This is a genomic window from Sphingomonas albertensis, assembly GCF_014358075.1.
Taxonomy (GTDB): domain Bacteria; phylum Pseudomonadota; class Alphaproteobacteria; order Sphingomonadales; family Sphingomonadaceae; genus Sphingomonas; species Sphingomonas albertensis.
The window spans coordinates 1-55488 of the sequence record NZ_JACONT010000026.1; the positions used below are offsets into that span (position 1 = coordinate 1).

The window sequence follows — 55488 nt, forward strand, 5'->3', positions numbered from 1 at the left end:
GTGTTGCGGGTTAACGCGGCCCCAAAGCCTGTTCCCCCGCGAAGGCGGGGGCCCAGACTGGACTCCCGCCTTCGCGGGAGAACAAGGCAGCGGGAGGTGTCGTAGATTTCCGACTTCTCGGCGCCGACTACACTACCCCCACCCCGGCGAAAGCCGGGGCCCAGGTGGGGATGGCAGCTAACGGAGCGGGGCGCTCCATTACATCCACCTTTCCAACTGGGCCCCGGCCTTTGCCGGGGTGGTGCCGTGTTGGTGTCAGGTGGGTTTATTCTATCACCCTCAGGCAGCCGCGAACGCAGCCCTCACAAACCGCGCACACGCCTCAGGCGCAGTGATCGGGATCATGTGCCCGCCCTCGATCGTGTCGATCTTCGCGCCCGGAACCACCGCCGCGGTCCGGTGACCGTTCCACGCCGGATCGAGGATCGCATCCTGCCGCCCGAACAAGATCCGCGTCGGCACGCCGATCTCCGCATACCGCCCGACCATCGCCTTCACGTCGTCGTTCGCGCCAGCCAGATCCGCCGCCGCCGCCGCAATCGCGATCGGCCGCGCCGACAGAGCACCCCCGCCCCGCGTCACGAAATCCTCCGGGACCGCTTCCGGCGCAAACACACCCTCGAGCGTCTTCTTCGCGGTCAGGCGACTCAGCGGCGTGCCCAGCACCTGCGCGAACGCCAGGCGCGCACCCGACGGAATCCGCGCCAGACCACGGAAACTCTCAGGCACCTGCTCCAGCGGCTGCGTCAGCGGCGCGATCAGCGCGAGAGCGCGGACCAGATGCGGATGGTCGAGGCCCACTGCCAGCCCGATCGCGCCACCCAGCGAATGGCCGACGAACAACGGCCGATCGAGCCCGAGCTTCTGGATGAAATCGGCGATGATCGCCCCCTGCGCGATGATCCCCGGCGTCGTGGCGCCGGTCGCGACCGAATAGCCCGACCCCGGCCGATCGACGACGATCACGCGATATTCGTCCTTCAGCTGGTCGACGAGCGCATAGCTGAAATTGCGCAACTGCCCGCCAAGCCCATGCACCATGACGATCGTCGGACCGGAGCCGACGTCGAGATAGTGCAGCCGTGCGCCCGCGACATCGAGGAAGCGGCCCTCCGCGGGCACCAGTTCCTCGGCCTTGCGCGCGACCCGGCTCGAATAGAGCGACAGCCCGATCCCCGACATTGCCGCCAGCACCGCACCACCAATCAAGCCCTTGCCCGTCCGCTTCATCACGATCTCCTTCATGTCTGTTGTGGGCCGAACGCGCCGCCATGTCCAAAGTCGCAGTGCGCGCGTGCGGGAACCCGTCGCAACCGTCGAACGTCCCACGCCCAAAGGAGATGCAGGTGGATCCTCAGGCCCGGACGATACTCGAGACGATCGCAACACTGGCGCCGGACGCCGACCCCATGGCGAACGACGCGCAGTGGCTGGCGGATTTCCGCTATCAGACGGCCCTGCTCAAGACGTTTTCGGGCGAACCCGAACCGGTGCACGCGATCACGCACCTCCTGCTGCCGTCCGAAACGGGGCCGCTGGTCGTCCGCCTGTATCGGCCGAAGCCGGGGCCCTTGCCGCTGCTGCTCCACATCCACGGCGGCGGGGCGATTGCGGGGTCGATCGACAGTCACGACCCGGCGTTGCGAGCACTGGCAAACCGCACCGGCCGGCTGGTCGCCGCACCCGCCTATCGCCTCGCACCCGAACACCACTTTCCCGCGCAGCTCGACGATAGCTGGACGGCCTTGACGGGGCTCGTCGCGCAAGCCGCAGCGCTCGATATCGACGCATCGCGGTTCGTCGTGTCGGGCGACAGCATCGGCGGCACGCTCGCAACCACCCTCGCCGCACGCGCCATTGCGGAAAACGCCCCGGCGCTGAGCGGCCAGATCCTGCTCTACCCGAACACCGACCTGCGCAGCGAAACCGACTATGAGTCGCGCAAAAGCGAGGATGGCAACGTCATCGACGCCGCCTCGCTGGAGCGGCAGATCGACCTGTACCTCGCATCGCCGGACGCACGGACCGATCCGCGTGCATCACCGATCCTCGCGGAGGACCTGAGCGCCCTGCCCCCGACCCTGCTCGTCACATGCGAGAACGACCCGCTGCGTGACGAAGGCGAAGCGTACGGCCGACGCCTGCGCGAAGCCGGCGTTACGGTCGATCACCACCGGTTCGACGGCATGATCCACGCCTTCCTGCAATGCGGCGGACGCGTCGATGCGACGTCACGATTGCTCGATCGCATCGCCGCGTGGGTGAAGGCCCGATGATGAAGAATGGTGCACCCAGAGCGATTCGAACGCCCGACCCTCAGATTCGTAGTCTGATGCTCTATCCAGCTGAGCTATGGGTGCATCGCCGTCCCGTGTCCGGTTCGACAAGCCCGCTATGAAGCGGAAAATCCTGGTGCACCCAGAGCGATTCGAACGCCCGACCCTCAGATTCGTAGTCTGATGCTCTATCCAGCTGAGCTATGGGTGCACTGGAGGGGCGCTGATAGCAGGCATTTTCGGGGGCGCAAGGGTTTGCCGCGAGAAAGTTGTGCACGAGCGCCGGCCGGCATAGAGCGGCGGACATGAAACACGCCTTTTCGCTCCGCTTCGCATCGTTCGCACTGGTCTCCGCAACCGGGGTTCTCGCAACCGGCGCGTGCAGCAAGGATCCGAACACTTACCCGTCGCTCGGTCTGCGCCCGGTCGAGAAGCTCGGGTTCGCCGAGCCCGAGGTGAAGACGACGGTCGCGGCACCCGATCCGGCGCTCGACAAGAAGATCGCGGCGATCTCGGGCAAGCTCGATGCGATCACGACGGGCTTCACGCGCGATGCGGCGAAGGCGGAGGCGCTGGCACGGTCGGCGCGCGGTGCGGCGGTCGGCAGCGATGCGTGGATCACCGCGCAGACCGCGCTCGCCGGGCTCGACGACTGGCGCGCGCAGAGCTCGTCGCTGGTGACCGATATCGAGGCGCTCGCGACCGACCGCGCGGCGAAGCTGCAACCGGATTATCCCGCGCTCGCGACGATCCGGACAAAGGCGCAGGCGGAGACCGATCGCCAGAGCGAAACGATCGGCCGCATCCAGGCTAGTATGCCCGCGGCGTAAGCACATCTTCTCGATCCTCCCCCGCCAGGGGGAGGTGGCGCGAAGCGACGGAGGGGGAGGACACGGAACGGCGGTTGCCCCGACCTCCCCCTCCGTCTGGCAAGCGCCAGCTACCTCCCCCTTGCGGGGGAGGATCACGAACCTAAAACCCCTTCAGCAACGGCAGGATCGTCGAGTAATCGTCGGTCCACGCCGCAAAGCCCTCGCGCGGCGTCAGCACGGTCCAATCCAGATCCTTCGCACGCAACGCCGCGATCCCCCGCGGATCGCGCGACAGCGCCACCCAGTCCGACGCCGAGGCGCGGTCGACCAGCAGGCTCGACGGGCGGTATTTCAGCCCGACCGCGATCCAGCCGCCCTCCCGCGCCGCCGCCGCGATCACAGGTTCGAGATCGATGAACCGGTTGGAGATATGCACCAGCAGCAATCCGTCGCGCGCAAGCACCCGGCCATAGGTCGCGAACGCCTCGCGCGTCATCAGGTGCATCGGCACCGAATCCGACGAGAACGCATCCAGGGCGAGCAGATCGAGGCTGTTCGACGCATCGTGCGCAAGCGCTACGCGGGCGTCGCCCATCCGGATCTCCGGGTTCGGCAGGCACCGCGACAGATAGGTAAACTGGCCGGTGTCGCGCGCGATCCGCACCACCGCCGGGTCGATCTCGTAGAAGCGCCAGCGCTGGCCCGGCCGTGCGTAACACGACAGCGTGCCCGTCCCGAGCCCGACGACGCCGATCCGCGCGCGCGGGCCGTACAGCGCGGGCGCGGCCTGCATCGCCTGCCCGACGCCCGAGCCGGCCGCGTAATAGGTGGTCGGCGTCCGCTCGCGCCCGGGAGAACCCCGCAACTGGATGCCGTGCACGGTCGTGCCGTGATCGAGCTCGCGCAGGCCGCCATTGGGTCCGGGCTCGTCGCGGACCGTATAGACGCCGAAATAGCTTCGTACCCGCGCGCCCGGATCGATCGAGAGTTCGAGCGCGCGATAGCCGCCGAACAGGACCAGCGAGCCGGCCAGCACGATCATGTACGGCAGGCGCGCGCCGATCACGGCAAAGCCCAGCGCGGCGATGACGAGGAAATCGAGGCCCTGCCGGCTCTCGTCGAACACCGCGCTGGGATCGGTGATCCGCAATCCCGCGACGACCGCCACCACGACGGTGATCGCCGCGAGCGCGATCCACCGGGTCCGCCCCTTCGCCATCCAGATGTTCCGGAACTGGCCGAGCAGATACATCTGCGGCACCAGAGCCCCCGCAGCCAGGATCAACAGCGGATATTCATAGGTCCAGTCGAACACCACCGGCGCGACCAGCGCGGCGAACACCCCGCCGAGCGCACCGCCCGCCGACATCGCGAGGTAGAAGCCGGTCAGCCGATCGGGCGCGGGGCGCTTGCGGTACAGCGCGGTGTGCAGCGCGACCGAGATCATGAACAGCAGCACCAGCGCGATGGCTGCACTGAAGAACGGGCGCTCGTTCATGCCGCCCATGATGATGCCGCCGAACAGCAGGATCGTGATCGGCGCGATCCGCGTCAGCAGGTCGGCGAGCCAGCGATCGTTCGCGAACGCCACGCTGAAGCTCAGCAGATACAGCCCGAGCGGGATCACCCACAGCAACGGCATCGCGACGATATCGGTCGAGATATAGGTCGATGTCGCCAGCATCATCCCCGAGGGCACGAGCGCAAGCGCGATCCAGTGCGCGATCCGCTTGGCACCCGGCGGCGGGCTGGTCGCCGCGACGTGGTCGACCGCCGCGGTCCTGGGCAGGCGGGTGGCACAGGCGAGCACCAGCATGATCAGCAGCAGATAGCCGCCGCTCCACAGCAAGCTCTGACCGTGGACCGCCATCAGCGGCTCGACCAGTAACGGGTACGCGATCAGCCCTGCGAAACTGCCCAGATTGGACGCGGCATACAGCGCATAGGGATCGCCGCCGCCGCTCGCCGCACTGAACCAGCGCTGGATCAGCGGCGCCTGCGCGGAGACCGCGAAGAACAACGGTCCGATCGACAGCCCGAGCAGCCAGGGCACCCAGAGCGCCGGCTGCGCCTCCGCCGACGGCGCCATCGCGACCAGCCCGATCGGCAGCCACAAAGCCGCGACGATCAGCACGCCGAGGTGGATCGCCGCCTGCGCGCGCGGTCGCACCCGCCCGAGCCAATGCGCGTACGCATAGCCCGCGAGCAGCAACGCCTGGTACACCAGCATCGCCGAGTTCCACACTGCCGGCGCGCCGCCCAGCCGCGGCAACGCCATCCGTGCGACCATCGGCTGGACGAGAAACAGCAGGAACGATCCCGTCAGGATCGTCGCCACGAACATCGTCCGGCACCAGCGCGCCATCAGTGGGGTTTCAGACATGGATTACTGGACCCCCGACGGAGCGGCATCGGCGGGGCGATCTATCGCATGGACCCAGTGCCGGCGTAGCGGGTGCCCGTCGGCGAAACGCGGATGATCGAAATCCAGGTCTGGACGCCGTCGCATCCCGATACGGATCATCAGGCCCCAGGATGCGGTATTAGCAGGCACGGTCCACGCCGTGATGCGCGGATAGTCGGTGGTTGCAAAACCGTCGGCCAGGCACGCCGCCGCGGCCTCGCGCGCATAGCCCTGCCCCCACGCGTGCCGCGCCAGCCGCCAGCCAATCTCCAATTCGCTCGCGACCGGTGTTCCCGGATGTCCGCCGTGCCGCAGCCCGCAAAACCCGATGAACCGCTGATCCGCCCGGCGCTCCAAGGCCCAGAAGCATCGCCCCTGCTCGCGCTCGACGGCCTGCTGGCGCGCGATGTCCGCCGCCGCGTGATCGCGATCGACGACTCCGCCGAGATGCGCCATCACCTCGGCGTCCTGTCCCATCGCCGCGAACGCATCGATATCCTCGTCGCGCCACGATCGCAGGATCAGCCGCTCGGTTTCAAGCCGAAACTCAGCCATTCAGCAATTTGGCCGCGTGCGCCGCGTGGTACGTCAGCACGCCCGAGCAACCCGCGCGCTTGAACGACATCAGCGTCTCCAGCACCATCACGTCGCGCTCGGCCGCGCCCGCGGCGACGGCGTGCTCGATCATCGCGTACTCGCCCGACACCTGGTACGCGAACACCGGCACCTCGAACGCTTGGCGAACGCGGACGATGATGTCGAGATACGGCAGGCCGGGCTTGACCATCACCGTGTCGGCGCCCTCCGCCAGGTCCATCGCGACCTCGCGCAGCGCTTCCTCGGCGTTGGCATTGTCCATCTGGTACGTCTTCTTGTCGCCCTTCAGCAGCCCGCGCGAGCCGACCGCATCGCGGAACGGCCCGTAGAACGCGCTCGCATATTTGGCGGCGTAGGACATGATCTGGACGTTGTGGTGCGACTCCCCTTCGAGCGCGCTGCGGATCATGCCGATCCGGCCGTCCATCATGTCCGACGGCGCGATGATGTCCGCGCCCGCCCTCGCCTGGTTCAAAGCCTGCGCGACCAGCATCTCGGCGGTCGTGTCGTTGACGACATAGCCCGCCGCATCGACCAGCCCGTCATGGCCGTGGCTGGTGTACGGATCGAGCGCGACATCGGTCAGCACGCCGACCTCGGGCACCGCGTCCTTCAGCGCGCGGATCGCCTGGCACATCAGATTGTCGGGGTTCAGCGCTTCGCGCCCGTCGTCGGTGCGGCGCTCGGGCTGCGTGTAGGGGAACAGCGCGATGCACGGGATGCCGAGGTCGCGCGCCTCGCGGCCCCGCGCGACGATCCCGTCGACCGACCAGCGCGACACGCTTGGCAGGCTGGCGATCGGTTGCTCGACCCCCTCCCCGTCGGCGACGAACAGCGGCCAGATCAGGTCGGCGGGGGTCAGCACGGTCTCGGCATGGAGGCGGCGGCTCCAGGCGGAGGCGCGGGTGCGACGGAGGCGAAGCGCGGGATAGCTTGCGGTCATGCGGCGGGCTTTGCGGGATGACCGCGGGCGGATCAAGCTTTACGCGAGAGCTTTACGGGTGCGAAACCGCATACCGTGCGTTGGGGGCCTTATGTCGAACGATACGATCACGTCTGCCGCGCTCGTCGTCAACGCGAAGTCGCGCAAGGGGCAGAAGCTGTTCAAGCGTGCCTGCTCGGCAATGTCGGGGCTGCCCTACGAGGTCGACGCGCACGCAGTCGATGATCCGAAGGAACTGGAGGCGACGGTCTTGCGGGCGCTGGCGAAGAAGCCGGACCTGCTGATTCTGGGCGGCGGCGACGGCACGGTCAGCGGGCTGGTCGACCTGATGGTCGGCCACGACGTGATCCTCGGCGTGCTCCCGCTCGGCACCGCCAACAGCTTCGCACGCACGCTCGGCATCCCCCTGAACGTCGAAGGCGCCGTCGAGGTCATCCGCACAGGCAAGCCGCGCCGGATCGATCTCGGCATGATCGACGGCGATTATTTCGCGAACTGCGCGGCGATGGGCATCAGCCCGAAGATCGCCGAGACGGTCCCGCACGGGTTGAAGAAGGTCTTCGGCAAGGTCGGTTATCTGGCTTGGGCGACGTATCAATATCTACGCTTCCGGCCGTTCACGCTGATCGTCGGCGAAGGCCCGACCGCGGTGAAGATCCGCGTCGTCGAGGTACGGATCTCGAACGGGCCCTATCATGGCGGCACCGAACTGGTGGATGCCGCGGCGGTCGATTCGGGCGAGATCGTGGTGCAGGCGGTGATGGGCCACGTGAAGCGGCGGCTGGTGCAGAACTGGGTCTCCAGCGTGTTCCGGCTCGAGTCCCGCCACGAAAAGGTGCGCGACTTTCGGGGCAAGAGCCTGAAGATCAACACCATTCCGCCACTGCCGATCTCGATCGACGGGGAAGTGCTGGCGAAGACCCCGGTGACGGCGAAGGTCGCGGCCGGGATCATCCGGGTGATGGCGCCGGCCTGAGAAGCACTCGCCTGGCGGCACCACCCGCTTCCTTGTTCTCCCGCGAAGGCGGGAGCCCAGTCTGGGTCCCCGCCTCCGCGGGGAAACAAGTTTGGTTCACGATAGACTACGCTACCAGCCACCACCCCGGCGAAGGCCGGGGCCCAGTTGGAAGGGTCGCAGTAACGAAATGCAGCGCTTAGTTGGCGACGTCCCCCAACTGGGCCCCGGCCTTCGCCGGGGTGGTTAGATTTAAGGGCGATGTAAGGTCTTTCCCTACTTAACCCGCCGCACCGTCAGTACCTTAACCGGCGCAGCAATCATCTGCCCCTTCATCACCCCAACCCCGGCAGTCGGCGAAGTCGGCGCAGCAAGAATGCGCTTCACCACATCCATCCCCTCGACGACATGCCCGAACGCCGCGAACCCCGCCGTGTCCCCAGTCCCCGCCGGGTTCGCATCGAGCGACAGCACCGGCCCGACCGTAATGAAAAAGTCCGCCGTCGCACTCCCCGGCGCGAACCGCGCGAGCGAGATCGTGCCATCGACGTGCGACAGCCCCGTGGTGGTGGTCGGCTCGTGCGGAACAGGCTTCAGGATACGCTTCGGATCGCCCTGGGGCCCACCCTGGATCAGCCCCGCCTCCGCGCCCAGCTTCATCGCCCGGTAGAACGTCACCCCGTCGAGCCGCTTCTCATCGACATAGCGCAGGAAATTCGCGGTCGTCAGCGGCGCGCGCTCCTTTTCCAGCGCCAGCGTGATCGGCCCCTCGCTCGTCGTCATCACGATCGAGACGGTCGCCGGCACGGCGGGCGGCGGCGCAGGCGGAGCCTCCTGCGCCGAGACGGAAACCGCGCCGAGAACGGCAAGAGCGAGCGTGACGAATCTGGAGATCATCCGCCACGCTACCGCGTCCTCCACTCGCTGTCAGCGGCCCCGCGACACGATATTGCGCGCGGCAAAGTTTTGCTTGGGTTTGCACGCCCGTGCGCAATGCGTATCCGGGGCACGATGACCGATCTTGCCATTCTCTACGAGCACCCGCTCTGGTTCGAACCGCTGTTCGCCGCGCTCGACCGCCGCGGCGTCGCGTTCACCCGCGCGACGCCCGACGGCTTCTGGAACCCCGCCGACCAGAGCGCCCCCGCCCCCGTCGTCTTCAACCGCATCGCGATGTCGAGCTTTCTGCGCAACGATGAGCATCCGATCTTCGACACGATGGCGATGCTCGATCACTGGCGCCGCACTGGCGCGCGCGTGATCAACGGCACCGACGTGCTCGCGATCGACGCCTCGAAGGCGCGGCAGTTGTCGCTGATCGCCTCGCTCGGCCTCGCGATCCCGGAAACGCGTGTCGTCCACCGCGCCGCCGACGTCGTCCCCGCCGCGCAGACGCTCCGCTTCCCTCTGGTCTTGAAGGCGAACATCGGCGGATCCGGCGCAGGCATCATCCGCTTCGACAGCCTCGACGAACTGCGCACCGCCGTCGCCGACGCAGACCTCCCAAGCAGCGTCGACGGCGTGCTGCTGGTCCAGGAATACGTCCCCGTCCGCGACGGCACGATCACCCGGATCGAGACGCTCGACCGCAAATACCTCTACGCGATCGAAGTCGCCGGCGGCGGCGCGTTCGATCTCTGCCCCGCGGATGCGTGCGTCGTCCCCGGCTCGGGCATCAAGATGGCAGCGGTCGAGCCCTCGCATACGCTGAAGGACGCCGCCGAAGCGATCGCCCGCGCGGTCGATCTCGACGTAGGTGGCGTGGAAGTCATGATCGACGATCGCGACGGCGTGGCGCGCTTCTACGACATCAACGCGCTGTCAAACTTCGTCGCCAAGCCCCTCGAAACGCTCGGCTGGGATCCCCACGACCGGCTCGTCGATTACCTGATCGAACAGATCGAAAAGGCCCGCTGATGCGCTACGGTTACTGGACTCCCGTCTTCGGCGGCTGGCTTCGCAATGTCCCCGACGAGGGGATGGAGGCGAGCTGGGCGTACACCAAGGCGCTGACGCAGAATGCCGAGCGCTGGGGATATGACCTGACGCTGATCGCCGAGCTGAACCTCAACGATATCAAAGGCATCGAACAGCCCGCGCTCGACGCATGGTCTACCGCGGCGGCGCTCGCGGCGGTGACCGACAGCATTGAGCTGATGGTCGCGGTCCGCCCGAACTTCCACCACCCCGCGCTGTTCGCCAAGGCCGCGGCGAACATCGACCGGATCTCGGGCGGGCGGCTCGCGCTCAACGTCGTGTCGTCCTGGTGGGCGGACGAGGCCAAGCAATACGGCCTCCAGTTCGACCAGCACGACGATCGCTACGCGCGCACCGCCGAATGGCTGACCGTCGTCGATGGGTTGTGGACGCAGGAGCGCTTAGACTTCGCGGGCCAGTTCTACACCACCGAACAGGCGATCTGCTCACCCAAGCCCGCCAAGCGCCCAACCGTCTATGCCGGCGGCGAGAGCGAGAAGGCCAAGGCGATGATCGCAGCGCAGTGCGACGCGTACGTCATGCACGGCGACCCGGCGGAGGCGATTGCACCGAAAATCGCCGATATGGCGGCGCGACGCGAAGCGGCTGGCGGCGCGCCGATGCAATACGGCATGGCCGCCTATGCGATCGTCCGCGACAGCGAGGCGGAGGCCAAGCGCGAGCTCGACCGCATCACCAGCGTCACCGAGCTCCCCGCAGGCTACGCGAACTTCGACCAGTGGCTGTCGGGCACGCAGCTCGAACGCGAGTTGAAGATCCAGGAATACTCCGTCTCCAACCGCGGCCTGCGCCCCAACCTGGTCGGCACGCCCGAGCAGCTGAAGGAGCGTATCGCCGAGTACGAAGCCGCCGGTCTCGACCTGCTGCTGCTCCAGATGAGCCCGCAGGCCGAGGAAATGGAGCGGTTTGCGACGCAGGTCATGGGCACCACATGATCCGCCTGATCGACGTCGTCAAAACCTACCCGGCAAGCGAGGCAGCAGCTCTGGACGGCGTGTCGCTCGAAATTCCCGCACGCGGCGTGTTCGGCGTCATCGGCCAGTCCGGCGCGGGCAAGTCGACGCTGATCCGGCTGATCAACGCACTCGAACGCCCGACTTCAGGCCGGGTTGACGTCGATGGCGTCGACGTAGCCGCGTTGTCGGCGGCGGACCTGCGCGCACTACGCCGCCGGATCGGCATGATCTTCCAGAACTTCGGACTGCTGTCGTCGCGCACGGTCGCGGCCAACGTCGCGTTCCCGCTGGTGCTCGCCGGCGTCCCCAAGCCTGAGCGCGAGACGAAGTTAGCGGCACTGCTGAACCGCGTAGGCCTGTCCGATCACGCCGCCAAATACCCCGCCCAACTCTCCGGCGGCCAGAAGCAACGCGTCGGCATCGCCCGCGCGCTCGCCACCGATCCCGACATACTGCTCTGCGACGAAGCCACCAGCGCGCTCGACCCCGAAACCACCCGCTCGGTCCTGACCCTCCTCCGCGAACTGAACAGGGACCTCGGCCTGACGATCGTCCTCATCACGCACGAAATGGACGTCGTCCGCTACGTCTGCGACCGCGTCGCCGTCCTCGAACGCGGCCGCATCGTCGAGACCGGCGAGGTTACCGACATCTTCGCCAACGCCACGCACCCCGCGACACGGCGCATGCTGGCGGCGCTGGCGGCATGAACTTCTTCGCCAACATCGACTGGTCGGACATCGGCCAGGCCTGCCTCGACACGCTGATCATGCTCGGCGGATCGCTGATCCTCACGATCGCGTTCGGCCTGCCGCTCGGCGTCCTGCTCTACCTCACCGGCCAGGGCCGCCTGTCGCAGAACCGCGTCGCCAACGCCGTGCTCGGCGTCATCGTCAACATCCTCCGCTCGGTCCCCTTCATCATCCTGCTGATCGTGATGATCCCGCTCACCGTGATGCTCGTCGGCACCTCGCTAGGCGTCGCCGGCGCCATCCCCCCGCTCGTCGTCGGCGCCGCGCCCTTCTACGCACGGCTCGTCGAAGGATCGCTCAAGGAAGTCGACCGCACCACGATCGAGGCGGTGCAGGCGATGGGCGCCACCACGCGCCAGATCGTCACCGGCGCGCTGATCCCCGAGGCGCTGCCCGGACTGATCGCCGGCGCCACCGTCACCGCGGTCGCGCTTGTCTCGTTCACCGCGATGGCGGGCGTGGTCGGCGCGGGCGGGCTCGGCGATCTCGCGATCCGCTTCGGCTATCAGCGCTTTCAGACCGACGTCATGGTCGTCACCGTCGTGCTGCTGGTCGTTCTCGTCCAGATCATCCAATATGCCGGCGACGCGCTCGCACGCCACTTCACCCGCCGCTGATTTAACGCCGCTAGGAATCGCCATGAACCGCCGCATTTTGCTCGCCTCGTTCTCGCTGCTCGCGCTCGCCGCTTGCGGTGGCACGAAAACGAACGACGGTAAGACGCTCACCGTCGCCGCGACCGCGGTGCCACACGCCGAGATCCTCGAGTCGATCAAGCCGACCCTCGCCAAGGAAGGCGTCGACCTCCAGATCCGCGTCTTCAACGACTACGTCCAGCCCAACCTCCAGGTCGAGCAGAAGCAGATCGACGTCAGCTATTTCGAAACCAAGCCGTATCTCGACCAGTTCAACGCCTCGCGCGGCACGCATCTGGTGACTTATGCCGGCGTCCATGTCGAACCGCTCGGCGCCTATTCGCGCAAATGGAAGTCGATCGCGCAGATCCCGAACGGCGCGACCGTCGCGATCCCGAACGAGCCCAGCAACGGCGGCCGGGCGCTATTGCTGCTCCAGAAGGCCGGGCTGATCAGGCTCCGGAACCCGAACAATCCGCTGTCGAGCCTCAACGACATCGCCACCAACCCGAAGAACCTGCAGTTCAAGGAACTGGAGGGCGCAACCCTGCCCCGCACGCTCGGCGAGGTCGATCTCGCGCTGATCAACACCAACTACGCGCTCGACGCCAAGCTCAATCCGGTCCGCGACGCGCTCGCGATCGAGGACAAGAACAGCCCCTACGTCAATTTCGTCGTCGGCCTGCCCGGCGGCGAGAAGGATCCGCGCGTCGTGAAGCTGATCGCCGCGCTGCGCAGCCCGGCCACCAAGACCTTCATCGAGCAGCATTATCGGGGTGCGGTCCTCCCGGCGTTCTGATACCGGCGCGGCCCCGTTAGCGTAATCCCTGAGGCTCCATGACGGTCGTCGCCGCGTATCTCTATCGCCATGGCAAGCGCGTCCGCGCGGTCTCGATCGACGAAAAGGTCGACTGCCCGGCGGATCGCTCCGAGTTCGTCTGGATCGGTATATGCGACCCGTCGGCCGAGGAAATGCGGACGCTGAAGGAGCAGTACAACCTCCACCCGCTGGCGGTGGAGGACGCGATCAAGGCGGACCAGTTGCCCAAGGTCGACGTGTACGGCGACCAGCTGTTCGTGGTCGCGCGGACCGCACAGCTCGAAGCGGACAAGATAGAGTACGGCGAAACCGCGATCTTCGTCGGCCACAGTCACATCATCAGCGTCCGCCACGGCTCGGCACGGTCGCACAAGGCACTGCGCGAACAGCTCGAAGCCGCGCCGACCTTGCTGATCAACGGCGTCGACTATGTCCTCCACGCGATCCTGGATTACGTCGTCGACGGCTACCTGCCGATCATGGAGAGCATCGAGGACGAGGTGCTGGCCATGGAACAACGCACCATCGACGCGTTCCTGGGCCGCGACGAGATCGTCCGGATCTTCGGCTTGCGTCGAGAAATGATCCGCTTCCAGCGCATCCTCGGACCAATGGGCGAAGTCGCGGGCAAGATCGTCCGCCTCGACCTCCCCTGCATCGATACCGAGGCGAAACCGTATTTCAGCGACGTGCTCGACCACGTCCGCCGGGTGCAGACGATGGTCGAGGGCCTACGCGAGGTGCTGACCTCGGTGTTCGAATTCAGCAATTTGCTGGAACAACAACGCACCGGCGCGATCACCCGCCAGCTCGCCGCCTGGGCTGCCATTCTCGCCGTGCCGACCGCGATCGCCGGGATCTACGGCATGAACTTCGAGAATATGCCCGAGTTGAAGACGGAATACGGGTATTTCGTCGTGCTAGGCGTGATCGGGGTCGTCTGCGCTGCGCTGTACGTGAAGTTCAAGCAGGCGAAGTGGCTGTAGCGGGGACCTAGCTCAAATTGTTTCCCCGCGAAGGCGGGGACCCAGACTGGGCTCCCGCCTTCGCGGGAGAACAAGAAAGCGGCCGGGACACAAAGTTCATCCCCCGGCCGGCTTCCGCTCAAACCTTGACGAGCATTTTCCCCGTATTCCCACCGGAAAACAGCCCCAGGAACGCATCCGGCATCGTCTCGAGCCCCTCGTGCACGGTCTCCTGTCGCTTCAGCGTCCCCGCCGCCAGCATCCCGCCCACGTCCTTGTAGAACTCCTCGGCGCGATTCATGTAGTCGCTCACAATGAACCCGCGGATCTGGATCCGGTTACCAATCAGCCGCGCGAGATACTTCAGCTGCGTCGCAGCCCCGCTGTTATACACGTCGATCATCCCGCACACCGCGAACCGCGCATGCATGTTCGCATGTGCCAGCGCCGCGTCGAGATGCTCGCCGCCGACGTTATCGAAATACACGTCGATACCTTTCGGAGCGGCCTCGCCGAGCGCCTTCACCACCGGCACGTCGCTCTTGTAGTCGATCACCGCATCCGCACCGAGCGACTTCACCCACGCGCATTTCTCCGCGCCGCCGGCCGAGCCGATCACCGTCATGCCCTTGGCCTTCGCGACCTGCACGACGGTCGATCCGACCGCGCCCGCCGCTGCCGACACGAACACCGTATCGCCCGCCTTCGCCTCGGCAACCTGAAGCAGCCCAAAATACCCGGTCATCCCCGGCATGCCGAGCTGACCCAGAAACGCCTGCGGAGGCACGTCGAGCGCAGGCAGCTTCTGCACCTGCGCGGCCGGGACCACCGCCTCATCGCGCCAGCCCGCCATGTGCAGCACCATGTCGCCGACCTTGATGCCGTCGTCTTTGCTCTCGACCACTTCGCCGACCGCGCCGCCCTGCATCGCCTCGCCCAGCGCGAACGGCGGGACATAGCTCTTCACGTCATTCATACGCCCGCGCATGTACGGATCGACCGACAGCCAGCGGTTCGCAATCCGGACCTCGCCGGCGCCAAGCGTCCCCTGGTCGAGATCGATCATGGCAAAATCGGTATGCTTCGGCATGCCTTGCGGACGTGCCCTCAGGCTCCATGCACGGGCCATAAACTTGCTCCTATCTAGAATATTCGTGTTGTCGGTATGGCGGAACATACCCGCAGCGCAACCCGCAAAAAAGCCCGGACGTTTCCGTCCGGGCTCGTTGCCGGCCGGCATCAGGCGACGCCGGCCAAAGCATTCAAGCGGTTAGTACGTGGTCGAACCCGACTTGCCGGGGGTGTCCGATGTAGTGCTGGTCGTCGAACCCGGGGTCGTCGAACCGGTGGTTGAAGCCGCGCCCGTCGTGCTGCCAGCCTGGGCGGTCGAGGCATAGCCAGTATTACCGGCGTCCTTCTTGTCGCCGCCGGTGCGGTCGCCATAGTCGAACATCGCCGAGTTGCGCTCTTCTTCCTTCCACGCCGCCTTAGCTTCATCGGCTGACTTCGACAGCGTCACCTTGCCATCCACGGTCTTGATCCAGCGCGACGGGATCGAGTGATGCACGCCACCCGCATCACGGTCGTTCTTGGTCAGCAGGATCCGGTCGCCCTTCACCTTGTCGACCGTACCGACATGGCTGCCGTCGGAACCGACGACCTCCATATGCTCGGTGACCTGCGACAGCGAGCTGCGCTGGCCCTGACGCTCGGTCCGCCACGACGAGAACTCGTTCTCGAACTTCGAGCGGTTCTCGTTGCGATACTCGTCATAGTCGCGGTCGAGCGCCGCGATCTGCGTACTACGCCAGCTATGATAATGATCGTCGTGCGTGTTCGACGACCGGTTCCCGAACGAGCGGTTGTCCGAGTTGCCGTAGGAGCGCTCGTCATAGCGTGCGTCCGCCTCGCGACGACGCTCCGCCTCGTCATCGCCGAACCACGAGCGCACTTCGTCGCCTGCGCGGGCAATAAAGCCGCGATCGTCATAGTCGTAGCCCTGCGGCTGGCGACCATAACCACGGTTGTCACCACGCTGCGGGTTGCGATTGTCGTCGTCCGCATGACGGTTGCGCCCTACATCTTCGAACCGGCGACCGTCCGACGCGTAGCTGCCGTGATATTCGGTATCGCCCGAACCCTGGTTGCGCTGGCCGTAGCCCTGCTGGCCATAACGCTGCTGGCCCGGATCCTGCCGACCATAGCCCTGCTGGCCGTAGCCCTGGCCATAACGCGACTGACCATAGCGATCGCCGCCCGATGGCTGCTGGCGATCGTTATGACCACCGTGATAGTCCCGCCCGCCCTGATCGCGGTTCTGCTCGCGGCCATAGGGATCACGACCGTATTGATCTCGGCTCCCCTGATCGTCGCGCTCGCGGTTGTCGCGGTCGAATTCACCGGCTGCTGCGTAATCGCGCGCGCTGGATCGACCGTAATCGCCACCATCCGACCGGAAATCGCGACCATAATCCTGCGAGTTCGGCCGACCGTAATAATCACCCGACTGACGATCCCGGGTATTGCGTTCGTAGACCATATGAGCCTCCTAATTGCTGTCCTGCGGCTGCCGGTCCCGTCGATCGATTTAGTGGATCGCGGTGCCGTACATTCCGAGGACTACAAACGCCAAGCCGGAGGATTGTTCCTGTATTTGCCGTAACTTGACGGCGACACGACGCAATGCTGCGACGACGCGCCAGACCGAGATTGGGTGGTCGCCTTGCTAAGCGGAGGACTACCTCAAGAGCCTGAGAACACAGGCCTGCCAAGCCAGTTGCATCCCCGAAATCGACCCGTTAAAGCCGCGATCATGGCCCATGGCCAACCGCGCGGGGCCGTAGCTCAGATGGGAGAGCGCTGCAATCGCACTGCAGAGGTCAGGGGTTCGATTCCCCTCGGCTCCACCAGCGCGCGGACCCGCTTTTGCCCATCCGACAATCCCGCGTCGGTCTGGCATCACGGTTCAACGTTTATCCCGTCGACGGGGTTTGATCGCTCATAACCATGACAACGCAACCGCGCCGGGCACTGGTCACCCAGTTCACGGCCGAGCCCGCCTGCTTTGAGCCGGTTCGCCGAGCGATATGAACCTTCTCGGCTCCGCTTATCGGTGATCGTCGGCCCAAACCTGTACGGGAGCCGACAAACACGTTCAGGAACGATGTCTCTCGATATCCGTATCAACCGCGCATCCCGATCGTCGGGTTCGAGAGGACATCTCATGAAGTTTACGCATCTCATCGCGGCCGGGTTGGCCTTCGCAACGCTTGGCCTCGGCGCCGCCGCTCCTGCCGAGGCGCAGCGCGATCGCGGGCACAGCCAGCAGTACCGCGACAATGATCGCCGTGGGGACCACCGTGGCGACCATCGCGGTGATCGCCGTGATTTCCGCCGCAACGATCATCGTGGCGATCGCCATGACGACCGGCGCTATCGCGGCCGTGGCAACGATCGTCGCAACTGGAACAACAACAATCGCCGTTGCCGCACCGAATGGCGCAACCATCGTCGCGTACAGATCTGCCGCTGATGCAAGCCGATCCGGCGCGTAGTATGACGCGCCGGCACCAGGCGGGCGGTGGCACGATGCCGCCGTCCGTCCCTGCATGTGAACCTTTGACGAGGATATGATCATGAAGCGTTTCTTCGGTACGGCCGCGGTGATTGCGGCAACGTGCCTTTCCGTTGCCACGCCCGCGCTCGCGCAGTCGCAGGCCGACGATGCGCGCTTTGCCGCCGCCCAGGCGCGGCTCGACAGCGAGTTGCAGATCTTCCGCACGGAATTCGATCGCTACCAGTCGGTGCGGGGCAATCGCGGCGGCGATGCGCCACAGAGCGGCTATCGCACCGCGCCGGATCGCAGCGGCGACTATCAGGAGGCCTATCCGGACGAGCGCGACGAGGGCAATTACGACCCTTCGCGTTATTATCGCGCTGGTCCGAACTATCAGGAGCGCGTGCTGGCGACCAACGACCGCGTCTATGCGGGGCAGGATGGCCGCTATTACTGCAAGCGCAACGACGGTACGACCGGGTTGATCATCGGTGCAGCCGGTGGCGGCATACTCGGCAACGTGATCGATGGCGGCCGTTCGCGGATCGTCGGCTCGCTGCTGGGCGCGGCCGCGGGTGGGCTCGCCGGGCGTGCGGTGGATCAGAACAACAGCCAGGTCCGCTGCCGCTGAGGTTGACGAGCTAGCTGCCTAACTGTTCCCCCGCGAAAGCGGGGGAACAGGAATCACAAGCGACACCGATCGTGGTCCTGGGCTCCCGCTTTCGCGGGAGAACAGTAGGCACGTAACCCTACTTCGCCGGCCCCAGCAGCTTCTGCGCGAAATACGTCATCTGCAGCGCCTGCAACCGGGCGCCCTGCTCGATATCCGCATCGCCCGAATGCCCGCCCGCGGTATCCTCGTAGAACAGATACGGCAGCCCGTATTCCTTCAGCCGCGCGGCGAACTTGCGCGCATGCTGCGGCCCGACGCGGTCGTCCTTGGTCGTCGTCCAGATATACGGCTCCGGATACGCGACGCCCTTCCTGATGTTCTGATACGGCGAGATCGTCTCGAGAAACGCCTTCTCCGCCGGCACGCTCACCGACCCATATTCGTCGACCCATGACGCGCCAGCCGCGATCCCCTCATACCGGATCATGTCGAGCAGTGGCACCTGGATCACCACCGCCTTCCACAGATCCGGATGCTGGTTGAACTCGACGCCCATCAGCAGCCCGCCGTTCGATCCGCCATAGATGCCGAGCTTGGCCGGGCTCGTGAGCTTCCGCGCGATCAGGTCCTGCCCGACAGCGGCGAAGTCGTCGTAGATCACCTGCCGCTTGGTCTTGCGCCCGGCGTCATGCCATTTCGGCCCGAACTCGCCGCCGCCGCGGATGTTGGCGAGCACGAAGCTGCCGCCGCGCTCGATCCACAGCTTGCCCGTCACCCCCGAATAATAGGGCGTCATCGACGATTCGAACCCGCCATAGGCGGTCATGATCGTCGGCGTCGTCCCGTCGAGCGCCACGCCCTTCCGGTGAACCACGAAATACGGAATTTTCGTCCCGTCCTTCGAGGTCGCCTCGAACTGCTCGACCTCTGCGTTCGACGCATCGAACTTGGCGGGCAGCGCCTTGACCTGCTTCGGCACGCCCGCCGGCCCTGCATCGAGCGACCAGAGCGTCGTCGGCTGGAGGAAACTCGTCACCTGCACGAACAGCGCATTGCTGCGATCGGTCGTGCTCGCCACGTCGACCGAGGCGTTGTCGGGCAGCGCCACCGCGCGGGACGTCCAGCCGTTCTTGGCGTGCGTGAACACCACCGCGCGGCCGCGGACATTATCGTAGACGCTGGCCACGACATGATCGCGCGTCACCGACACGCCGTCGACCGACTGCCGCGCGGTCGGCGCGAACACCAGCGTCGGCGTGAACCGCCTCTTGCGCACTTCAGCCAGCGGCGCCGACGCGATCGCGCCCGCCGGGATCTGGCCCCACGCCTCGCTGGTCGAGAAGATCACCTGTCCGTCGACCATGCCCGCCGGAAACACGCGCGCCGGAACGTCGAGCTTCACCAGCCCGGCCGGCGTGACGACATGTTTTTCGCCACCGAAGAAGGTCTGGCGTCGCTGGATCATCACCACGCGATTGCCCTGCCCGTCGGTCATCACGTCGGCATAGGTGCCGAGCTGGTCCGACGCCTCGCCGCGGAAGATCTCGCGCGCGGCGGTCAGCGGCTGGTCGCGCTTCACTTCCTTAACGACGAACGGATAGCCCGACGAGGTCATCGATCCCGCGCCCCAGTCGCGCGACACCATCAGCGTGTCGGCGTCGATCCAGGTCGCGCCCTGCTTCGACGTCGGCAGCACGAATCCGCCGGTGACGAACTGCCCCGCCTTCAGGTCGAACTCGCGATAGGTGACGGCGTCCTCGCCCCCCTCCGACAGCGCGACCAGGCACAGCCGCTCCTCGGGCGGCAGGCAGGACGCGCCCTTCCACACCCATTTCTTGCCCTCGGCCTTGCTCAGCGCATCGAGATCGAGCGTGGTCGTCCACGCCGGGTCCGCCTGCGCGTACCCCGCCTCGCTGGTCCACCGCCAGATTCCCTGCGGATGGTCGGCATCGCGCCAGAAATTATAGATCCGCCCGAACAGCTGGTTCGGCATCGGGATGCGATCCTTCGCCGACGCGATCGCCAGCGCCTCGGCGTAGAAGGTCTTGTAGCGGGGATCGTTCTGGAGCCGCGGGAGCGTCTTCGCATTCTCCGCCTCGACCCAGGCCAGCGGCTTCGCACCGTCCTTGTCCTCGAGCCAGATATACGGGTCGGCGGCGGTGTTCGTTTTGGTCATCGGTGCGACTTGGGCAAGCGCGGGACCGCCTGCAAGGTCGGCGCCACCGCTCAATATCGTCGCCGCAAGCATCGAAGCCAGAACTCGCATCACCGTATCTCCCTGAATTTCTTGGCACGATACATGCCGGGGTCTATCGCGGTCCGCAATGCAACCGGACCAGATATCGGCCGCCGACGGCCTGCCCAAGCCCCGCCGCTTCGTCGCCATCGCCGCGATCTCGGCTGGTACTGCGCTGACAATCATCGACGGCGGCATCGCCACCGTCGCGCTGCCGACGATCGCGCGCGACCTCGACGTCGGCAACAGCGCGGTGGTCACCGTGGTCACGGTGTACCAGCTGATCCTCGCGATGGCGCTGCTCCCGTTCTCCGGGCTCGGCGACCGCATCGGGCTGAAGCGCATGTACCAGTACGGCCAGTTGCTGTTCACAGTCGCAACGTTGCTGTGTTTCTTCGCGAAGAGCCTGCCGTTCCTGCTCGTCGTCCGCGCCGCGCAGGCCTTGGGTGCGGCGGCGGCGCTCAGCGTCTCGTCGGCGCTGATCCGCTCGATCTATCCCGCCAAGCAACTCGGCCGCGGGCTCGGCATCAACTCGGTGGTCGTGTCTAGCTCGGCCGCGCTGGCGCCGACAATCGGCGGGCTGGTGCTGGCGATCGCCCCGTGGCCGTGGGTATTCGCCAGCGCGGTGCCGTTCGCGATCGCCAGCCTCGTGCTCGGCCGCGCGCTCCCCGAACCGCAACGCCGTGACGAGCCGTTCGACGTGCTCGGCGCGGTGATGTGCGCGGCGATGATCGGGCTCGTCATCGGTGGTGCGGAAAGCGCGGTGCACGGCGACAGCCCGATCGTGTCCGCCGCAATCGTTGCGACCGGCGCGGTGATCGGGTGGTTCTTCGTGAAGCGCGAGCAGGGCGAAACCAAGCCGATCCTGCCGATCGACCTGCTCGCGCGGCCGGTGCTCGCGCTGTCGGCGATCGGTGCGTACACCGCGTTCATCGCGCAGATGACGCTGCTGCTGTCGACACCGTTCCGCCTGACGCACGCTTATGGCTTCAGCGCGGCGGAAGTCGGCGCGGCGATCGCACCGTGGCCGCTGGCGAACATGGTCGTCGCGCCGCTGTCGGGCTGGTTGTCGGATCGCTATCCGGCGGGGCTGCTCGGCGGGATCGGGATGAGCGTCTCGATCTGCGCGCTGCTGCTGCTCGCGTACATGCCGGCGGATCCGGGGTATTTCGATATCGCGTGGCGGATGGCGTTGTGCGGGTCGGGGTTCGGGATGTTCATGGCGCCGAATGCGCGGCTGATCATCGGGAGTGCGCCGCGCGAGCGCGCAGCGGCGGCAGGTGGTCTTGTGTCGACGGTACGGCTGGTGGGCCAGACGACGGGAGCGACCTTGGTCGCCGCCCTGCTGGCCATGGGCGTTGGCGCGGGCATGACCCCGCCGCTGGTAGCCGCAGGTCTCGCGCTGGTGGCGGGGTTGTGCAGCCTGTCGCGGCTCAGGCCCTCGATCCGCAACCCGCCGACCGAGGAAACGCAGGACGTGCAACCGGCGTCCCAGGCGCGGTGACCTCCTCCCTCTCCCCCTTCCGGGGAGAGGGTCGGGGTGAGGGGCAGCCAAGCAATGCTCCGCCCGGAACAGCCCCTCACCCCAGCCCTCTCCCCGGAAGGGGGAGAGGGAGCAAAAGTAGAACGTTCACCCGCGAAGGCGGGTGCCCAGACTGTGTCCCGCCTTCGCGGGGACGCATGCTTTTGGTTTGGGACACCAGCCCCCCAACGCCACCTCCCCGGCGGAGGCCGGGACCCAGTTGGAAAGGTCGACGTAATGAAGGACTGTGCTGCGTTAGCGACGTTCCCCAACTGGGCCCCGGCCTTCGCCGGGGTGGCGTGTAAGGTGAACGTTGCAGCCCAAATCAAAACGCCGCCGTCGCCTTAGCCTCCCCCATCATCGCCGCGCGCACCAAAGGAATCGGCGGCCCCCCATAACTCAGGAACTGGTCATGGAACGCCTTCCAGGCCTTCCGCCCACCCCGCGTCGCAGTCCAATCCGCCCGCAGCTTCCGGATCATCAACTTACCCATCGTATAGTTCAGATACGCCGGATCATACGTCCCCCGCGCCGCCTGTTGCCGGGCATTCCCCTCGTCCTGGTAACACTCGTCGACGAACATCCGGAACGACTGCTCCTGCGTCATCCCCCTGGCATGCATACGGATCGCCGACAGATACCGGCAGTCGCGCAGCAGAGCGTTCGAGATCTGCCCGACATGCGTCTCGGCATCGCCGTTGTTGAGCCCCGCCTCGAACATCATCTCCTCGGCATAATGCGCCCACCCCTCGGCAAAAGCGTACCCGACGAACAACCGCCCGAAGAGCGACGGCGACCGGTTCGCATACAGGAACTGGACGAAATGCCCCGGCATCACCTCGTGGACCGACGTAAACAACAGGTCGTCCTTGCCCGGCACGAATGCGTCCTGCACCGCCTTGGTCCAGCTCGGGTCGGGCGGCGAGATATAGTAGATCGACGGCACGCCCTTATCGAACGGTCCAGGCGGATCGATATACGCCGAGTTCTGCCGGTTATACGGCGGCGATTCCTCGACAAGCGCCTGCTCGGTCCCGGGGATCGTCACCAGGTCATGATCGACCACGAATTTCCGCAAGGTCGGGATCTGGCGCCGAGCCTCCGCGACCGGCCCACCGACCGGCTTATTCGCGTTCATCTTCGCCATGCAGCCGGCGATCGACAGCCCCTTGGCGAACACCCCGCACGCCTGCGCCAGCGCCGCCTGGTTGCGCTTCAGGTCGGCGACACCCGCCGCCTCGAGCGGGTCGAGTGGCGTATCGACGCCCTCGGTCATCGCCACCATCCGCGAGAACTTGTCCGCCCCCAGCGCGAAATCCTGCGTCGCGGTCGCCCGCTGGCCCTCGGTCCACGTCCCCAGATCACGCATCGCCGCCGCCGCCGCCTTCGCCGCGTCGGTCAGCTGCTTCTGCGCCGCCGCGTCCTTTACGCCGGCAAACGCCTTCACCGCGTCGCCGCCGTAGTAATCCGCAAAGCCGTTGAACGCCGCCGCCCCGAAATTGACGTAGCTCAACGGCATCGGCGCCTTCAAATTCGCCTTTATATTGCCCGCCGCCGCCGGGATCTTCTGGAAGAATGCGGTCAGCGCCTTCATCCGCGTCGGCGCATCGGCATAGTTGCGCGCGATATAGACGTTCGGATCGAGCCCCGCGCCGACATACCAGGACGGGTTATGATGCGGCTGGTCGGCGTCCTCCAGCCAGAACAGCTTCCCCTTGGCGACCTGCACCAGATAGTCGCGCTCGAACGCCTCGGCCGGCTTCAGGTCCTTGAACGCCCCCGCCTTGTCGATCGCGCCATGCAGGAAATCGGCCTGCCGCTTCAGCCCCGCAGCACTCCAGTCGCCCAGCCCGCCGTCATAGTCGTGCTTGCCCTGATAGACCGCGTTCGCCGGATCGATCTTGAACCAGCCGTCGATGAAGCCATCGCGGAACCCGGCCCAATCGCTCGTCGCAGCGGTCGTAGACGCAGCGGGAGACTGCGTGTTCGAAGGAGTCTGCGCGGGGCCGCACGCGCTCAAGGCCAGGACTGCGCCAAGCGCCGTCGTCAAAAGTCCGATCCGCATCCTGTCTCCAATTCCGATTCGTCGCCCCCATGCTGCCAGTCGAAGCCGCGTCGCGCCAGTGTGCGGAACGGCGCCCGCGCTGGGCCGTTGACCGCGCACCTGTTCGAACGACTGGAGAGCTTCATGCCCTACGTAAAGACCCGTGACGGTACCGATATTTACGTCAAGGATTGGGGCACGGGACGCCCGGTCGTCCTTACCCATGGCTGGCCGCTCAATGCCGACAGCTGGGACGCGCAGGCGATGGCATTGGCCCATGCCGGCTTCCGCGTGATCGCGTATGACCGCCGCGGGTTCGGCCGCTCGGGCCAGCCCTGGACCGGCTACGACTACGACACGCTCACCGACGATCTCGCCGACGTGATGGAAGCGACCGGCGCGAACACCGACGCGACGATCGTCGGCTTCTCGATGGGTGGCGGCGAAATTGCCCGCTACATGAGCCGCTACGACGGCAAGGGCGTGGTCGCCGCGGGGCTGATCGCGTCGGTGGTGCCGTACATGCTCAAGACCGACGACAATCCGCACGGCGTCGACGGGGAGACACTCGCCACGATCGGTGCAGGTATCGAGGACGACCGCCCGGCGTTCTTCAAGACCTTCCTCCAGCAGTTCTTCGGCGTCGGTTTCATCACCTCGCCGGTCAGCGACGAGGTCGTCGACTGGGCCTGGGGCCTAGCGATGCAGGCTGGCCTGCACCCGACGCTGGAATGCGCCAAGGCATTCGGCCACACCGACTTCCGCGCCGATCTGGCCGCATTCCGCGTACCGACGCTGATCGTGCACGGAACGAGCGACAAGACCGTACCGATCGACGCCACCGGCCGCGCCGCCGCCAAGGGCATCGCCGGCTCGCAGCTGGTCGAATATGACGGCGCCCCGCACGGCCTGACGGTCACAGAAAGCAACCGCTTCACGAACGACCTGCTGACCTTCCTGGGCAAGTAACGCCCCTCGTTCTTTCTTCAATATGACGAGAATCATGATCCAGGATTACAGGCGCTCGCCCGTAATCCTGGATCGAGGTGAAACCAGTACTAGGATCGGGAGGCCGTTCTGGCCGTGCTTACCGCTCGTGTAAACATTGTTCACAGTTTCTCGGGTACGACGTCCGTGTGGCTCTTTCGTCCCAAATTCGCGTCTCTCGCCGCACGATGCCATCGCGCAGAGCGTATCGAACCGCCATCGGCATCTCCGTTGCGGTCTTCCTCGGCTGGGTCATCACGATCAATGCCACGTCGACGATCGTCGTTTCATCCATCAACATCTGGTTCGTAACCGCAATCACGCTGCTCGGCGGTATGGCCGGGTTTTTCATCGGCAAAGTGATCGGCGTGGTCGAGGGCGGCGTCGGCCGTCACAGAGCGAAAGCACGACCATGGGTGGTCCACTACCTGATGGCGGCACTTGGCTTCGCCTGTGGCATGATCGTCGGCGCGACGGTCGCCTACCGAATGGTGGAAATTGTCCTGTTCTGGCAATCGGACGAACCCGTCGTCCCTACGACCTTCCCCATACACGCGGTGGGACTGGCAAAGGCAACACCCATCCTCTCGATCGGATCGGAGGGTGAGCGTGACGATATTCGCATATCCAAACGCGATTACGAAGTACTGACGGCTGTCGGCCCGCTTCGCCGGCCGTGGCGTTATTGCATCACCCTCAAGCGCCAAGCGACTTACGAGGCCGTTCGCGTATGGCGACCCGGCTCACGCCGTTCCGGACCACAAACGGTGTTCCCGTGCCCGCCTTATGCGCAATGGTGGTAAGCCGAACTCAGTTACCCAAGGGTACGATAACTTCGTCCGGATGCGCAACGTTCAGTTCCTTGCGGACCATCTCGTCGACCATGTCCGGGTTCGCATGATCCGGGTTCAGCAGCGCCACCCGGTTCTTCAGCACTTCGCGCTTGCGGTCGAGCACGGCGTAATCCCGCTCCCGCTTCGCAAGCTGGCGCTTGTAGTCGCCATACGCGAACATCCCGTTCGGCCCGAGCACGGCATACGCACCGAAGAACGCCATCAGCGTCAGCCCCAGCGCCGGCCACGCGGCCTTGCGCATCGTCTTCCGCAGCTTGCTGGTCTTCGTCGTCACCCGTGCCATGCTCGTCCTCCGGTAGTCCTCCGTCACCCCGGACTTGTTCCGGGGTCCACCGCTCCGCACACTCTAATCTCTCGAATATGCGGGACCGTGGATGCCGGAACAAGCCCGGCATGACGGATGGGGTGGGTCAATCAGCCGCCGATCAGGATATCACGACCCGCGTACCGCGCGGCGTCGCCCAGCTCTTCCTCGATCCGGATCAGCTGGTTGTACTTCGCCAACCGGTCCGACCGCGCAAGGCTACCCGTCTTGATCTGACCGCAGTTGGTCGCGACCGCCAGATCGGCGATCGTCGAATCCTCGGTCTCGCCCGAACGATGCGACATCACCGCTGTATACTTCGCACGCTGCGCCATCGACACCGCCTCCAGCGTCTCGGTCAGCGTGCCGATCTGGTTGACCTTCACCAGCAGCGAGTTCGCGATACCCTGGTCGATCCCACGCTTCAGACGCTTGGGGTTGGTCACGAACAGATCGTCGCCGACCAGCTGAACCTTGTCGCCGATCAGATCGGTGAGCGTCTTCCAGCCCTCCCAATCGTCCTCGCCCATGCCGTCCTCGATCGAGAAGATCGGGTAACGCCGCGTCAGGTCCGCCAGATACTCCGCCATCTCGGCGCTCTCGAGGATCCGGCCCTCACCCGAAATGTCGTACTTGCCGTTCTTGTAGAATTCGGTCGCTGCGCAATCGAGCGCGAGCATCACGTCCTCGCCGGGCTTGTACCCCGCCTTCTCGATGCTCGACATGATGAAGTCGAGCGCCTCGGTCGTGCTGCCGATGTTCGGTGCGAAGCCGCCCTCGTCGCCGACGCTGGTCGACAGGCCCTTCTCGCTCAGGCCCTTCTTCAGCGTGTGGAAGATCTCCGAGCCGCAACGGACCGCCTCGAGGATGTTCGATGCACCGACCGGCACGACCATGAACTCCTGGAAGTCGATCGGGTTGTCGGCATGCTCGCCGCCGTTGATGATGTTCATCATCGGCACCGGCAGCAGATGCGCCTGCACGCCGCCGACATAGCGGTACAACGGCAAACCGCGTGCTTCGGCCGCGGCCTTGGCGACGGCGAGGCTGACGCCGAGGATCGCGTTCGCGCCCAGCCGGCCCTTGTTCTCGGTCCCGTCGAGCTCGATCATCGCCCGATCGAGGTCCGACTGGTCCTCCGCGTCCATGCCGAGCACGGTGTCGGTGATCTCGTCGTTGACCGCGTCGACCGCGCCATCGACGCCCTTGCCGCCCCAGCGGGTCTTGTCGCCGTCACGCCGCTCGACCGCCTCGTGCGCGCCGGTCGAGGCGCCCGACGGGACGGCTGCGCGACCGAAGCTGCCGTCTTCGAGCAGCACGTCGACCTCGACGGTCGGATTGCCGCGGCTGTCGAGGATCTGGCGTGCATGAAGGTCGATGATTGCGGTCACGTAACGATGCTCCTACAAATCCCGGTGCCGGGTCGTTCGCGCTGCCTCTACCGTCTCGCGCCATTGCGGGCAATCGCGCGGATATCCGAGAACAGTGTCGTGCAATCGCGCGGCGGTTCGGGAACCGTGCTCCGGCGGCGGTGTTGAGGGCGTAACAATTCTGAAAGGGACCGTCATGGCCGACTCCAGCGTAAACGATACCGTCAACGACCTGAAAACGACCGCGAACCACGTCGGTACCGAGCTCGGCAAGACGATCGAGAACGAGGTCGGCAATGCCTCCGGCAAGACTGCCGACGCCAAGCAGGCGATAAAGGAAAGCGCCAGCAAGTACAGCGCGCAGGCCGCCGACAAGGCGCGCACCTTCGCCGAGGACGGCAAGGCCCGTGCCAGCGGCGCACTGGAGCAGATCGCCCAGCTGCTGACCGACGCCGCCGGCCAGGTCGACGAGAAGCTCGGCTCGCAGTACGGCGGCTATGCCCGCAGCGCCGCCGACAGCGTCTCGGGTTTTGCCGACCAGGTGAAGGCGAAGGACATCGACGAGCTGGTCGACGACGCCCGCGAACTGGTGCGCAAGTCGCCAGCGATCGCAGTCGGCGCCGCAGCAGCCATCGGCTTCGTCATCGCGCGACTGGTCCAGTCGGGCGTCGACGCCAACCCAAAGGCCTGACGCCTTGTCCGATCCCGTGATGCTGACCGACGAAGACGAAAGCCTTTCGTCGATCGTCGGCCGGCTGGCGACCGAGACGAAGAGTCTCGCGACCGCGGAAGTCGCTGTCTACAAGGCGAAGTTCGGCGAGACGGCCAGCGCGTACAAGTCGGCGGCGATGTTCTTCGCGGTCGCCGGCGTGCTGGCGCTGGCCGCGCTGATCGCACTGCTGGTCGGTGCGATCTTGACGCTGGCAACGCTGGTAGGGCCTGGATGGTCGACCGTGATCGTCGTCGTTGCGGTGCTGGCGCTGGCCGGCATCCTGGCGATGATCGGCAAGTCGAAGCTTCAGACCAAAAGCGAGCCCGTATCATGACATCCGCCAAAGTCGCCGCCGCAGAGATCGAAGCTGCCCTCGCCCGCCAGCGCGTCATGATGACGGTCGGGCAGCTGCAGGATCGGCTCAACCCGCGGAAGCTCGCGCTCAACGCCAGCCGCGACGTCGCCGATGCCGGCACCGCCGCGCTGACCGCGAGCGTCGAGACGGTGAAGCGCAATCCGGGGCCGACCGCGGGGTTTGCCGCGGTCGCCGGGCTGTTTCTCGCGCGGCACCGGATCGTCGGACTCTTCCGCCGCGGGCGCTGACTGCACTGACTGCGGTCACCGCATTGAAACCTTGAAGTCCCGGCTCGCGTTGAATCCCCATTGAATTGAACGGCGAGCAGCTTGCCATCAGAAGGACATTTCCATGACCGACGCAAAGACCACCGCAAACGAAGCCGCCCACGAGACCGAAAGCCGTCTGCGCGAAGGCCTCGACACCGTCCGCGAGACCGCATCGAAGGTCTATCACGACGCCGGCGACAAGGCCTCTGAGGTTCTCGAAGTCTCGCGCGAGAAGACCAAGCGCGTCGTCAACAATCTCGAGTCGAACCCGCTCGGCATCCTCGTCGGCGGCCTCGCCGTCGGCGCGCTCGCCGGCGCGCTGATCCCGCGTTCGGCGCGCGAGAAGGAATTGCTCGCCCCGGTCGGCAAGCGTCTCAGCGAGACCGTCGCCGACGCCACCGCCGCCGCCAAGGCTGCGGGCCAGTCGGAACTCGGCGAACTCGGCCTCACCAAGGACAATGCGCGCGGTCAGGCCAAGGGTCTGCTCGAAGGCGTCGTCAAGGCGCTGACCACCGCGGGTACTGCAGGTGCGAAGGCCGTTTCGCAAAAGCCAGCTGTCTAAATAGAGACCGCTAAGGGTTCAAAGCGCGGGTCGAACACGCTAGGGCATCTGCAACCTCCCTCCCAAGGACAAGCAGCGCATGAGCAAGCTCCACCTCGTATTCGGCGGCCGCGTCAGCGACCCGCGCACCCTGGATTTCAACGATCTGAGCAAGATCGAATTCGTCGGCGTTTTCCCCGATTATGCCAGCGCGGAGAAGGCCTGGCGTGCTGCGGCGCAGCGTACGGTGGACGATGCGGAGATGAAGTTTGTTGTGGTGCATCTGCACCGGATGCTCGAGCCTAACCTGGGCGCGACTGCAGCCTGAACCACCCCCTGAGCCGTCATTCCCGCGTAGGCGGGGACCCATATTGGCTAACGTCGCGAACTGATCGCAGCAATATAGGCTATGGATCCCCGCCGGCGCGGGGATGACGATGTTGAACGACAGCACATCTGCCGTCGTCGACCTAAGCTTGTGCTCAAAAACTAACGAAATTGGCACAGCGCAAAACAACTTGCCCTCACCCTTCCCACGGCAAAGCAGCCGCGGGCCCCTTCCCTCTCCCAACGGGAGAGGGAGAGACGCCAAAGGCGGCGACGGGTGAGGGCACGCCCAGCAGTGCTCCCGGCACCCGTTGCGCTGGCTTGTTAACCGACGCATTCCGCTCACGCGCTGCCCCCCGCAGATAGGTAGAGAAGATATACGCCGGTACAGCCGACGAAGGCGCACAAGCGCACCCTTCCCCCCCGTTCGTGCTGAGTAGAGACCGAGTAGGCGCGAAGAGCCGTATCGAGGGGCTCGTATCGAAGCACCGGTTCCACGCGCCAACCCATCCTTCGATACGCCGCTTCGACAAGCTCAGCAGCTACTCAGGACGAACGGTATGGGGGCTCAAGCAGCCCGGTAATGCCAAAGCAACAACGGCCGAGCCAGCACCAGCCCCGCCAAGAACCCACCGATATGCGCCCCGATCGCAATGGGCCCGCTAGCCCCTACCGAAGCGCCAAACCCGGCCAGCCCCATCAGCAACTGGATCCCGATCCACGCCGCGGCAAGCCACACCAAATGCACGACCCCAGCCGGCACCGGCCCGATCGCCTGCGCCCGCCGCTCGCCATACAGCAGCGCATAAGCCCCCACGACCGCCGAAATCGCGCCCGAAGCACCAATCATCGGCGCGGTGGAGTCAGGCCCGAACACCCAATGCCCCGCCGCCGCCGCATACGCGCCCAGCACGTACAGCACGACCAGACCGACCGTCCCCAGCGCCTTCTCGACGAACTGCCCGCAATACACCAGCATCACGAGGTTCAGCGCGATGTGCGCCCAGCCGCCATGGATCAACGTAGCCGTCAGCGGCGTCGCCCAGGACGGCACGACGAACATATGCTCGCTCGGAATACCGAGATCGGTCATCCGCAACGGGATGAACCCGGCGTTCACCGCCCAGTAGCCAAGCGACCCGCTCAGCACCAGAAATCCCGAGACGATGACCGTCACGATCGTGATGATCGCCGTCGCCCGCGTCTCGAAGAGTTGCATAGGGCTCAGATGAACTCGATCTTGGAGACGACGTAATAACGCTCGCCGGCCGGCACCGTGACCTCGACCTCTTCGTCGAGCTTCCGCCCGATCAGCCCGCGACCCAGCGGCGAATTGTACGAGATGCGGCCCGTCTTGGCGTTAGCCTCGGTCTGGCCGACGATCTGATACTTCACCGGCTTGTCGTTCTCGTCAAGCAGCGTCACCGTCGCGCCGAACACGACCTTGTCGCCCGACAGGTCCTTCGGATCTATGATCTGCGCGCGGCTCAGCTTATCCTCGATGTCGGAGATCGATGCCTCGACCTGACCCTGACGCTCCTTCGCAGCATGATATTCCGCGTTCTCGCTCAGATCGCCGTGCGCGCGCGCCTCTTCGATCGCGTCGACGATCGTCGGACGTTCGGCCTTCAGGCGCTTGAGATCCGCGCTAAGCGTCTCATAGCCTTCCTGCAGCATCGGCATCTTTTCGACGGTCGCCATCATCTCGTCCCCAAATTCATTTCCCCGCGCGGGGCGCCATAACGGCCCCGCCCACACATCACGCTTATGTCGGGATCAGTTGTGCGACTGCGAATAATAGGATTGCAGGGGCCGTACTTCAAGGCTGTGCGTCGAAAGCTTGGCAATCGCCTTCGCCGCCTCGAGCGAAGCGGGCGCGGTCGTGAAGTACGGAATGCGCTGCCCCAGCGCGGAAGCACGGATCGGCTGCGAGTCCTTCAGGCTCTGCCACCCCTCGGTGGTGTTGAAGATCAGCGCGATATCGCCGTCCTTGATCCGGTCGACGATATGCGGCCGCCCCTGCGCGACCTTGTTGACCTTCTCGACCGGCAACCCAGCGCGCGCCAGATGATCCGCCGTCCCACCGGTCGCGACGATCGAGAAGCCGGTATCGACCAGCGCCTTCACCGCCTCGACGATCATCGCCTTGTCGCCGTCCTTCACACTGACGAACACATTGCCCTTGGTCGGCAGGATCGTCCCCGCGCCAAGCTGCGCCTTGGCAAAGGCGATCGTGAAATCGGGATCGATTCCCATGACTTCGCCGGTCGACTTCATTTCCGGCGACAGCACCGGATCGACGCCAGGGAACTTGTTGAAGGGGAACACCGCCTCCTTCACCGCATAATAGTCGATATGCCGGTCGATCTTCGGAAGGTTGACCAGCTTCTCGCCCGCCATGACGCGTGCGGCGATCTTGGCGATCGGCGCACCGATCGCCTTGGCGACGAACGGCACGGTACGCGACGCGCGCGGATTGACCTCGATAAGGTAGACCAGGCCATCCTTCACCGCGAACTGGATGTTCATCAGCCCGACCACCGACAAGGCATGCGCGAGCGCCACCGTCTGCCGCTCGATCTCGGCGATGATCTCCGCCGACAACGAATATGGCGGGATCGAGCACGCCGAGTCGCCCGAATGGACGCCCGCTTCCTCGATATGCTGCAACACGCCCGCGACCACCACGTCGGTGCCGTCGCAGATCGCATCGACATCGACCTCGATCGCATCGCGCAGATACTGGTCGATCAGCACCGGTGAGTCGCCCGACACCTGCACCGCGGTCGCGATGTAATGCTCGAGCTGCCCGATTGTATCGACGATCTCCATCGCCCGGCCACCGAGCACATAGGAAGGCCGCATCAGCACCGGATAGCCGATCCGCTCCGCCGCGGCGACCGCCTCGTCCCGGCTCCGCGCCAGGCCATTGGCCGGTTGCAACAGCCCGAGCTTGGTGATCAGCGCCGCGAACCGCTCGCGGTCCTCCGCCAGATCGATCGCGTCGGGCGTCGTCCCCAGGATCGGAATGCCCGCAGCCTCGAGCGCGCGCGCGAGGTTCAGCGGCGTCTGCCCGCCGAACTGCACGATCACGCCCACAAGCGTGCCGTTCTGCTGCTCGACATGCAGGATCTCCAGCACGTCCTCGGCGGTCAGCGGCTCGAAATACAGCCGGTCGCTAGTGTCGTAATCGGTCGACACCGTCTCCGGGTTGCAATTGACCATGATCGTCTCATAGCCCGCATCCGCCAGCGCGAAGCACGCATGGCAGCAGCAATAATCGAACTCGATCCCCTGCCCGATCCGGTTCGGCCCGCCGCCCAGGATCACGATCTTCTTGCGATCGGTCGGCTCGGACTCGTTCTCGGGCTCGCCAAAGCTCGGCGCCTCGTAGGTCGAATACATATACGGCGTCTTCGCATCAAATTCGGCCGCGCACGTATCGATCCGCTTGAACACCGGCCGCACGCCGAGCTTCAGGCGATGCTGGCGCACCTCCTCCTCGGTCACGCCACCGGTCATCGCCTTGACGACCTCGTGAATCAGCCCCGAGCCACGCGCGATCCCGCGGTTCATGTCGCGCAGATTGGCGGATTGCAGCGCCAGCCATGCGAGCCGCTTGTCGCTGAACCCCATGCTCTTCAGGCGGCGCATACCGGGCGCGTCGATCGGCAAGCCGTCCTTCATCACCTCGGCCTCGGCTGCGATGATCTCGGCGATCCGCTCCAGGAACCACGGATCATACTTGGCGATCGCATGCACCTCGGCAACCGTGAAACCCTCGCGCAACGCTTGAGCCGCGACCAGCAACCGGTCCGGCGTCGCGACGGCCAGCGCCGCCTCGATCTCCGCACGCGGCGCGCCGACCAGATGATCGACCTGGTTGAACCCCGACAGGCCCGTCTCGAGCCCACGCAACGCCTTCTGCATCGATTCGTGGATGTTGCGACCGATCGCCATCACCTCGCCGACCGACTTCATCGCGGTGCCGAGCGTGTTCGACGCGCCCTTGAACTTCTCGAACGCAAACCGCGGAATCTTCGTGACAACGTAATCGATCGTCGGCTCGAATGCGGCGGGCGTTGCCCCCGTAATGTCGTTCTCGATCTCGTCGAGCGTGTAGCCGACCGCCAGCTTCGCCGCGACCTTCGCAATCGGGAAGCCGGTCGCCTTCGACGCCAGCGCGGACGAGCGCGAAACACGCGGGTTCATCTCGATGACGACCAGCCGGCCGTCCTTCGGATTCACTGCGAACTGGACGTTCGAACCGCCTGTTTCAACACCGATTTCACGCAACACCGCGATCGATGCGTTGCGCATGATCTGGTATTCCTTGTCGGTCAGCGTCAGCGCCGGCGCGACCGTGATCGAGTCCCCGGTGTGGACGCCCATCGGATCGACGTTCTCGATCGAGCAGATGATGATCGCGTTGTCGTTGCGATCGCGCACCACCTCCATCTCGTATTCTTTCCAGCCGAGCAGCGATTCCTCGATCAGCACCTCGGTGGTCGGCGACAGATCGAGCCCGTTGCGGACGATCGCGATGAACTCCTCGCGATTATACGCGATGCCGCCGCCCGAGCCGCCCATCGTGAAGCTCGGCCGGATGATCGACGGAAGCCCCGTCTTCTCAAGCCCTTCGAGCGCTTCTTCAACAGTATGTGCGATCGCCGAGCGCGCGCTTTCCAGCCCGATCCGGTCCATCGCATCGCGGAACTTCAGCCGGTCCTCCGCCATGTCGATCGCATCGGCATCCGCCCCGATCATCGTCACGCCGAACTTCTCGAGCGTACCGTCATGGAACAGCGCGAGCGCGGTATTCAGCGCGGTCTGCCCACCCATCGTCGGCAGGATCGCGTCCGGGCGTTCCTTCTCGATGATCTTGGCGACGATCGCGGGCGTGATCGGCTCGACATAGGTCGCGTCGGCCAGCTCGGGATCGGTCATGATCGTGGCGGGGTTCGAATTGACGAGGACGATACGATAGCCCTCCTCCTTCAACGCCTTGATCGCCTGCGTGCCCGAATAATCGAACTCGCACGCCTGGCCGATGACGATAGGTCCTGCGCCGATGACGAGGATCGAGGTGATGTCGGTGCGTTTTGGCATTAGAAGTGACGCTCCGCGACTAATTTAATAAAATCAAACGCTTCTTTGGTTAAGCGAATGGACTGGGATTGCTTATCGCCGATCTCGCGATCGGCAGATCCATACGTGTCGATCTGGACGAACTTCTCTCCGTCCGCATCGCCAGCTCTAACAACAGCTCGAACGTCACTATGCTTCGCCTCGCGAACGACAGGTTCGTAAGTGAACTCTCGGATCGTGGCCATTTGGAATCTTTCGGTAGAATTTCTGTGCTCGGACCGCTTAAGTTAACGACCCTACAAAGCGCTTGAACAGATATAGGCTGTCCTGCGGTCCTGGGCTCGCTTCCGGATGATATTGCACGCTGAATGCGTTCCGGTCGGTCAGTTCCAGCCCCGCGTTCGACCCGTCGAACAGCGACACATGCGTCTCGCGAACGTTCGCCGGCAGGCTGTCGCGCTCGACTGCGAAGCCGTGGTTCATGCTGGTGATCTCGACCGCACCGTCGGACAGGCGCTTGACCGGGTGGTTGGCGCCGCGGTGGCCCTGGAACATCTTGGTCGTGGTCGCGCCGACCGCGAGGCCGAGCAGCTGGTGGCCGAGGCAGATGCCGAACAGCGGCTTGCCCGTCTCCAGCAGCTGGCGGATCACCGGCACCGCGTATTCGGCGGTCGCGGCGGGATCGCCGGGGCCGTTCGACAGGAAGATGCCGTCGGGGGCGAGCGCCATCACGTCGTCGAAGCTGGCGGTGGCGGAGACGACGGAGACCTTCGCGCCCGCCTCGACGAGGTTGCGGAAGATGTTGCGCTTCGAACCGTAATCGATCGCGACGACGTGGGGCTTCTCGCCTCCCCTCCCGCTTGCGGGAGGGGATTGAGGGGTGGGCTCGCGCTCACCTGCCGGGGGGACGGTCGAGGAGTGCTCAACCGCACCGTCGTCTGTCGAGGAGGCCGGGAGCCCACCCCCGGCCCCTCCCGCTTGCGGGAGGGGGGAAGAAGAATAGCCGAAGCCCAGCTTCCATGTCCCGCCGGGCGCATCCTCACCCCAGCCATAATGCATCTCGGTCGACACATCCTTGGCGAGGTCCATCCCCTCCAGCCCCGGCCATGCGCGCGCCATCGCCAGCAACGCCGCCACATCGAACTCGCCACTCGCCGAATGCGCGATCACCCCACTGGGCGCCCCCGCCACCCGGATCCGCCGCGTCAGCGCACGCGTATCGACGCCCGACAGGCCGATCCGCGCATGCCGCTTCATCCAGCCATCGAGTCCCTCGACGGCACGGAAGCTCGACGGTTCGGTCACGTCCTCGCGGACGATGATGCCGAGCGCGTGCGGATCGTCCGCCTCGATATCGTCGGGGTTCGCGCCGACGTTGCCGATATGCGGAAACGTGAAGCAGATCATCTGTCCGGCGAAGGACGGGTCGGTCAGCACCTCCTGATAGCCGGTCATCGCGGTGTGGAAGCACACTTCGCCGACCGCACTGCCCTCCGCGCCGAACCCGCGACCCCAGATCACGTCGCCATTGGCGAGGACGAGGACGCCGGTGGCGCCGGCTGGCTTTGCCACAGGCACGGGTGTTGGCAGGGCGTCGGCCATCAGGCTGGGCACTCTCTTTAGATTGTCGATGTCGCTAAGTGGTGTCCGCTAAGGCCGCCGCGCCGCAGCGTCAATCTGTTAAACATTCGGCGGACGCGCTATCCCATCGGGCTATCCCGAACCGCCTGAAAGACCAGTACATGATTCGCGACGACATCAAGGCTGCGCAGCTGACCGCCATGAAGGCCGGCGACAAGCAGAGCCGCAACGCTATCTCGTTGATCCAGGCCGCGATCAAGAACCGCGACATTGAGGCGCGGACCGGAAAGGTGCCCGAGAGCGACGACGCGCTGGTGATCGAGGTGCTGCAGAAGATGGTCAAGCAGCGCCGCGAGTCGATCGAGATGTTCTCGAAGGGCGGCCGCCAGGAACTCGCCGATGCGGAGACCGCGGAGGTGGCGGTGATCGAACGCTTCCTGCCGCAGCAGATGAGCGAGGCGGAAACGACCGCCGCGATCGAGGCGATCAAGGTAGAGCTCGGCGCGACCGGCATGAAGGACATGGGTCGCGTGATGGCCGAACTGAAGGCCCGCCACGCAAGCGAGCTGGACATGAGCAAGGCGAGCGGCCTGGTAAAGGCGGCGCTGTCGTAAATGCATAAAGACGGCCCCCTTCTTCCTCCCCTCCCGCAAGCGGGAGGGGACCGAGGGGTGGGCCCGCGCCATCGCCTGGACCGACCAACCGAGAGGGCCCGCGACCTCCGCAACGAAGCGACGAATGCCGAGCAGATGTTATGGCGTCAGCTGAAAGGCTCCAGGTTGCAGGATCTCAAGTTCAGCCGCCAGATGCCAATCGCCGGGTATTTCGCCGACTTCGTATGCCGCTCGCACAAGCTGATCGTGGAGCTAGACGGCAGCCAGCATGTCGAAGCCCAACCTCATGACGACGTCCGCACGAAGCAGCTCGAAGCCACAGGCTACCGCGTCATCCGCTTCTGGAACAACGATCTGACCTCGAACATGCCCGGCGTATTGGAGACCATTCTGAGCGCTGCGATCGCAACCGAGCGCGTGCCCACCCCCCAACCCCCTCCCGCAAGCGGGCGGGGGAGCTCTGTCGTGGGCGGGGCGAACTAATGGCCCTAACCCCACAATTCCTCGACGAACTCCGCGGCCGCACGTCGCTCTCGGCGCTCGTCGGCAAGACCACCAAGCTCACCAAGGCCGGCCGCGAGCACAAAGGCTGCTGCCCGTTCCACAACGAGAAGACGCCCTCCTTCTACGTCAACGACGACAAGGGCTTCTACCACTGCTTCGGCTGCTCCGCGCACGGCGACGCGATCAAGTGGATGACCGACCAGCGCGGCCTCCCCTTCATGGACGCCGTGAAGGAGCTCGCCCAGGCGGCGGGAATGGACATGCCCGCGATGGACCGCCAGTCCGCCGCCAAGGCCGAACGCGCCAAGGGCTTGCACGAGGTCATGTCCGACGCCGCCGACTGGTTCACCGAGCAGCTCAACGGCCTCCCCGGCACCGACGCGCGCGCGCTCCTCGACCGCCGCGGGATCAGGCCCGAGACGGCGCGCGCGTTCGGCATAGGGTTCGCCCCCGACAGCCGCGGCAAGCTCAAGACCGCGCTGAAGGACTACGGCGACCCCATGCTGGTCGAGTCCGGCATGCTTATCTCGGTCGAGGGCAAGGACCCGTACGACCGGTTCCGCGGCCGCCTGATGATCCCGATCCGCGACCCCCGCGGGCGGACGATGGCGTTCGGCGGGCGCGTGCTCGACGGCGGCGAGCCGAAGTACCTCAACTCCCCCGACACCCCGCTCTTCGACAAGGGCCGCACACTCTACAATCTCGACAAGGCCGCCCCCGCCTCGCGCAAATCCGGCCGCGTGCTGGTGGTCGAGGGCTATATGGACGTCATCGCGCTCGCTCAGGCCGGCTTTAGCGAAGCGGTCGCCCCGCTCGGCACCGCGCTGACCGAAGCGCAGCTCGAACGGCTGTGGCGGATGGTCGACGTGCCCCTGCTCTGCTTCGACGGCGACGGCGCCGGCCAGAAGGCGTCGCTCCGGGCCGCCCACCGCGCGCTCCCGCTGCTCGCGCCCGGCCGCAGCCTCGCCTTCGTCACGCTCCCGCAAGGCCAGGACCCCGACGATCTCGTCCGCGCCGGCGGTCCCGGTGCGTTCGAGGCGTTGCTGAAAACCCCGGAACAGCTCGTCGACCGGCTCTGGGCGTCCGAAGTCGCCGCCGAGGCGCTCGACACCCCCGAACAGCGCGCCGGCCTCAAGCGCCGCCTCCACGAACTCGCGGAAGGCATCGCCGACCCGTCGGTGAAGCAGCAATATCACGCCGAGTTCAAGAACCGCTTCTACGAGCATTTCAAACCCGCACGTGTTCCGTTCACTCCCCGCGGCGAGCGGCCCAGTGGCGGCTGGAAGCCCCCCGCTGCGCCGGTCACCGCCGACGCGAAGGCTTTCCGGGCAATCGGTATTGACCACGCGCTGGCAAAGCCCATTCTCGCCGGCCTTATCCGCCATCCAGCCGAGATTACTCGCCATATGGAGGTTCTAGGATCGCTTCGCCTGCTAGATGGTGAGCTTGGGCGGCTGTTCGAAACGGTCGTAGATGTTGCACTTGAGGACCAAAAGCTTGATAGCGGACGACTGCTTACCATATTGGCAGGGTCCGGTTTCAAATCAGTCGCGAGTGACCTGTTGAGAGCCGATACGATGCCTTTTTCGTTTACGCAGACCGTAGCTGATCCAGCTCGTGTCCGATCCGATCTCGACGAGGCCATCATGATCATGGTGGCTAGACCTGAGGTAGATGCGGCGTTGGCTGGGGTTAATAAGGAAGAGGTCACTCTTTCTGCGGCCGCGTTTGAGCGACAGATGGCATTGGTGAAAGAAAAACTGGCGTTGGAAGTCCGACTTGCAAATCTTGTACAGTCGAACGAAGACGCCCGAGCGTTGGGTACCGAGGGCGATTGATGGCTAAGGCGAACATGGCGGAACCCGCCGAGACGAACGAAACCGGCGATGCGCCGCTGATCGACATGAACGATGCGTCGATCAAGAAGGTCATCGCGCGCGCCAAGAAGCGCGGCTACATCACCTATGAGCAGCTCAACGAAGCGCTGCCGCAGGGCGAGATGTCGTCCGACCAGATCGAGGACATCAGCGCCGCGCTGAGCGAGATGGGCATCAACATCGTCGAGAATGACGAAGCCGGCGAGGACGGCGAGACCGAGCCTGCCAAGGACGACGAGGACGAGCCGGAGGCCGCCGACGCGGATGCCGACACGGGCCCCGCGATCGAAAAAAAGAAAGAGACCATCGATCGCACCGACGATCCGGTCCGCATGTACCTGCGCGAGATGGGCGCGGTCGAGCTGCTCAGCCGCGAGGGCGAGATCGCGATCGCCAAGCGCATCGAGGCTGGTCGCGACACGATGATCCTCGGCCTGTGCGAATCGCCGATCACCTTCAACGCGATCATCGACTGGTCGACCGCGCTGAACGAGGGCACGATGCAGCTGCGCGAGATCATGGATCTCGACGCGATGCTGTCGAAGGACCCCGCGCCCGAAGCGATGGCCGAGGACGGCGAAGCCGACGACGGAGAGATCAGCGAGAAGAACGCGGGCCCTTCGTTCAAGGAAGAGGCCGAGCCCGAAGAGCCGTCCGCCGACGAGGACGAGGACGGCGAGCGCCGCGCCCCGCGCGCATCGGACGACGAGGAGGAGGACAACACCCTCAGCCTCGCGCAGATGGAAGAGCAGCTGAAACCGATCGCGCTCGAGCGGTTCGCCAGCATCACCGCGCTCTACAAGAAGTTCAGCAAGATCCAGCAGTTGCGCGTCGATGCGATGGGCATCGGCGGCGATTTCTCCGCGGCCGACGAGCGCAAGTATCAGAAGCTGCGCGAGGAACTCACGGCGGAAGTCGAGAGCGTCCAGTTCCACAACGCCAAGATCGAATATCTGGTCGATCAGCTCTATGCCTATAACCGTCGCCTGACCGCGCTGGGCGGCCAGATGCTGCGCCTCGCCGAGCGCCACAAGGTGCCGCGCAAGGACTTCCTCGATCGCTATATCGGTCACGAGATCGACGAGAACTGGCTGACCACGGTCAACAAGGTCGACAAGAAGTGGACCGCGTTCGTTGCGAACGAGGGCGAGGCGGTCGAGCGCATCCGTGCGGAAATCGCCGACATCACGCAGCAGACCGGCATGGCGCTCACCGAGTTCCGCCGGATCGTCAACATGGTCCAGAAGGGCGAGCGCGAGGCGCGTATCGCCAAGAAGGAGATGGTCGAGGCGAACCTGCGGCTGGTGATCTCGATCGCCAAGAAATACACGAACCGCGGCCTGCAGTTCCTGGATCTCATCCAGGAGGGCAATATCGGCCTGATGAAGGCGGTCGACAAGTTCGAGTATCGCCGCGGCTACAAGTTCAGCACCTATGCGACGTGGTGGATCCGCCAGGCGATCACCCGCTCGATCGCGGACCAGGCGCGGACCATCCGCATCCCGGTCCACATGATCGAGACGATCAACAAGCTGGTCCGCACCAGCCGCCAGTTCCTCCACGAGCAGGGCCGCGAACCGACCCCGGAGGAGATGGCCGAGCGCCTCTCCATGCCGCTGGAGAAGGTGCGCAAGGTGATGAAGATCGCCAAGGAGCCGATCAGCCTCGAAACGCCGATCGGCGACGAGGAGGATTCGCACCTCGGCGACTTCATTGAGGACAAGAACGCGATCATCCCGGTGGATGCCGCGATCCAGGCGAACCTCAAGGAGACGGTGACGCGGGTGCTGGCGTCGCTGACGCCGCGCGAGGAGCGCGTGCTGCGCATGCGCTTTGGCATCGGCATGAACACCGATCACACGCTCGAGGAAGTCGGCCAGCAGTTCTCGGTGACCCGCGAGCGCATCCGTCAGATCGAGGCGAAGGCGCTGCGGAAGCTTAAGCATCCGAGCCGGTCACGGAAGATGCGGAGCTTCCTCGACCAGTAAGGGTTAGTGCACTCTAACTAAACAGACGGGCCGCGGTGGAAACACTGCGGCCTTTTTTGTAATTGTAAATTCTTTCCGCGCGATTGATATTGCGGGGTCAATCGCCGAAGCGATATCTCACGACTTCGATCTCGTTAAAGAAACGAGTTTTTTTGTAAAACCCTATCAGTCCAATAATAGATATAAAAAAGGTAAAGGGGTACTACATGAGCGTAATTCAGTTTGATATCGCACCGGAACGAGGTGGAAAAAAGGAATTTAATGATCTCGCGGAAGCTATTCTCTGGGCGCAGCGCCAGCGAGAGGCATGGGACAATGAGTATAGGGAAATAATAAGCACGAATCCGAACCACCCTTTTGCTGCGGTTCGTGGAGCCTGGGACAGAGTCACCGAAGACCTTAGAGCAAATCATATGAAGGGGCTGCCAGTCGCATTAACCATCAACGATGCGAGGGAATTAATTGCAGATAAATCACCAATATTTCTTGCGCTCAATTGGGTAGCGCACCAGCTAACTGCTCAAGGAGTGCTGGCTGCTTCTGCAATCGCAGGCCTTTCTGGAGTACGTATCAATTGGGCCGACACTAACCAGACGAATGCAGTCATTTTATACGAGCGCTCGCTTGCTCGTATATTAAAAACCACTGCTGAAAACTTGGTTGAGCAAATGCAGATAAAAGCTGCGGACGCGGAGGCTCGTGTTTCGCTCGCGCAGGAAAGCGCCGTTAAGGTTGAGGGGCTGATCGCCCAGATGACCACTGCCGCTAATCACGGTGAGTTGAATGGTCGTGAGCGACTAGCCGCACTGGAAGCAACGATCGGAGCTGCCGAGTTTAGTACAAATACTCAGCTTGCCGAGCTGGATCAAAAACTCGGTGCCATTTCATCTCAAGCTGGCACCGCAATAGAAAACCTAACAAGATCATCTAGGGATACAATCGAGAACTGGTTTAAGGCGTTCAAGGAACAGCGCCAGTTGGAAGCTCCTGTCGCACTTTGGGAAGCACGAGCGGAAACTCATGAAAAAACGCTTAGGTCCCGAAAATGGTGGATGATTGGCGTCGGCGCTATCGGTTTATTTGGGGCATGTGCCGTTGCGATAGTAGCGTTTGAAGGTGCCAACCATATATTTAGTAACGCTGTAATTCCAACTAAGGATGGAAATCCTTTTAACGTCAACGGTATGCGTGCTTCTTTTCACTTCGAGTTACTTCTCGCATCAGCGGGGACGCTTCTCTATCTCACGATGTATCTCTGGACGATGCGGTTATTAGTTCGTCTTTACACAACAGAGCACCATCTAGCGATTGACGCCAAAGGACGGTCCGCCCTTACAGAGACATACCTTTCCTTGACTAAGGAAGGTGCCGCGACTGATGCAGACCGAGCAATTATGCTGGCTGTGATTTTTAGACCGGTCGCCGATGGAATGGTAAAGGAAGATGGGCCACCCGCTATTTCGCCCGCCGCTCTAATCGCGACCTTAGCAAGTGGAACGGGCAAGCCGGGCTAGACAACAATGCGGGTAAAGACATTAGAAGCCCGCCTTTAGGTGCACGCCCCTCTGGGCTAGATGACAGTCGAACCTAGTCGACATTTCCTCTAAAGCCCATGCCCCGGATAATCCTGTTCAACAAACCGTATGACGTGCTCAGCCAGTTCACCGACGTGAACAGTCCGACCCCGCGCGCGACGCTGTCGCAGTTCGTCGATGTGCCGGGCGTCTATCCGGCGGGGCGGCTTGATCGCGATAGCGAGGGGCTGTTGCTGCTGACCGACGACGGCCGCCTCCAGGCACGGATCGCGGACCCGAAGTTCAAGCTGGCCAAGACCTATCTCGTGCAGGTCGAGGGCGATGCCGGCGAGGACGCGCTCGATCGGTTGCGGGGCGGCGTCCTGCTGAAGGACGGCCCTGCCCGCGCCGACGTCGAGCGGATCGCCGCCCCCGACCTCTGGCCGCGCGTGCCGCCGATCCGGGTCCGCGCGAGCATCCCCGATTGCTGGCTGAAGATAACGATCCGCGAAGGCCGCAACCGCCAAGTCCGCCGCATGACCGCGGCGATAGACCACCCCACGCTGCGGCTGGTCCGGTGGAGCATCGGCGACTGGACCGTGGCGGATCTGGCGCCCGGCACGTGGCGCGACGCCTGACGGGCGCTTGAGGCGGGCTGACGGGTGCGTGGGGGCCACCAGAGGCAGGCACGCTCATAAGGCACGCCCATCAGCAGCGCAGCGTTCGTGATTACAAGCGGAACGCCTCCCCACCCACGCCGTCATCCTGACGAAAGTCAGGACCCAGGGTACCAAACGCCGCCCTGTTTGGCTCTGGGTCCTGACTTTCGTCAGGATGACGGAGAAGGGCATGTTCACGCGAAGGCGCTAAGGCGCGAAGAGAAGACCGGGCCAGTGCGCTAAATAAGCTGCTTCTCTTCGCACCTTAGCGCCTTCGCGTGAATCCAGTCCTGAACTGCGCTGCGTTGCCCGATGTGATCATAAGCCCCGAAGATAGGGCCCCCCGCCTGCGCGGGGATGTCGGTGCGCTGGGTGACGCGCCGAAATTGCATGGTGGCACGACGAAAACTCCCTCCCCTTCAGGGGAGGGTCGGGGTGGGGCATGTCCACGCGAGCGCGCTCAGCGTGGCAAAGCCCCTCACGCCTCAAACGAGCAACCATCCCAATCCGCCAGCAAGACGTGTTTCCCCGCGAAGGCGGGGACCCAGACTGGGCTCCCGCCTTCGCGGGAGAACAAGGAAGCGCAAGTCGGCCTGCGCAGGACCGCGCGTCCCTGTCCGACCAAGTAACCGCCCATGTCCCGAGGGACAGGCACCACCATGGCCACCGCTGGCGGCATGCTAATCGGCTGTCCTACACACCCGGAGAAGCGCACCGTCGCCGGATGCCCATCCGCGAACCCTTCACCGCGACACCGCTCCCACACCCCGACGCCACTCCCACGTCAAGAAAGCTTCCCAGCGTCTACACTTCCTATACTTCCGTGCTGCAGCATAAACGCGAAACACCAACAATCGGCAGCACTTCCAACACCTTGCCCCTCCAACCAGCCCAAACCCCGCGCACAACGAAAAAGGGCGCGGGGACCATCGCCCCCGCGCCCTTTTTCAACTCTGGCAGTCCCCGATTACTCGGCGGCTGCGGTACCCTTGGCAGGGCGCATGTCGCGACGCTCGGCGATACGCGCTGCCTTGCCGGTGCGGCCACGCAGGTAATACAGCTTGGCGCGACGCACGGCGCCCTTGCGGACGACTTCGATCGAATCGACGTTCGGCGAGTAGAGCGGGAAGACGCGCTCGACGCCCTCGCCGAAGCTCATCTTCCGCACGGTGAAGTTCGAGCCCATGCCCTTGTTCGAGCGCGCGATGCACACGCCCTCGTAGTTCTGAATACGCGTGCGCTCGCCTTCGACGACCTTCACGCCGACCTTCAGCGTATCGCCGGGGCGGAAATCGGGGATCGTCTTGTTGGCCAGGAACTTCGCGATGTTCTCGGCTTCGATCGTCTGCAACAGGTTCATGTCTCGTCCTCGTGTCGCTGCGCGCCAGAGGGCGACTGGACCCGAACGCCCTCATGGCGCTCCCAAAGGTCCGGTCGCCGTGACCGTGTATCGATCTCCGCGCGGCGTTTGCGCCATGCAGCGATCTTCGCATGATCCCCCGATCGCAGCACCTGCGGGATCGTGCGCCCTTCCCAAATCTGAGGTCGGGTATAGTGCGGATATTCGAGCAGCCCCGTTTCGAAGCTCTCGTCATCCCCACTAGAAGCCGCGCCCATTACGCCGGGCAGCAGCCGAATGCAAGCATCGAGCAGCACCAGCGCCCCCATCTCGCCACCCGACAGGATGTAGTCGCCGATCGAGACTTCCTCGATGTCGCGTGCCTCGAACAGCCGCTCGTCGAAGCCTTCGAAGCGGCCGCAGAGGATGGTGACGCCGGGGCCCTGCGCGAGCTCCCGAACCCGCTCCTGGGTCAGCGGCTTGCCCCGAGGCGTCATCGCCAGCGCCGGCCGCCCATCGGCCACGCTGTCGATCGCCGAGGCCACCACATCGGCTCGCAGCACCATCCCGGCCCCGCCCCCCGCCGGCGTATCGTCCACCGACTTGTGCTTGTCCGTAGCAAAGTCCCGGATCTGCACCGGCGAGCAAGACCACCGCCCCTCCCCCAGCGCACGGCCAGCAAGCGACGTCCCCAGCGGCCCCGGAAACATCTCCGGATACAGCGTCAATATCGTGGCAGCGAAAGTCACAACGTCCAATTCTCTATGCGAAGGCCGGGCACGTCGGCAAAGTCGCGCTCGTTGTTGGTGATCAGGGTCAGTCCAAGCGACAGTGCGTGCGCCGCGATCAGCCGATCGAAGCTTCCGCGCTTGAAGGGCAGTTTTGCATATAGCCGAGCCGACGCTTCGTCGAACGGAAGTACCGGCACCCATCGGCTAAACGCATCGACCGTCTGCAACGGCGGCAGCTTGCCTTGCCAACTGCCGACCGCCAGTTCGGCGAAGACGATCGCCGACATGCCCAGCTCGCCCTCGTCGCACTGCTCGACACGCTGTCGGAGCACAGGGACATTACCACCGAGCAACAGGATACAGATATTGGTGTCGAGCAGATACTTCACTGCTCGTCGGACCGCCCCGGCCACGACGGGTCATCCCACGGACGCGGCGAGGGCGCGAAGATCCGGTCTTCGCGGTCGATGAGCTTCAATCCAGGGATCGACCCGTAGATGCCGGTAAGATCAATCTTTTTAGGCACCGGCGAATAGGGTTCGACGATAAACTTGCCGCGGTCTTCGCGCACGGTCATTTCGGCACCTTCCGTGATTCCGAGGGCTTTGGGCAACCGCAATGCGACTGAGTTGCCCGACTTGAAGACCTTCGCGCGATATTCCTTGGCCATTGCCGCCTCCGTATGCACGCGGAGTATATACCAAACTGGCGCAAGGAACAATTACGCTGGCGAAACGCTCGCGGCGGATGGACGATTGCATCATTATCGGCGCTGGCCCTGCCGGGCTGACCGCGGCGATCTATCTCGCACGATTCCACCTCTCGATCCGGCTGTTCGATTGCGGCAGCAGCCGCGCGGCGCTGATCCCGTGCACGCATAATCATGCGGGGTATCCCGAGGGGATCCGCGGGACCGACCTGCTCGCGTTGATGCTCGCACAGGCGGAGAAATATGGCGCGGTCCGCGAGGGTGCGCGGGTGGATGCGATCGAGGTGGACGACGATGGGTTCACGGTGCGGATCGGTGATCGGCGCGCTCGGGCGCGGAGCGTGCTACTTGCCACGGGAGTCGTGAACAACCGCCCGGACATGCCCGATGCGGTCCACGACGAGGCGCTAGAGGCCGGCCTGTTCCGCTACTGCCCGATCTGCGACGGCTACGAAGTCACCGACAAGCGCGTCGGGGTCATCGGCACCGGCGACCACGGCATGCGCGAGGCGCTGTTCCTGCGCGGCTATACGAAGGACGTGACGTTAATCGCGCCAGAGGGTGGTCATGACCTCGACCCTGCTTGCGAAGCGGCGCTCGACGATGCCGGGATCGTCCGGGTAGGCGGTCCGTGTGGCAACTACGCGATCGAAGGGGGCAGGCTCGCCCTCGATACGGTCGAGGGGCGTATGGCGTTCGACAGCGTCTATCCGGCGCTAGGCTCGGTGATCCGGTCGGAACTCGCCGTGGCGGCCGGTGCGAGCGCTTCCGAGGATGGCTGCCTGGAGGTGGACTCGCATCAGCGGACCTCGATCCCCGGGCTGTTCGCAGCGGGCGACGTCGTGAAGGGTCTGGACCAGATCAGCCACGCGATGGGCGAGGCCGGCGTTGCCGCCACGACGATCCGCAACATGCTTGCCGAGCAGCGGCCGCTGCGGCGGTAGTCATCGGCAAACAGAATTGTTCTCCCGCGAAGGCGGGACCCCAGTCTGGGCTCCCGCCTTCGCGGGAGAACAAGGAAGCGGTAATTAAAGTCTGTTATTCGGCCGCGAACGACGCTTCGACGACGAGGCGATCGGCATCCCATTCGGGTACCGCTTCAACCCGCATCGGGACCATGAAACGCTTGCCGGGCTTGTCGTCCACCGGAAGGCGTTCGATCTCGATCACGTCGCCCGCGCCGAAATTGTCGATCGCGACTACGCGACCGATCGCTTCGCCATCCGTCGACACCACGTCCAGCCCGATCACGTCGGTGTGATAATATTCGCCGTCTTCCAGCGGCGGCAACGATGCGCGCGGCACGGTCAGTTCGGTTCCGCGCATCGCCTCGGCGGCATTGCGATCCACGACCTCAGCGAAGCGCGCGATCATGCCGTTGTTGCCGCTGCGCGCGGACTTCAGCGACAGCGCGCCGTTGTTGAAGCTCTTATAGCTTCCGAAATTCTCGGCGAAGACCTTGAGCCGCACTTCACCACCGATGCCGTGCGCACCGATGACGACGGCGAGTGTCACTTCATCCTTGCGCGGAGCCTTCATTGCGGCCGGGGGTGTCGTCGGAGCCTTCGGCGGGGTCGTCGGCGGAGACGCCTTCGTTGGTGGCATCTTCGATGTCCTCGGGTGCGGGGGCTGTGCGGGGGTCGGATTCGGGGGCCATCATGCGCTCCTTTTCGGGGGTACCGAGAGGAGAACGCATGACGCGCCGATCGGCTGCGGTTGGCTACCCGTAGTAGGAACGGGAGAAGCCTCCCGTCCTTCGTCACCCCGGGCTTGTTCCGGGGTCCGCTGTTCCGCGTACCCAATGCTCTCGGATACGCGGACGAGTGGATGCCGGAACAAGCCCGGCATGACGGAGAAGAGGCGGAGGGACCAAGCCCCCCGCCCCCCGGATCTTACGAAGCGCTCGTAGCGTCTTCAATTTCAGCAGCGGCGACCTGCTCGGTCTCTTCGTTGCTGCCAGTCGCAGGTGCAGCCTTTGCAGCGGCTTCGGCCTCGGCAGCTTCGGCCGCCTTGGTCGCACGCTCTTCAGCGCGCTCGGTAGCCTTCTCGCCGGGCTTGCCCTTGTTCGGGTTGTTGCGCGCCGAACGCTCGAGCACGCCAGCCTGGTCGAGGAAGCGCGCGACGCGGTCGGTCGGCTGCGCGCCGACGCTCAGCCAATGCTTCGCGCGGTCGGCGTCGAGCTGCACGCGCTGCTCGTTGTCCTTGGCGAGGAGCGGGTTGTAGTTGCCGATCTTCTCGATGAAGCGGCCATCACGCGGGCTGCGCGCATCGGCAACGACGATCTTGTAATAGGGACGCTTCTTGGAGCCACCGCGCGCGAGGCGAATATTGATTGCCATGATATTTTCCTTCGTTTTCTAGATAGATTCCCCAGCGCGAGCCGAGGTGTCGTGGTTGGATAAGAGGTTATTTCTTCTTCAGAAAATCGTCGAAACCGGCAGGCATCTGCGGCATCTTGGGGCCACCAAGCCCCGGCAGACCACCGGCATTGCCCCCCGGAAGCCCGCCTGCGCCGGCCTTGTTGAGCATGTCGCCCATCTGCGGCCCGCCGATCGCATTACCGATCCCGCCCAGGCCGCCCCCAAGACCGCCCTTGCCGAGCATCGCCATCATGCCCTTCATGCCGCCCATCTTCTTGATCTTCTTCATGGCGGTCGACATTTCGAGGTGCATCTTGAGCAGCTTGTTGACCTCCTGCACCGTGGTGCCGGAGCCCTTGGCGATGCGGATCTTGCGCTTGGCGTTGATCAGTTCGGGCTTGTTGCGCTCCTTGATCGTCATCGAGCCGATCATCGCGTCCATGTGCACCAGCACTTTTTCGCCACCGACCGACGCGACCGCGCCCTGCGCCTTCTTCATGCCGGGGATCATCCCCGCCAGCGCGCCGAGCCCGCCCATCCGCTGCATCTGCGCCAGCTGGGCCCGCAGGTCGTTCATGTCGAACTGACCCTTGGCCATCTTGGCCGCCATGCGCTCGGCGTCTTCGGCCTGGATCGACTCCGCGGCGCGCTCGACCAAGCTGACGACGTCGCCCATGCCGAGGATACGGCCGGCGACGCGCTCCGGATGGAATGCCTCGAGCGCATCGAGCTTCTCGCCGGTGCCGGCAAACTTGATCGGCTTGCCGGTGACCGCGCGCATCGACAGCGCCGCGCCGCCGCGGGCATCGCCGTCCATGCGGGTCAGCACGATACCCGTCAGCGGCACCTGGTCCGAGAAGTTCTGCGCGACGTTGACCGCATCCTGGCCGGTCAGCGAGTCGACGACGAGCAGGATCTCCGCGGGATTGGCGACGTCGGCAACCGCCTTCATCTCGTCCATCAACGCCTGATCGACATGGAGTCGACCCGCGGTGTCGAGCATCAGGACGTCATAGCCCTGCAGCTTGGCCGCCTGCATCGCGCGACGGGCGATATCGACCGGCTGCTGGCCCTGCACGATCGGCAGCGTCGCGACGTCGATCTGCGTACCGAGCGTCGCCAGCTGCTCCTGCGCGTTCGGGCGATTGACGTCGAGCGACGCCATCAGCACCTTTTTCCGCTCGCGCGCGCCTTGTCCGAAATTGGCCTGCCCGGCCGCCAGCCGCTTGGCGATCTTGGCGGTGGTGGTCGTCTTGCCCGAACCCTGGAGGCCGACCATCATGATGACGGCCGGCGGGGTGACGCCCAGCTCGAGCTCGGAAGCTTCCGAACCGAGCATCTCGACCAGCGCATCGCTGACGATCTTGACGACCTGCTGCCCCGGCGTAACCGAGCGCAACACATTCTGGCCGATCGCCTTCTCGGTAGCCTTGTCGACGAACTCGCGTGCGACGGGCAGCGCGACATCGGCTTCGAGCAGCGCGACTCGCACCTCGCGCATCGCCGAACGCACGTCTGCTTCGGTCAGCGCACCCCGGCCGCGAAGGCGGTCGAAGACGCCACCAAGTCGATCGCTCAGGCTTTCGAACATCGAAATACTCCCTATCACCGTCACCAAACGCAAAAGCGCCGGCGGGCGAAACCTCGCCGGCCAGCGTGCATCCTTGGATGCTCGTCCTATGCGCTCCGTAACGGAACGTGGCGGGCCCACTACTGGAAGTGGGGTGGAAGTGCAAGACGGGTCCCGACTTGACCCATTTCCTCGGTTAAGCCGGAACAAGCCCGGCGTGACAGATGCGCGCAACCAATCGCGCCTGTGCCACGCCCTGCCCCGCGCTAACGCCGCCTTAACACCTCCTACACTTCTCGCATGGCACACCGGCTACCAATCAAGGACCGGACATCCACATGACCCCAAAGTCGGCGGCGACGCGTTCGCCCCGCAACATCAGTCGGGAATTCATGACCGGCGCCGTGACGGGCGCCGCCATTCTGCTGTTCGTCGGCACCGGCGGCACGGTGCTCGTCAAGGCGCTGGCGAATCTGCACGGCAGCAACGCGGTAATCGACCGGACATTGATTGCCACGATGCTGCTCAATGTCTCGCTGATCCTGTTCGGCTGGTTCCGCTACCGATCGCTGGCCGAGGAACTGAGCGACCTGACCGAAGCCGGCCACCGTGCGCAGGCCCTGGCGCAGCGCGATCCGCTGACCGGCCTCCTCAACCGTCGCAGCCTGTCCGAGGACGGTGCGACCTTGTTCGCCAGCGCCCGCCGCCGCGGCAAGGCAATGGCCATGCTAACGATCGACGTGGATCATTTCAAAAGCGTCAACGACCTGCACGGCTATGCGGTCGGCGACCTGCTGCTCGCCTATGTCGCCGAGACGATCGCGGCGATTGCGCCCGGCGCCAGCCTGCTCGCGCGGCTTGGCGCGGATGAGTTCGCCTGCGCGTTCGTGTTCGATTCCGCGCACAAGAACGTTGCCGACCGGATCGCCGAACGCATGGTCGCCGGCCTCGCGCTCCCGTTCCGCACCAACGGCGTCGAGATCCATATGAGCGTGTCGATCGGTATCGCCCGCTCGGACTTCGACTGCGCCTCGGTCGACGGGTTATTGCGTAACGCCGACATCGCGCTCCACGCCGCCAAGACCGCGGGGCGCGGCCGGCATGCCTGGTTCGATCGCTCGATGGAGCGCTCGCTGCAACTGCGCGGAGAACTCGAAGCGGGCCTCCGCCATGCGATCCCCACGGAGGAAATCGTCCCTTATTTCGAGCAGCAGGTCGACCTGACCACCGGCCGCATTACCGGCTTCGAAGTCCTCGCACGCTGGGAACACCCGACACGCGGTACGATCGCGCCGGACGTCTTCATTCCCATCGCCGAGGAGATCGGGCTGATCGGAGAACTCTCGCTGTCGATCATGCGCCAGGCATTCGCCGCCGCGCGGGACTGGGACGCGGCACTCAGCCTGTCGGTCAACGTCTCGCCGCTGCAACTGCGCGACGCGTGGCTCGCACAGAAGATCATCAAGACGCTGGTCGAGACAGGCTTCCCCGCCAGCCGGCTCGAAATCGAGATTACCGAGACCGCATTGTTCGACAATCTCCCGCTCGCGCAGTCGATCGTCGGGAGCCTGAAGAACCAGGGCATCCGCCTCGCGCTCGATGATTTCGGTACCGGCTATTCGAGCTTGGCGCATCTGAGGGCGCTGCCCTTCGATCGGATCAAGATCGACAAGAGTTTCGTCACCTCGATCCTGGACAACCCCGAGAGCATGGCGATCGTAAACACGATCGTGCGGCTGGGGGACAGCCTCAACCTGCCCACCACCGCAGAGGGAATCGAGGACGCCGCCGTCGAGGAACGCCTGCGTGCGATCGGATGCGCGAAAGGCCAGGGGTATCTGTACGGGCGACCGCTCGGCACGGCGCAGGTCCGGCGGCTGCTTGCGGAAAAGCGGCTCCTGGCACAGCGCCCCGACCGCGATGCGCCACCACCGCGCGGGATTGCGCCTCGGTTGGCGAGCTAAGGTCCACCAAACACCACCCCGGCGGAGGCCGGGGCCCAGTTGGAGAGGTTGCAGTAACCGCGGACCGTCCTTCATCATCATCTCCCAACTAGGCCCCGGCCTTCGCCGGGGTGGTGTTGAGTGAAGGCCCGCTCCCCAATCTGTTCTCCCGCGAAGGCGGGAGCCCAGGACCAAGCAGCGCTCCGTTTGATACCCTGGGCTCCTGCGTTCGCAGGAGAGCGGCGGTGAAGCGAGCATTGCGACCACCACAAACCGCAAAGCGTGGACTTCCCCCCCCGCCCCTCCTAAATCGCGCGCATGTCACCCGCCCCCGCGCCAGAGGTCATCAGCCTCGGCTGCCGCCTCAACATCGCCGAAAGCGAGACCATCCGCGCGCTCGTCGCCGGGCGGGACATGGTCGTGGTCAACAGCTGCGCGGTCACCAACGCTGCGGTGAAGGCGACGCGGGTGGCAATCCGCCGCGCGAAACGCGACCGTCCCGAGGCGCAGATCGTCGTCACCGGATGCGCCGCGCAGATCGACCCCGCCAGCTTTGCCGCCATGCCCGAAGTCGATCGCGTGATCGGCAACGCGGACAAGCTGACCGCACTGGCGTGGCAGGCCGAAGCCCCGGTGGTCGTCTCCGACATCATGCAGGTCCACGAAACCGCGCCGCATCTCGCCGCCAGCTTCTCCGCACACGCTCGCGCCTTCGTCGAGGTCCAGAACGGCTGCGACCACCGCTGCACCTTCTGCGCGATCCCATTCGGCCGCGGCCCCAGCCGCTCGGTCCCCGCCGGCGCGGTCGTCGACCGGATCGCCGGGCTGGTCGATTCAGGCCACCGCGAGATCGTCCTCACGGGCGTCGACCTGACCAGCTATGGTCCCGACCTCCCCGGCGCACCGACGCTAGGCCAGCTCGTCGAGCGCATCTTGCACCACGTGCCAAAGCTGGAACGCCTGCGCCTGTCCTCGCTCGATGGCATCGAGATCGACGACCGCCTCTTCGCGCTGCTCACGGGCGACGCGCGAATCATGCCGCACGTCCACCTCTCGTTCCAGGCCGGCGACGACATGATCCTCAAGCGCATGAAGCGCCGCCATTCACGTGCCGAAAGCGTCGCCCTCGTCGAACGCCTCAAAGCCGCCCGCCCCGACATCGCGATCGGCGCGGACCTGATCGCCGGCTTCCCCACCGAGGACGCGGCGATGTTCGCCAACACGCGCGCGCTGATCGACGACTGCCACATCGTCCACCCGCACATCTTCCCCTATTCGCCCCGCGCCGGCACCCCCGCCGCGCGCATGCCGCAGGTCGAACCCGAAGTCCGCCGCCAACGCGCCGCCCTACTCCGCCAAGCCGGCGAAACGTCGCGAATGAACTGGCTGCAAACGCTGGTGGGGACATCGCAGGATCTGCTCGTCGAACGCCCCGGCGACCGCGGCCATATCGGTAATTTCGCAGAAGTCCTGCTGGACGAACCGGCCATACCCGGCGACATCGTCCGCATCACGATCACCGGCGCCACGAGCGATCGCCTCAGCGCAACACGAGAACCATCATGAGCACCACCCCAACCTGGCACGACAAGCTGATCGGCGGCTTCAAGCGCACCTCCGACCGGCTCGTGGGCAACCTCGCCGGTCTCGGCGGCGCGCGGCTCGACGATTCGACGCTCGACGACATCGAGGAAGCGCTGATCGCGTCCGATCTCGGCCCCGAGACCGCCGGCCGCATCCGCCGCCGCCTTTCCGAAGGCAGCTTCGAACGCAACATGGAGGAGCTCGGCATCCGCGTGATCGTCGCGGAAGAGGTCGAGAAGGTGCTCGCGACAGTCGCGAAACCGATCGAGATCGACGCCTTCCCGCGCCCGCAGGTGATCCTCGTCATCGGCGTCAACGGCTCGGGCAAGACCACCACCATCGCCAAGCTCGCGCATCTGCTGATGGAGCAGGATTACGGCGTGATGCTCGCCGCCGGCGACACCTTCCGCGCCGCCGCGATCGGCCAGCTTCGCACCTGGGCCGAGCGTGTAGGCGTGCCGATCGTGACCGGCCCCGAGGGCGGCGACGCGGCGGGCGTGGTGTGGGACGCGGTCAAGAAGGCGACCGAGACCGGCATCGACGTGCTGATCGTCGACACAGCCGGCCGCCTCCAGAACAAGCGCGAACTGATGGACGAACTCGCCAAGATCCGCCGCGTGCTAGGCCGGATCAACCCGGAGAGCCCGCACGACATCGTCTTGGTGCTCGATGCGACGACCGGCCAGAACGCGCTCCAGCAGATTGAGGTCTTCAAGGAGGTCGCGGGGGTGACGGGCCTCGTGATGACCAAGCTAGACGGTACCGCCCGCGGCGGCGTTCTCGTGGCGGCGGCCGAGAAATACGGCCTGCCGATCCACGCGATCGGCATCGGCGAGGGCATGACCGACCTGCGCCCGTTCGATGCGAACGAGGTGAGCCGGATTATCGCAGGTGTGGAGAGCGTCCGAAAGTAACACTCGGAACTGTCCTTCGATACGCCATCTCGACAAGCTCGACGGCTACTCGGGACGAACGGCATGGGCTGATAAACGCCCTCCCGAACCACCCCGTTCGTGCCGAGTAAGGATCGAGCTTGTCGAGAGCCTGTATCGAGGTACATGCCCGCACGCACCCGCCCCCAGGAAGCGAAAACCCAGTGACCCCAACCAAGCCCCCCCTATCCCCCGGCCTCCGCATGGCGGTCGACTACGGCCCGCTCGCGGTCTTCTTCGCGGTGAACTTCCTCACCCCCGGCCTGCCGATCGTCCGCGTCGTCGCGGCCACCACCGCGTTCATCATCGCCACGGTCGCCGCAATGATCGTGTCGAAGGTCAAGGCGGGCCATATCTCGCCGATGCTGTGGCTGTCGGGCGCGCTGATCGTCGTGTTCGGCGGGCTGACGATCTACTTCCACGACCAGCGCTTCATCCAGATGAAGCCGACCATCATCTACGCGATGTTCGCCGCGATCCTGACGTTCGGGCTCGTCACCGGCCGCCCACTGCTCCAGTCGCTGCTCGCCACCGCCTATCCGGGTCTGTCCGCGGAAGGCTGGCGCAAGCTGACGCGCAACTGGGCCGTGTTCTTCGTGTTCATGGCGGTGCTGAACGAGGCGGTGTGGCGCAACACGACCTGGGACTTCTGGGTCGGCTTCAAGCTCTGGGGCGCGATCCCGCTGACGTTG

Annotated in this window: 54 protein-coding genes and 3 tRNA genes (1 of these 57 only partly in view); 30 read left to right on the forward strand and 27 right to left on the reverse strand. The window is 65.0% G+C overall.

Annotated features, from left to right (window positions below; genetic code table 11):
- Window positions 1–279: 279 nt before the first annotated feature.
- Window positions 280–1230, reverse strand: coding sequence for an alpha/beta fold hydrolase (locus H8S47_RS12315; protein ID WP_187504157.1), 951 nt, complete (start codon window positions 1228–1230; stop codon window positions 280–282).
- A gap of 116 nt (window positions 1231–1346) precedes the next feature.
- Here H8S47_RS12315 and H8S47_RS12320 point away from each other — a divergent pair, with 116 nt between their 5' ends.
- The gene (locus tag H8S47_RS12320; RefSeq protein WP_187504158.1) at window positions 1347–2276 is read left to right on the forward strand and encodes an alpha/beta hydrolase; all 930 of its coding nucleotides are present in this window, start codon (window positions 1347–1349) and stop codon (window positions 2274–2276) included.
- Window positions 2277–2283: 7 nt separating this feature from the next.
- Here H8S47_RS12320 and H8S47_RS12325 read toward each other — a convergent pair.
- Window positions 2284–2360: transfer RNA gene (locus tag H8S47_RS12325), tRNA-Arg, on the reverse strand.
- Between the two features lie 50 nt (window positions 2361–2410).
- Window positions 2411–2487, reverse strand: a tRNA-Arg gene (locus tag H8S47_RS12330).
- 94 nt (window positions 2488–2581) lie between these two features.
- Here H8S47_RS12330 and H8S47_RS12335 point away from each other — a divergent pair.
- Complete coding sequence (locus H8S47_RS12335; RefSeq protein WP_235982842.1) at window positions 2582–3106, forward strand: hypothetical protein; 525 nt, start codon at window positions 2582–2584, stop codon at window positions 3104–3106.
- A gap of 142 nt (window positions 3107–3248) precedes the next feature.
- Here H8S47_RS12335 and H8S47_RS12340 read toward each other — a convergent pair whose 3' ends face one another.
- Genes H8S47_RS12340 through hemB form a run of 3 tightly spaced genes read right to left on the reverse strand, consistent with a single transcriptional unit; the run spans window position 3249 to window position 7032 of the window.
- Window positions 3249–5471, reverse strand: coding sequence for a spermidine synthase (locus H8S47_RS12340; protein ID WP_187504159.1), 2223 nt, complete (start codon window positions 5469–5471; stop codon window positions 3249–3251).
- Window positions 5472–5474: 3 nt separating this feature from the next.
- On the reverse strand, window positions 5475–6047 hold the full coding sequence (locus H8S47_RS12345; RefSeq protein WP_187504160.1) for a GNAT family N-acetyltransferase: 573 nt from the start codon (window positions 6045–6047) through the stop codon (window positions 5475–5477).
- A complete protein-coding gene (gene hemB / locus H8S47_RS12350) occupies window positions 6040–7032 on the reverse strand; it encodes a porphobilinogen synthase (RefSeq protein WP_187504161.1) in 993 nt (330 codons plus the stop codon). Before hemB ends, H8S47_RS12345 begins: the two co-directional genes overlap by 8 nt.
- 91 nt (window positions 7033–7123) lie before the next feature.
- Here hemB and H8S47_RS12355 point away from each other — a divergent pair, with 91 nt between their 5' ends.
- Window positions 7124–8008: a diacylglycerol/lipid kinase family protein gene (locus H8S47_RS12355; RefSeq protein ID WP_187504162.1), complete on the forward strand. Its 885-nt coding sequence runs from the start codon at window positions 7124–7126 to the stop codon at window positions 8006–8008.
- Window positions 8009–8263: 255 nt separating this feature from the next.
- Here H8S47_RS12355 and H8S47_RS12360 read toward each other — a convergent pair whose 3' ends face one another.
- On the reverse strand, window positions 8264–8884 hold the full coding sequence (locus H8S47_RS12360; RefSeq protein WP_187504163.1) for a peptidylprolyl isomerase: 621 nt from the start codon (window positions 8882–8884) through the stop codon (window positions 8264–8266).
- A 114-nt stretch (window positions 8885–8998) separates the two neighbouring features.
- Between H8S47_RS12360 and H8S47_RS12365 the strand changes: the two genes are divergently transcribed.
- From H8S47_RS12365 to H8S47_RS12390, 6 genes are read left to right on the forward strand one after another with little or no spacing between them, the layout of a single operon-like run.
- Window positions 8999–9904, forward strand: a complete 906-nt coding sequence (locus H8S47_RS12365) for an ATP-grasp domain-containing protein (RefSeq protein WP_187504164.1) — start codon at window positions 8999–9001, stop codon at window positions 9902–9904.
- Window positions 9904–10920 (forward strand): LLM class flavin-dependent oxidoreductase, encoded by a 1017-nt coding sequence (locus tag H8S47_RS12370; protein ID WP_187504165.1) that lies wholly within the window; start codon window positions 9904–9906, stop codon window positions 10918–10920. The genes H8S47_RS12365 and H8S47_RS12370 overlap by 1 nt, the downstream gene beginning before the upstream one ends.
- Window positions 10917–11651, forward strand: coding sequence for a methionine ABC transporter ATP-binding protein (locus H8S47_RS12375; RefSeq protein WP_187504166.1), 735 nt, complete (start codon window positions 10917–10919; stop codon window positions 11649–11651). Before H8S47_RS12370 ends, H8S47_RS12375 begins: the two co-directional genes overlap by 4 nt.
- On the forward strand, window positions 11648–12310 hold the full coding sequence (locus H8S47_RS12380) for a methionine ABC transporter permease (RefSeq protein WP_187504167.1): 663 nt from the start codon (window positions 11648–11650) through the stop codon (window positions 12308–12310). Before H8S47_RS12375 ends, H8S47_RS12380 begins: the two co-directional genes overlap by 4 nt.
- 22 nt (window positions 12311–12332) lie before the next feature.
- The gene (locus tag H8S47_RS12385; RefSeq protein ID WP_187504168.1) at window positions 12333–13127 is read left to right on the forward strand and encodes a MetQ/NlpA family ABC transporter substrate-binding protein; all 795 of its coding nucleotides are present in this window, start codon (window positions 12333–12335) and stop codon (window positions 13125–13127) included.
- A gap of 38 nt (window positions 13128–13165) precedes the next feature.
- On the forward strand, window positions 13166–14134 hold the full coding sequence (locus H8S47_RS12390; RefSeq protein WP_187504169.1) for a magnesium and cobalt transport protein CorA: 969 nt from the start codon (window positions 13166–13168) through the stop codon (window positions 14132–14134).
- Window positions 14135–14252: 118 nt separating this feature from the next.
- Here H8S47_RS12390 and H8S47_RS12395 read toward each other — a convergent pair whose 3' ends face one another.
- Both H8S47_RS12395 and H8S47_RS12400 read right to left on the reverse strand, forming a co-directional pair.
- The gene (locus tag H8S47_RS12395) at window positions 14253–15242 is read right to left on the reverse strand and encodes an NADP-dependent oxidoreductase (RefSeq protein WP_187504170.1); all 990 of its coding nucleotides are present in this window, start codon (window positions 15240–15242) and stop codon (window positions 14253–14255) included.
- Window positions 15243–15383: 141 nt separating this feature from the next.
- A complete protein-coding gene (locus H8S47_RS12400; RefSeq protein WP_187504171.1) occupies window positions 15384–16652 on the reverse strand; it encodes a DUF2171 domain-containing protein in 1269 nt (422 codons plus the stop codon).
- Window positions 16653–16946: 294 nt separating this feature from the next.
- Here H8S47_RS12400 and H8S47_RS12405 point away from each other — a divergent pair.
- Window positions 16947–17022, forward strand: a tRNA-Ala gene (locus H8S47_RS12405).
- Window positions 17023–17267: 245 nt separating this feature from the next.
- On the opposite strand, the gene H8S47_RS12410 is transcribed toward H8S47_RS12405, so the two are convergent.
- Window positions 17268–17621, reverse strand: coding sequence for a hypothetical protein (locus H8S47_RS12410; RefSeq protein WP_187504172.1), 354 nt, complete (start codon window positions 17619–17621; stop codon window positions 17268–17270).
- 127 nt (window positions 17622–17748) lie between these two features.
- Between H8S47_RS12410 and H8S47_RS12415 the strand changes: the two genes are divergently transcribed.
- Window positions 17749–18300: a glycine zipper 2TM domain-containing protein gene (locus H8S47_RS12415; protein WP_187504173.1), complete on the forward strand. Its 552-nt coding sequence runs from the start codon at window positions 17749–17751 to the stop codon at window positions 18298–18300.
- A gap of 118 nt (window positions 18301–18418) precedes the next feature.
- Here the strand turns inward: H8S47_RS12415 and H8S47_RS12420 are convergent, their stop codons facing one another.
- Entirely contained in the window at window positions 18419–20548 is a 2130-nt protein-coding gene (locus H8S47_RS12420; protein WP_187504174.1) for a prolyl oligopeptidase family serine peptidase, read from the reverse strand.
- Window positions 20549–20606: 58 nt separating this feature from the next.
- Here H8S47_RS12420 and H8S47_RS12425 point away from each other — a divergent pair, with 58 nt between their 5' ends.
- Entirely contained in the window at window positions 20607–22022 is a 1416-nt protein-coding gene (locus tag H8S47_RS12425; protein WP_187504175.1) for an MFS transporter, read from the forward strand.
- A gap of 343 nt (window positions 22023–22365) precedes the next feature.
- Here H8S47_RS12425 and H8S47_RS12430 read toward each other — a convergent pair whose 3' ends face one another.
- A complete protein-coding gene (locus H8S47_RS12430; RefSeq protein WP_187504176.1) occupies window positions 22366–24105 on the reverse strand; it encodes a DUF885 domain-containing protein in 1740 nt (579 codons plus the stop codon).
- A 123-nt stretch (window positions 24106–24228) separates the two neighbouring features.
- Here H8S47_RS12430 and H8S47_RS12435 point away from each other — a divergent pair, with 123 nt between their 5' ends.
- Complete coding sequence (locus tag H8S47_RS12435; RefSeq protein WP_187504205.1) at window positions 24229–25053, forward strand: alpha/beta fold hydrolase; 825 nt, start codon at window positions 24229–24231, stop codon at window positions 25051–25053.
- Between the two features lie 206 nt (window positions 25054–25259).
- Entirely contained in the window at window positions 25260–25874 is a 615-nt protein-coding gene (locus H8S47_RS12440; protein ID WP_187504177.1) for a hypothetical protein, read from the forward strand.
- A gap of 7 nt (window positions 25875–25881) precedes the next feature.
- Here the strand turns inward: H8S47_RS12440 and H8S47_RS12445 are convergent, their stop codons facing one another.
- Together H8S47_RS12445 and eno are read right to left on the reverse strand one after the other, a co-directional pair.
- A complete protein-coding gene (locus H8S47_RS12445; RefSeq protein WP_235982846.1) occupies window positions 25882–26208 on the reverse strand; it encodes an FtsB family cell division protein in 327 nt (108 codons plus the stop codon).
- A 131-nt stretch (window positions 26209–26339) separates the two neighbouring features.
- A complete protein-coding gene (gene eno, locus H8S47_RS12450) occupies window positions 26340–27620 on the reverse strand; it encodes a phosphopyruvate hydratase (RefSeq protein ID WP_121884554.1) in 1281 nt (426 codons plus the stop codon).
- Between the two features lie 175 nt (window positions 27621–27795).
- On the opposite strand from eno, the gene H8S47_RS12455 reads away from it, so the two are divergent.
- The 5 genes from H8S47_RS12455 (at window position 27796) to H8S47_RS12475 (ending at window position 29804) form a co-directional block, all read left to right on the forward strand.
- The gene (locus tag H8S47_RS12455) at window positions 27796–28290 is read left to right on the forward strand and encodes a hypothetical protein (protein WP_187504178.1); all 495 of its coding nucleotides are present in this window, start codon (window positions 27796–27798) and stop codon (window positions 28288–28290) included.
- A gap of 4 nt (window positions 28291–28294) precedes the next feature.
- Complete coding sequence (locus H8S47_RS12460) at window positions 28295–28645, forward strand: phage holin family protein (protein ID WP_235982847.1); 351 nt, start codon at window positions 28295–28297, stop codon at window positions 28643–28645.
- Window positions 28642–28914, forward strand: a complete 273-nt coding sequence (locus H8S47_RS12465; RefSeq protein WP_132740434.1) for a phosphatase — start codon at window positions 28642–28644, stop codon at window positions 28912–28914. The genes H8S47_RS12460 and H8S47_RS12465 overlap by 4 nt, the downstream gene beginning before the upstream one ends.
- Window positions 28915–29017: 103 nt before the next feature.
- Window positions 29018–29497, forward strand: a complete 480-nt coding sequence (locus tag H8S47_RS12470) for a PLP-dependent aminotransferase family protein (protein WP_187504179.1) — start codon at window positions 29018–29020, stop codon at window positions 29495–29497.
- Between the two features lie 79 nt (window positions 29498–29576).
- Window positions 29577–29804, forward strand: coding sequence for a DUF4170 domain-containing protein (locus H8S47_RS12475; protein WP_187504180.1), 228 nt, complete (start codon window positions 29577–29579; stop codon window positions 29802–29804).
- Between the two features lie 567 nt (window positions 29805–30371).
- On the opposite strand, the gene H8S47_RS12480 is transcribed toward H8S47_RS12475, so the two are convergent.
- From H8S47_RS12480 to H8S47_RS12500, 5 genes are all read right to left on the reverse strand, one after another.
- Window positions 30372–31022 (reverse strand): rhomboid family intramembrane serine protease, encoded by a 651-nt coding sequence (locus H8S47_RS12480; protein WP_187504181.1) that lies wholly within the window; start codon window positions 31020–31022, stop codon window positions 30372–30374.
- A 5-nt stretch (window positions 31023–31027) separates the two neighbouring features.
- A complete protein-coding gene (greA, locus tag H8S47_RS12485) occupies window positions 31028–31504 on the reverse strand; it encodes a transcription elongation factor GreA (RefSeq protein ID WP_056052861.1) in 477 nt (158 codons plus the stop codon).
- A gap of 75 nt (window positions 31505–31579) precedes the next feature.
- Window positions 31580–34912, reverse strand: a complete 3333-nt coding sequence (gene carB / locus H8S47_RS12490; protein WP_187504182.1) for a carbamoyl-phosphate synthase large subunit — start codon at window positions 34910–34912, stop codon at window positions 31580–31582.
- Window positions 34912–35136: a methionyl-tRNA formyltransferase gene (locus H8S47_RS12495; protein WP_187504207.1), complete on the reverse strand. Its 225-nt coding sequence runs from the start codon at window positions 35134–35136 to the stop codon at window positions 34912–34914. Before H8S47_RS12495 ends, carB begins: the two co-directional genes overlap by 1 nt.
- Before the next feature lie 37 nt (window positions 35137–35173).
- Window positions 35174–36493, reverse strand: coding sequence for a carbamoyl phosphate synthase small subunit (locus H8S47_RS12500; protein ID WP_187504183.1), 1320 nt, complete (start codon window positions 36491–36493; stop codon window positions 35174–35176).
- A 140-nt stretch (window positions 36494–36633) separates the two neighbouring features.
- On the opposite strand from H8S47_RS12500, the gene H8S47_RS12505 reads away from it, so the two are divergent.
- The 6 genes from H8S47_RS12505 to H8S47_RS12530 all read left to right on the forward strand — a co-directional run bounded on the left by H8S47_RS12505 (window position 36634) and on the right by H8S47_RS12530 (window position 43607).
- Entirely contained in the window at window positions 36634–37086 is a 453-nt protein-coding gene (locus H8S47_RS12505) for a GatB/YqeY domain-containing protein (RefSeq protein ID WP_187504184.1), read from the forward strand.
- Between the two features lie 57 nt (window positions 37087–37143).
- A complete protein-coding gene (locus H8S47_RS12510) occupies window positions 37144–37569 on the forward strand; it encodes an endonuclease domain-containing protein (protein WP_328805526.1) in 426 nt (141 codons plus the stop codon).
- Window positions 37569–39428, forward strand: coding sequence for a DNA primase (gene dnaG / locus H8S47_RS12515; RefSeq protein WP_187504186.1), 1860 nt, complete (start codon window positions 37569–37571; stop codon window positions 39426–39428). The genes H8S47_RS12510 and dnaG overlap by 1 nt, the downstream gene beginning before the upstream one ends.
- On the forward strand, window positions 39428–41455 hold the full coding sequence (gene rpoD / locus H8S47_RS12520) for an RNA polymerase sigma factor RpoD (RefSeq protein WP_187504187.1): 2028 nt from the start codon (window positions 39428–39430) through the stop codon (window positions 41453–41455). The genes dnaG and rpoD overlap by 1 nt, the downstream gene beginning before the upstream one ends.
- Window positions 41456–41661: 206 nt before the next feature.
- Window positions 41662–42969: a DUF6161 domain-containing protein gene (locus H8S47_RS12525; protein WP_187504188.1), complete on the forward strand. Its 1308-nt coding sequence runs from the start codon at window positions 41662–41664 to the stop codon at window positions 42967–42969.
- A gap of 98 nt (window positions 42970–43067) precedes the next feature.
- A complete protein-coding gene (locus tag H8S47_RS12530; protein WP_187504189.1) occupies window positions 43068–43607 on the forward strand; it encodes a pseudouridine synthase in 540 nt (179 codons plus the stop codon).
- A gap of 988 nt (window positions 43608–44595) precedes the next feature.
- On the opposite strand, the gene rplS is transcribed toward H8S47_RS12530, so the two are convergent.
- From rplS to H8S47_RS12550, 4 genes are read right to left on the reverse strand one after another with little or no spacing between them, the layout of a single operon-like run.
- Entirely contained in the window at window positions 44596–44988 is a 393-nt protein-coding gene (rplS, locus tag H8S47_RS12535) for a 50S ribosomal protein L19 (protein WP_031395442.1), read from the reverse strand.
- On the reverse strand, window positions 44985–45716 hold the full coding sequence (trmD, locus tag H8S47_RS12540) for a tRNA (guanosine(37)-N1)-methyltransferase TrmD (protein WP_187504190.1): 732 nt from the start codon (window positions 45714–45716) through the stop codon (window positions 44985–44987). The genes rplS and trmD overlap by 4 nt, the downstream gene beginning before the upstream one ends.
- Entirely contained in the window at window positions 45713–46087 is a 375-nt protein-coding gene (locus H8S47_RS12545) for a type II toxin-antitoxin system VapC family toxin (RefSeq protein ID WP_187504191.1), read from the reverse strand. Before H8S47_RS12545 ends, trmD begins: the two co-directional genes overlap by 4 nt.
- Entirely contained in the window at window positions 46084–46368 is a 285-nt protein-coding gene (locus H8S47_RS12550) for an AbrB/MazE/SpoVT family DNA-binding domain-containing protein (protein ID WP_187504192.1), read from the reverse strand. The genes H8S47_RS12545 and H8S47_RS12550 overlap by 4 nt, the downstream gene beginning before the upstream one ends.
- Window positions 46369–46445: 77 nt before the next feature.
- Here H8S47_RS12550 and H8S47_RS12555 point away from each other — a divergent pair, with 77 nt between their 5' ends.
- Window positions 46446–47351: an NAD(P)/FAD-dependent oxidoreductase gene (locus H8S47_RS12555; RefSeq protein ID WP_187504193.1), complete on the forward strand. Its 906-nt coding sequence runs from the start codon at window positions 46446–46448 to the stop codon at window positions 47349–47351.
- 94 nt (window positions 47352–47445) lie between these two features.
- Here the strand turns inward: H8S47_RS12555 and rimM are convergent, their stop codons facing one another.
- The 4 genes from rimM to ffh all read right to left on the reverse strand — a co-directional run bounded on the left by rimM (window position 47446) and on the right by ffh (window position 50358).
- On the reverse strand, window positions 47446–47946 hold the full coding sequence (rimM, locus tag H8S47_RS12560) for a ribosome maturation factor RimM (RefSeq protein WP_187504194.1): 501 nt from the start codon (window positions 47944–47946) through the stop codon (window positions 47446–47448).
- A complete protein-coding gene (locus tag H8S47_RS12565; protein ID WP_187504195.1) occupies window positions 47924–48064 on the reverse strand; it encodes a hypothetical protein in 141 nt (46 codons plus the stop codon). The genes rimM and H8S47_RS12565 overlap by 23 nt, the downstream gene beginning before the upstream one ends.
- 235 nt (window positions 48065–48299) lie before the next feature.
- Entirely contained in the window at window positions 48300–48746 is a 447-nt protein-coding gene (gene rpsP / locus H8S47_RS12570) for a 30S ribosomal protein S16 (RefSeq protein WP_187504196.1), read from the reverse strand.
- A 67-nt stretch (window positions 48747–48813) separates the two neighbouring features.
- Entirely contained in the window at window positions 48814–50358 is a 1545-nt protein-coding gene (gene ffh, locus H8S47_RS12575) for a signal recognition particle protein (RefSeq protein WP_187504197.1), read from the reverse strand.
- A gap of 317 nt (window positions 50359–50675) precedes the next feature.
- Here ffh and H8S47_RS12580 point away from each other — a divergent pair, with 317 nt between their 5' ends.
- The 4 genes from H8S47_RS12580 to H8S47_RS12595 all read left to right on the forward strand — a co-directional run.
- Window positions 50676–52301, forward strand: a complete 1626-nt coding sequence (locus H8S47_RS12580) for a putative bifunctional diguanylate cyclase/phosphodiesterase (RefSeq protein WP_187504198.1) — start codon at window positions 50676–50678, stop codon at window positions 52299–52301.
- Between the two features lie 297 nt (window positions 52302–52598).
- On the forward strand, window positions 52599–53846 hold the full coding sequence (mtaB, locus tag H8S47_RS12585) for a tRNA (N(6)-L-threonylcarbamoyladenosine(37)-C(2))-methylthiotransferase MtaB (RefSeq protein ID WP_187504199.1): 1248 nt from the start codon (window positions 52599–52601) through the stop codon (window positions 53844–53846).
- Complete coding sequence (gene ftsY, locus H8S47_RS12590; protein ID WP_056051078.1) at window positions 53843–54778, forward strand: signal recognition particle-docking protein FtsY; 936 nt, start codon at window positions 53843–53845, stop codon at window positions 54776–54778. The genes mtaB and ftsY overlap by 4 nt, the downstream gene beginning before the upstream one ends.
- Before the next feature lie 182 nt (window positions 54779–54960).
- Window positions 54961–55488, forward strand: the 5' portion of a protein-coding gene (locus H8S47_RS12595; protein WP_328805527.1) for a septation protein A. The gene runs 90 nt beyond the window's last position; only the first 528 of its 618 coding nucleotides appear in the window; the start codon lies at window positions 54961–54963; its stop codon lies beyond the right edge, outside the window.

Bases quoted from the DNA above. Each gene is read 5' to 3' on its own strand.
- H8S47_RS12455 (WP_187504178.1), top strand. From the start codon at position 27,796: ATGGCCGACTCCAGCGTAAACGATACCGTCAACGACCTGAAAACGACC.
- H8S47_RS12445 (WP_235982846.1), bottom strand. From the start codon at position 26,208: ATGGCACGGGTGACGACGAAGACCAGCAAGCTGCGGAAGACGATGCGC.
- H8S47_RS12380 (WP_187504167.1), top strand. From the start codon at position 11,648: ATGAACTTCTTCGCCAACATCGACTGGTCGGACATCGGCCAGGCCTGC.
- H8S47_RS12530 (WP_187504189.1), top strand. From the start codon at position 43,068: ATGCCCCGGATAATCCTGTTCAACAAACCGTATGACGTGCTCAGCCAG.
- H8S47_RS12410 (WP_187504172.1), bottom strand. From the start codon at position 17,621: ATGGTTGCGCCATTCGGTGCGGCAACGGCGATTGTTGTTGTTCCAGTT.
- H8S47_RS12340 (WP_187504159.1), bottom strand. From the start codon at position 5,471: ATGTCTGAAACCCCACTGATGGCGCGCTGGTGCCGGACGATGTTCGTG.
- H8S47_RS12555 (WP_187504193.1), top strand. From the start codon at position 46,446: ATGGACGATTGCATCATTATCGGCGCTGGCCCTGCCGGGCTGACCGCG.
- H8S47_RS12505 (WP_187504184.1), top strand. From the start codon at position 36,634: ATGATTCGCGACGACATCAAGGCTGCGCAGCTGACCGCCATGAAGGCC.
- H8S47_RS12315 (WP_187504157.1), bottom strand. From the start codon at position 1,230: ATGAAGCGGACGGGCAAGGGCTTGATTGGTGGTGCGGTGCTGGCGGCA.
- H8S47_RS12475 (WP_187504180.1), top strand. From the start codon at position 29,577: ATGAGCAAGCTCCACCTCGTATTCGGCGGCCGCGTCAGCGACCCGCGC.
- H8S47_RS12465 (WP_132740434.1), top strand. From the start codon at position 28,642: ATGACATCCGCCAAAGTCGCCGCCGCAGAGATCGAAGCTGCCCTCGCC.
- ftsY (WP_056051078.1), top strand. From the start codon at position 53,843: ATGAGCACCACCCCAACCTGGCACGACAAGCTGATCGGCGGCTTCAAG.
- H8S47_RS12430 (WP_187504176.1), bottom strand. From the start codon at position 24,105: ATGCGGATCGGACTTTTGACGACGGCGCTTGGCGCAGTCCTGGCCTTG.
- H8S47_RS12425 (WP_187504175.1), top strand. From the start codon at position 20,607: ATGCAACCGGACCAGATATCGGCCGCCGACGGCCTGCCCAAGCCCCGC.
- H8S47_RS12360 (WP_187504163.1), bottom strand. From the start codon at position 8,884: ATGATCTCCAGATTCGTCACGCTCGCTCTTGCCGTTCTCGGCGCGGTT.
- H8S47_RS12395 (WP_187504170.1), bottom strand. From the start codon at position 15,242: ATGGCCCGTGCATGGAGCCTGAGGGCACGTCCGCAAGGCATGCCGAAG.
- H8S47_RS12435 (WP_187504205.1), top strand. From the start codon at position 24,229: ATGCCCTACGTAAAGACCCGTGACGGTACCGATATTTACGTCAAGGAT.
- H8S47_RS12365 (WP_187504164.1), top strand. From the start codon at position 8,999: ATGACCGATCTTGCCATTCTCTACGAGCACCCGCTCTGGTTCGAACCG.
- hemB (WP_187504161.1), bottom strand. From the start codon at position 7,032: ATGACCGCAAGCTATCCCGCGCTTCGCCTCCGTCGCACCCGCGCCTCC.
- H8S47_RS12335 (WP_235982842.1), top strand. From the start codon at position 2,582: ATGAAACACGCCTTTTCGCTCCGCTTCGCATCGTTCGCACTGGTCTCC.
- greA (WP_056052861.1), bottom strand. From the start codon at position 31,504: ATGGCGACCGTCGAAAAGATGCCGATGCTGCAGGAAGGCTATGAGACG.
- H8S47_RS12495 (WP_187504207.1), bottom strand. From the start codon at position 35,136: ATGGCCACGATCCGAGAGTTCACTTACGAACCTGTCGTTCGCGAGGCG.
- ffh (WP_187504197.1), bottom strand. From the start codon at position 50,358: ATGTTCGAAAGCCTGAGCGATCGACTTGGTGGCGTCTTCGACCGCCTT.
- H8S47_RS12470 (WP_187504179.1), top strand. From the start codon at position 29,018: ATGACCGACGCAAAGACCACCGCAAACGAAGCCGCCCACGAGACCGAA.
- rimM (WP_187504194.1), bottom strand. From the start codon at position 47,946: ATGAAGGCTCCGCGCAAGGATGAAGTGACACTCGCCGTCGTCATCGGT.
- H8S47_RS12390 (WP_187504169.1), top strand. From the start codon at position 13,166: ATGACGGTCGTCGCCGCGTATCTCTATCGCCATGGCAAGCGCGTCCGC.
- dnaG (WP_187504186.1), top strand. From the start codon at position 37,569: ATGGCCCTAACCCCACAATTCCTCGACGAACTCCGCGGCCGCACGTCG.
- H8S47_RS12385 (WP_187504168.1), top strand. From the start codon at position 12,333: ATGAACCGCCGCATTTTGCTCGCCTCGTTCTCGCTGCTCGCGCTCGCC.
- H8S47_RS12550 (WP_187504192.1), bottom strand. From the start codon at position 46,368: ATGGCCAAGGAATATCGCGCGAAGGTCTTCAAGTCGGGCAACTCAGTC.
- H8S47_RS12480 (WP_187504181.1), bottom strand. From the start codon at position 31,022: ATGCAACTCTTCGAGACGCGGGCGACGGCGATCATCACGATCGTGACG.
- H8S47_RS12525 (WP_187504188.1), top strand. From the start codon at position 41,662: ATGAGCGTAATTCAGTTTGATATCGCACCGGAACGAGGTGGAAAAAAG.
- rpoD (WP_187504187.1), top strand. From the start codon at position 39,428: ATGGCTAAGGCGAACATGGCGGAACCCGCCGAGACGAACGAAACCGGC.
- H8S47_RS12375 (WP_187504166.1), top strand. From the start codon at position 10,917: ATGATCCGCCTGATCGACGTCGTCAAAACCTACCCGGCAAGCGAGGCA.
- carB (WP_187504182.1), bottom strand. From the start codon at position 34,912: ATGCCAAAACGCACCGACATCACCTCGATCCTCGTCATCGGCGCAGGA.
- H8S47_RS12355 (WP_187504162.1), top strand. From the start codon at position 7,124: ATGTCGAACGATACGATCACGTCTGCCGCGCTCGTCGTCAACGCGAAG.
- H8S47_RS12565 (WP_187504195.1), bottom strand. From the start codon at position 48,064: ATGGCCCCCGAATCCGACCCCCGCACAGCCCCCGCACCCGAGGACATC.
- rpsP (WP_187504196.1), bottom strand. From the start codon at position 48,746: ATGGCAATCAATATTCGCCTCGCGCGCGGTGGCTCCAAGAAGCGTCCC.
- H8S47_RS12415 (WP_187504173.1), top strand. From the start codon at position 17,749: ATGAAGCGTTTCTTCGGTACGGCCGCGGTGATTGCGGCAACGTGCCTT.
- H8S47_RS12440 (WP_187504177.1), top strand. From the start codon at position 25,260: ATGCCATCGCGCAGAGCGTATCGAACCGCCATCGGCATCTCCGTTGCG.
- rplS (WP_031395442.1), bottom strand. From the start codon at position 44,988: ATGAACCTGTTGCAGACGATCGAAGCCGAGAACATCGCGAAGTTCCTG.
- mtaB (WP_187504199.1), top strand. From the start codon at position 52,599: ATGTCACCCGCCCCCGCGCCAGAGGTCATCAGCCTCGGCTGCCGCCTC.
- H8S47_RS12580 (WP_187504198.1), top strand. From the start codon at position 50,676: ATGACCCCAAAGTCGGCGGCGACGCGTTCGCCCCGCAACATCAGTCGG.
- H8S47_RS12370 (WP_187504165.1), top strand. From the start codon at position 9,904: ATGCGCTACGGTTACTGGACTCCCGTCTTCGGCGGCTGGCTTCGCAAT.
- H8S47_RS12420 (WP_187504174.1), bottom strand. From the start codon at position 20,548: ATGCGAGTTCTGGCTTCGATGCTTGCGGCGACGATATTGAGCGGTGGC.
- H8S47_RS12345 (WP_187504160.1), bottom strand. From the start codon at position 6,047: ATGGCTGAGTTTCGGCTTGAAACCGAGCGGCTGATCCTGCGATCGTGG.
- H8S47_RS12400 (WP_187504171.1), bottom strand. From the start codon at position 16,652: ATGGTCTACGAACGCAATACCCGGGATCGTCAGTCGGGTGATTATTAC.
- H8S47_RS12500 (WP_187504183.1), bottom strand. From the start codon at position 36,493: ATGGCCGACGCCCTGCCAACACCCGTGCCTGTGGCAAAGCCAGCCGGC.